Consider the following 54,465-nt stretch of genomic DNA (forward strand, 5'->3'; position numbering starts at 1 on the left):
CTCAGTAACGCCATGTCTATCACTCCAAAGTCCCCTGCAATCAACCAGCAGGGGTGGGTTCAAACATGGGTCACTTCTCAATGGAAAAACCGCCCAATCCCGGGTCAGTTCTCGGCGGAAATCAACAATCGAGGAGCGGTTCGGGGTCGAATATCACGAGCGCACCATCGGCAAGCTGCTCAAGGCTCTGGGATTCTCGCACATCAGCGCCAGGCCACGTCACCCCAAGCAGGACGGCGAGATCGTCGAGGCGTTCAAAAAAACTTCCCGCGCACGCTCGCGGCCCACCTCGCTGGCGTGGCCCGCAAGAAGAAGATCGAGATCTGGTTCCAGGACGAGGCACGCATCGGCCAGAAAAACGGCCTCGTGAGGCAATGGGCGCGCCGCGGCACACGACCAGTCCAGCCCGCCGACCAGCGTTATGAGAGCGCCTATCTGTTCGGTGCTATCTGCCCGACCCGGGGCGTGGGCGCAGCATTGGCGCTACCCTTCGCCGACACCAACGCCATGCAGCGTCATATCGACGAGATCGCCCTCAACGTCGCGAGAGGCGCACACGCCGTCCTGCTGCTGGACCGCGCCGGATGGCACACCACCGGCAATCTCGCTTGGCCGAAGAACATCACCCCGATCCTACTGCCGTCGCGCTCGCCGGAACTCAATCCGGTCGAGCAGGTCTGGCAATACCTGCGCGCCAACTTCCTCTCCAACCGGGTCTTCGACGACTACGACGCCATCATCGAGGCTGCATGCGACGCATGGCGAAAGCTTATCGCCAGGCCTCAGACGATCACCTCAATCGGCATGCGCCAGTGGGCGCACACAGGTCAGCCATGAGGGCCGTTGGTATTAGTGGGTGCGAATATATTGATCGATCTTCGAGACGGTGCGATCAATCTCCTCCAGGGTGTTGTAGTGAACGGGACCGATGCGGACGCCCCCGCCCGCAGCCAGCACTCCCAGATGACGATTTGGCTCGAGGCCATAGTTGTGCCCGCTCCACACCTGCACGCCGTGGTCCGCCAGCGACTTCGCGATTTCCAACGGAGCGATACCATCGACGGTGAAAGTGACCGTCGAAACGCGGCGATCAAAAGCGGCGGGATCGGTAATGCCGAGAATGCGGATCCGGTTGCTGGATGTCCTCAGCCCGTCGACCAGTCTGCGCGCGAGCATGTCGTCGTGCTGTTTCATCACGTCGAAGCCGGCATGCAGTCTCGACCTGAAGCCTGAAGCGAGTTCCGTGCCGCCAAAGCTGTCGCCAAGCCCGGCGATATAATCGATCGCCGCATGGATGCCGGCAAGTTCTTCCCGATTGGTCGTTCCCAACGTATAGCGCCAGGGCAGTGCGTCGGACGCGGCGCGCACCTTGTAGGCCCGCATCCCTTCCAGCAATTCCTTGCGGCCCCAGAAAAGCGCGTAGTGCGGGCCGAAGAACTTGTACGCCGAACATACGAGGAAATCGCAACCAAGCGCCTGGACGTCGATCGGTCTGTGGGGGGCGTATTGCACTGCGTCCACGTAAACGAGAACGCCTGCATCTCTGCATATTTTCGAGATCCCGGCGATGTCGTTGATGGTTCCGGTGACGTTGCTGGCATAGCAAACAGCCATCAGCTTCGTGCGTTCGGTCAAGAGAGGCGCGAGATCGTCCAGATCGAATTCGAAGGTTTCCGGGGAGAAGTCCAGCCAGCGAACGGTGAGGCCCCTGTCCTCGGCCAGCAGCAACCAGGGCGCCACATTGGCATCATGGTCCATCCGGGTCAGGATAATCTCGTCCCCTTCGCGAAATTTCGCGCCGATCGTGCGAGACATGGCGAAGGTCAGCGACGTCATGCTCTGGCCGAAGAAGACTTCTCCTGACGCGGCCGCATTCACGAAGGCATCCGCCGCCGCGTGAGCTTTGGCGACGGACTCCGATGCCTCCAGCGAGGTATCGAACGCGCCGCCAAGATTGCCGTTCTTGTTGAGCATTACGTCCGTCATCCGCTCCACGACGGACAATGGCACCTGCGTTCCTGCCGGATTATCAAGGAAGGCGGCCGCTCGACCGTTCTTCAGGCGGCGAAGTCCTGGAAACTGCTGGCGTACGTTGAGCACATCGTAATTTGTCATGCCGATACCGATGAAGCTTTCAAATCTGGGGTTGTCGCGGTGCGGGCGGCGTTCTCATCTGCAGGATGCCCACCTCGACGTCTCGATATTCATATGGAGGCGGCGAAGACCCGCCGCTTCCCGCAGTTGTATCGCCGCCCCGCCCGCTAGAAGTTGGATTCGACCGGCATGCCCCCTGTCCTCACCAATATCTGCCGTGGCTCAGCGATGAATGGCGACCGCGCGAGCGGGAAAACCGGATCCGCCCTTCGCTTTCGGCCATGTCGCCATGATCAGCGCGCCCGCTTCCGGCACCTTGTCCAGATTGCACAGAAGCTCGATCTGCCATCGGTCGAGGGACAGCACGTAACGTTCGAGCCCGTAGTCTCCCGCCGATGTGGAGATGCCCGGATCTGTGTCGATCTGCTCGTGGCCGATCGCCGTGACTCCACGCTTTTCCAGAAGCAGTTCCAATACTTCGCGCGACCAACCGGGCGTGTGCGACGTGCCATCCGGCGACCGGTTGAACATGCGCTCGGGGTCCGGCCAACGCTTCGACCAGTCGGTGCGGAGCGCCACGAATGAGCCGGCTGGGACCTTTCCGTTGCGCCCCTCCCATGCATCGATGTCGTCGAGCCCGGGTGTGGCATCCGGGCTCGACGCGACCTTGGCTGTCATGTCTATGACGACGAGCGGCAGCAGCATCTGGGAAACCGGGATCTGGTCGAGCGTGCGCCCGCCTTCGATGAAATGGATCGGCGGGTCCACATGCGTCCCCCATTGCCCGACGAAGCCGTAGTGGTGCACCTGAAAGGCGTCTCCCTTCGGATAGTCGAGCACCGTCCGCCGCTCCTCATCCGGAAAAGCCGGGAAATGCGGCTGCCCCGGATGAAAGGCATGCGTCAGATCGGTGAAGGTCGCGCCGCCAAGACCGGATCGATAGAGCTCCCAAAGACTGCTGCCGCCGCTCATGCTTACGGCTCCGCCACGAAAGACGGGGCGGCCTCGTCGGCCAGGAACAGCTTGCCGTCCTTGACGCCGATGACCGAGACGGACTTGTCCGGCACCGAGACGCCCGGACGATAGGTGATCGTTCCGGTGACGCCTTCAAGGCCGGATGTCGCCGCCAGCGCGTCGCGGATCTTGGCCGGGTCGGGCTCACCCGCGCGCTTGATTGCGTCGGCCATCAGTTTCACCGTGTCGTAGCCGAGCGGGGCGAAAGCATTCTCCGGCTCTTTACCCGTCGCCTTCTTGTAGGCTTCGCTGAAGGCCTTGACCTTCGGGCTGGCACCCTCTCCCACGAAGGCATGGGTCGTGAAGTAGGTGTCGTTGGCCGCCTCGCCTCCCACTTCGATCAGAAGCGGCGAATCGTAACCGTCGCCGCCGACCACCGGCAAGGTGATGCCGGCCTGGCGCAACTGCTTGAGGATCAGGCCTATTTCCTCGGCGAGCGAGGAAGAGAAGATGAAGTCAGGCTTCTCCGGCATCGCCTTCAGCTTGGCGATCTGGGCCGTGAACGTCTTGTCGCCGGTCTTATAGGTGTCGCGTTCCAGTATCTTGCCGCCGCCATGCTCGAAGGCCGAGACGAAATAGTCGGACAGCAGCGTCGTGTACTCGGCACCGATGTCGGTGAGGAGATAGCACGTCTTGGCCTTGAGCTTGTTGAGTGCGAACTCGGCGCCGACGGCTGCCTGCACGTTGTCGCCGAAGGCGGCAAGGAATATGTCGTCGCCGATCTGGCTCGGCAGTTTGGGCGACGTCGCACCCGGCGTTATGAAGGGGATTTTCGCCGTCTGTACCTGCGGGCCGATGGCCAGCACGGAATCGGAATCGGCAAAGCCGATGATGCCCACCACCTTGTCGCTGTCGATCAGCTGGCTGGCCACCGTGGAAATGGTGGTCGCGTCGCTTTTGGAGTCATAGACGACCAGTTCGATCGGCCGCCCCAGGACCCCGCCGGCGTCGTTGATTTCGCTGGCGGCAAGCTTGGCTCCGTTCAGCATCGGGCCGTCGAGAGAAGCCTGGATGCCGGTCAGGTTGGCAGGATAGCCGATCTTGATCGGGTCTGCGGCTCCTGCGGTGCGGCTGGTGAGAAGTGCGGCGGCCGCCGCCCCCAGGCCGAGACCGAGGGTGTTACGTCTGGTGAGCGTGATCATGCGTTTTGTTCCTCTCTTCGTTTTCTGGCTCTTGCCGATCTTGCGGCGAGCCCGAACGTCAGTTCGCGATCGCCCATGATCCCCTTCGGCCGGAAGATCATGATCAGGATGAAGACGAAGCCGAGCACGATCTGGCTGGCCCCGAACAGGGCCGGCACAGTGATGCCTGCAAACGTGAAGCCGCGCTCCACCGAACGCAGCAGTTCCGACAGGATGGATACGCACACCACCCCCACGAGCGCGCCGGTCAGCGATTCCATTCCGCCCAGCACCAGCATAGCGATGAGGTTGATCATCATGGCGAAGTAGAAGGTGTTGGGCGAGAACGAACCGAGATAGTGCGCATAGAGGGAGCCGCCGACGCCGGAGAAGAAGGCGCCGATCACGAAGGCGATGAGCCGCGCGCGCAGCACGCCGATGCCGACGGCACTGGCGGCGATTGTGTCGTCGCGCACGGCTTTCATGGAACGTCCGAAGGGCGAGTAGACGAGCCGGGCCAAGACGAACAGCGTAACCCCTAGCCAGGCGAATACCCAGGGCAGCGTCGTTTCCAGCGGCACGCCGGTGAAGGTGCGCGCGCCGCGCGTGAAATCGGAGGCGTTGATGAGCACGACATTGACGATGATCAGGAACCCCATCGTCGCCACCGAGACGAAGTAGCCCGACAGCCGCATCAGCGGATAACCCACGATCACCGCGAGAATGGCCGTGAACAGGCCTGCAACGACCGTGGCCGGTAAAAACGGCAGGCTAAACCAGTGCAGGAAGGAAGGCAGGTGCGGAAGCAACGCCATCTTCTGCTGGACGGGGATCGACAAGATGCCCGAGACATAGGCGCCGGCGCCGATGAACCCGACATGGCCGAGCGAGAAGACCCCGGTAAAGCCGTTGCTGAGGGAAAGCGACAACACGAGGATGCTGTTGAGCGCGATCAGAAGGATGATGCGCACGAAATAGTCGCTCAGCACGTGTGGTGCGCCATAGGCGACAGCAGCGGCCAGGACGCAGACCGCCAGGAGTACGAGAGGGATGCGCCAGTCGCCGCTCATAGCTTGATCTCCCGGTTCGGCTTGAGCAGCCCGCCGGGCCGTACCAGCAGGAAGGCGATCAGGATGGAAAAGACGATGGCGTCACGGTAGGAGGACACGCTGCTCGGCAGGAAGGCCACGATGAAGATCTCCAGCGCGCCGAGTACGTAGCCACCAAGCAGGGCGCCGGCGATCGAGCCGAAGCCGCCGATGATGGCCGCCACGAACGCCTTGAGCAGCGGCGTGAAGCCCATCTGCGGCTGCACCACGCCCGCCTGTGCCGCCCACAGAACGCCCGCTATGCCGGCATAGGCGGAGGCGACGAGGAAGGCCACGATGATCAGCCGGTTGACGTCCAGGCCGACAAGTTGGGCTGCCGGCATGTCTTCGGCGGCCGCGCGCATGCCGAGGCCCGTCGTAGTGCGGGTGATGAACCAACCGAGCAGCAGCAGCGAGACGAAGGTGAGCGCAATCGTCAGAAGGTTGATGTTGGTGAAAGTGATCGCGCCTCCTGACAGTTGCCAGGATTCGTTCAGAATAGCCGGCAGCGGAAAATTGCGCGGCGAAGAGGTAAACAGCAGGATGCCGAGATTTTCCAGGATGTAGGTCACCGCCAGGCTGGTCAGCAGCCGCGTTACGTCCGGCGCGTCTCGCACAGGCCGGTAGGCGATCCGCTCGATCAGGAAGCCGGCCAACGCGGCGCCAACCACGCCGGCCGCCATCGCCGGTACGAAAGGCAGGCCGAGCGCGTTGAGCAGCACCGTGGTGAAGGCCCCCACCATCATGACGTCGCCATGCGCGAAATTGGTCAGCCGCAACACGCCGAAGACGATCGACAGGCCGACGGCCACCAGCGCATAGAGGCTGCCAAGGCTGACAGCGTTGACGATCTGCTGGACGATGTACTCGAACCCGCTCATTCCGCCGCCCCCAGATAGGCCTGGGCAACGCGGTCGCTGTCACGCAGTTCGGCCGAGGAACCGGACAGCGCCACGCTTCCGGTGCGCAGGACATAGGCCCGGTCAGCCAGTTCCAGCGCGAGTTTGATGTTCTGTTCGACCAGCAGCATCGTTACGCCCTGCCGTTTGAGTTCGCCGAGCGCGTCGAAGATCTGGCGCACCAGAAGCGGCGCCACGCCGAGCGACGGCTCGTCGAGCAGCAGAAGCCGCGGCTTGGCCATGAGCGCCCTGGCAAGGGCCAGTTGCTGCTGCTCGCCGCCGGACAGCGTGCCGGCAAGCTGGCGCCAGCGTTGCTTCAGAATGGGGAACAGCGCGAACAGACGCTCCGTGTCGGCCGCGATCTTCGCCCGATCCGTGCGCGTACAGGCACCGAGCCGCAGGTTCTCCGCCACCGTCAGCGCCCCGAACAGGCGTCGCCCTTCGGGACTATGGGCGATACCGAGCCGCACGATCTGCGGGGGCGGGCGACCGCCGATCGAGGCGCCGGCGAAAGTGATCGACCCAGACCGGGGCCGCGACAATCCGGATATGGTGCGCAATGTCGTGCTTTTGCCCGCCCCGTTGGCTCCGACCAGCGCCACCACCTCCCCCTGCCGGACGTCCATGGAAACGCCCTTCAGCGCCCTCACCGCTCCGAACCTGACTTCGAGCGAATCTATGTGCAGCAGGGGGATCGCAGCTTCAGGCATGGCCGAGATACGCCTCCCTGACGCGTGGGTCGTTGCGCACCTGCTCGGGCGTGCCGACGCAGATCACCTCGCCGGTCGCAAGCACCTGGATCCGTTCGCATACGGCCATGATGAGGTCCATGTCGTGCTCGACGACCACCACCGTGACGCCGAACAGATCGCGTATCTTGCGGATCAGTTCGACCAGCGCTGTTGTCTCGTTGGAGTCCAGACCGGCTGCCGGCTCGTCCAGCAAAAGCAGCGCCGGCTCGGTGGCCAACGCGCGAGCGATCTCAAGCCGTCGCTGGTCGCCATATGGCAGTTGGGAAGCGAGCCGGCCCGCTTGGGCCGTCAGCCCCATGAGATCGAGAAGCCGCTCCGCTATCGCCTCGGCCTTGTCGACGCGCGTGCGATAGCGCGCCGTGCGCAGCACCGAATCGAGCGGACCGACCGGGTGGCGCAGCTGCGCTGCCGCCAGCACGTTGTCTTCCACCGTAAGCGAAGGAAACAGGCGCGAGCCCTGGAAGGTGCGCGCAATACCGAGCGAGACGATCCGTTCGGTTCGCAGCCCGATGATGGACCGACCCCGGAACTCGATCTGCCCTGCGTTCGGCTTGGAAAAACCGGTGATGAGATTGAAGAAGGTGCTCTTGCCCGAGCCGTTGGGACCGATCACGCCCATGATCTCGCGCTCGCGCAGTTCGATGGCGTGATCCTTGAGGGCGACGAGACCGCGGAAAGCCTTGGTCAGGCCACGGGTGCGCAAGATGAGGGGCGACGTCGCGGCTTCAACCTGTAGCGTCGTCGCCTCGCCCGCCATCACCGCCCCCCGTCGCCTGCGGCCTGCATTTCCGCCACCAGATCGGCGGTGCTTGCCTGCCGGCAATATCCTTTGAAGGCGGAGAGCGCCCGATCGTGGCGTTCCTGGCTGTCCGTTGTGCAGGCGTCTATCGGGCAGATCATGCGAAAACCCCGGTCGGCGCCGTCGCGAACGGTATGGTCGACGCATTGATCGGTGAGGAAGCCGGTGACGACGACGGTATCCAATCCGATATTGCGCAGCAGATATTCGAAGATCGTCGAATTGAAGAGGCTGGACGAGGTCTTCGGCAGCACGATGTCGTCTTCGCCGGGACGCAGTTCCTCGATGACGCGGGTCTGCGGGCTGCCCGGCGCGAAATGAAAATCAGTCTGCTTGTAATCGAGGCTGCGGTCGCGGCCATCCAGCGTCAAGCTTTCGATGACCGTGTAGACGATCTCGGCTCCGGCCGCCCGCCCCGCGGCGATCAGGCGCGCCATATTGGGGATGGCGACGTCTCGCGCCTGCCGGAAGAAGTACGGCCGGGCGCTTTCGGCTCCCGCATGGAAGATGCCGGCCTGCGTATCGATCATCAGGATCGCGGTCCGTGCCGGATCGATCGCTTCGTTTCGGGCCGCTGGCTGGCTTCGGCTCATGCGGCACCTCCCGCATAGGCGGCATAGGCGGCGGTCAGGACCCGGGCTATGCGATCCGCCCACTCCACCTGCCCTTCGGCAGAGGCGATCAGATCCTGGCGGATCTCGAATTCCACATAAAGCTGGCCCCGTTCCTCGCCATGAACCGGGATCGAATAATCCGCCGCCATGTTGACGCCGTAAGGCTCGTTGCGGCCGACATTCAAGCCGGGCTCCCTGTCGAGCGCATCCAGCACCGGCATGGTGAAGCGCCGGTCGGCGTCATAGCACAGACCGACGTGCCACGGCCGCAGCGACGGGCGCGCCCGCAGAGAAGGCGTGAACGAATGCATCGACACCAGAATGGTGGGGCGCCCCGCCCCCTGCCTTTCATCGAGACGGGAAACGATCTCGTGATGATAGGGCTCGGAAATTTCGCTGGCGCGGCGCGCGCGCTCCTCTGCCGAAATGCCGGCGTTGCCCGGAACCGGCGTGCCGTCGGAGACGGCGGCGACGAAATCCGACGCCGTTGGCCGTCTATTGCACTCCACCACCAGGCGCGAATAGCGCTGGAACACCAAAGGTGCTGCGAGCAGGTCGGAGAGCCGCTCCGACACGCCGAGAATGCCGATGTCGATGCCAATGTGCCGGCCAAGCTCGTCGCCATTCAGTCCGAGATCGTGGAGCGCGGCGGGAACGGCGTTGCCGGCATGGTCGCAGATCAGGAAAAACGGCGAGCCTCCGAGGATATTTCGCAACCCGACCGGAGCCGGATCGGTCGGCCCCAGAAGCGTTGGCGATGATTGTGCGAGGCTCTCGGCCATGGTCAATAGGCCCCGGCGTAGATGCGGCACAGCTCGTCGATGTCCTTGTCGGCCGCCATCGTCATTTCACCGCGCTTGTGCATCAGGTAGGCTTTCGCGAGCGTCGGCCCGAGCCACGCCATCGCGTCCGCATCAGCTTCCAGCGCATCGAGCGCTTCTCCGAGGCTGCGCGGCAGGTCCGCGATACCGCGCTGGGCGCGTTCGTCGTCGCTTAGGGTGCCGGGATCGCCGCTGGAAATGAAGGGTGCGGGAAGGCTGTCGCGAATGCCGGCAAGCCCGGCGAACACCAGCATCGCCAGTTGCAGATAGGGGCTGGCCGTTGCATCCGCCCCGCGAAACTCCAAATTGTAGCGCTTGGCGACGTCCACGCCCTCCACTTCCGGATAGGGGCAGATGCGCAGCAGGGCCTCGCGGTCGCGATCCGCGAGATTGGCATAGTAGGCCGACCAGGAATGCGGTTTCAGGCGCTCGTAGGAAATGACGCTGGGCGCCGTCACGGCGCATAGCGCGCGAGCGTGGCGCAGGATGCCGGCCGCGAAGGAAGCGCCGACTGCGCTGAGCCCGCCGGGCTTGGTGGGATCGTAGGCCACTGGCTTTCCCGCAGCATCGATCAGGCTGAAATGGATATGGACGCCGTTGCCGACGATGCCGCGCGTCACCACCGGCGAGAAGCTGAGATGATAGCCGTGCCGTCGCGCCACAGATCGGCCGATCTCGCGCAGCTTTACGGCCTGATCCGCCGCAAAAAGCCCTTCGGCGGGATCGACCGTGATCTCGTACTGACGCGGTCCGAATTCCGGCAGGAAGGTGTCAGGCGGGATCGCATTGGCGCGCAGTGCCCCGACGAAGTCGCCGATGAAAGGCTCGATGCCGCGCAGTGTGCTGGCAGCGTAGGAGTCGCCGGGCCGCTCCTCGCCGCCGTCCAGCCAGAATTCATGTTCGAAGCTCGCCAGCAGACCGAGCCCGGTCTCTTCCTTCAATGTCCTGAGCGCCCGCTTGAGCAGGCTGCGCAGGCAGCAATCCCAGGGCTGGCCGGACATGGAAAGGATGTCGCCGAGCACGATGCGCTCCACCGCCCCCCCATCGCCATAGTCCAGCGTGATGTCACCATCCGGGGACGGCACGAGCATCAGGTCCCCTTCGGCACCGAACGGCGTGGCCGGGATTCGGCCGAAGCAGTTGATCATGATGTTGGTGGGGGTCCAGCCGACGCCGAAACGGCGGCGGTTGTCCAGATCGCTCGCGGGAAAGCCCTTGCCGCGCACCTGGCCGGCAATGTCGCTGCAGCAGACGGTAATGATCGTCTCGCGCTCGATTGTCATCCATCCCCCACTCGAACTTGCGACCGCAGCGAAGGCTAACATGACAGATAAAAATATTACAAGATGGCACCAAGAGCCGAATATCGTAATTTTAAGGAACATCGGAGCGCGTGCGACTGTTTTCGTCGGCGTCCGTTGGTTCGCGGCCTTGCATTTTCAAGCGTGATCGTACACCGGCCCGCTCGCGCAGAGCCGGCGCAGACCCTCAGCGCAGCAGCTTGGCGCGCACGCTTTCGATCGTTTCGTAGCGAGCCTGGGCTACCGGCCACTTGCGGGCATCCACCGACAGCGCGACCAATTCGACGATGCCGATCAGCCCGATCAGGCTGTCCCATGGCGAGGGCACGTCGACGCGGGCGCGCAGGACGATATCCGCCACCTGGGCCGCGTCCGACATCCACTGATCCGTGAAAAGCACCACGGTGGCACCCTGCTGCTTGGCGACTTCCGCCGTGCGGGTCGTGTCCGACTGGTAGCGGCGGATATCGAAGAGAATGACGACATCGCGCCGACGAAGTTCGGCGAGTTCGTCGGCGCGGCGCGGCAGCGCCTGTGAAAACAGCCTGACCCGGCCGCGCATCTTGCGCAGGTGGAATTCCAGATGACGCGCCGCGGGCTCGGTGAAATCCCCGCCGAACAGGAAAACCTGCCGCCGCTCGTCTATGAGCATATCGGTCAGCCGGTCGATATCGGCTTCGCCCGCCATGGCCAGGGAGTTCTGCACGGCTTCGACAAGCCCTTGCGCCAGCGCGCTGAACGCCGCCGGTCGGCTTGCGTCGAAGGTGCCAACAGCCTGGCGCCTGGTCAGCGGGTATTCGGTCTGCGCCTCCATCTCCACGCGCAGGGCGCGGCGAAAATCCGGATATCCGGCGAAACCGAGCTTTGCGACGAACCTCAGGATCGTCGGTGCGCTCACCTTTGCGCGTTCGGCAAACAGCGCCACCGTTTCCATGCCGGTGGTCGGATAGCGCGCGAGCAAGGCGCGCGCGGCACGGCGCTCGGCGGCGCTGAGCGAAGGCAGGCTGGCCGCGATGCGGTCAGCCAGCGTCGCCGTGCCGGCAGGGGCGCCGGGTCGTTTCCGGGTGGCCCTCTCAGCTTCGGTCATACGGCCTTCGGTTCGTTTCATGCAGGATAATTCCGGAACATTGTCGAGGCATCTTCCAACATCCGTAATCTCTATTACAATCCATATCCAGTTTCTCTGACCAAGGAGCCTGCCTTGCCCGCCCCATCGGACATCTTCGCACCGAATGGTGCCTACCGCGAGCGCGGGTTCGTTCCCGCTCGCACCGCGCTCTTGAACATCGACATGCAAAACGGCGAGTTCAACGCTGAACTCCTGGCTTCCGCCCGTACGCCGGGATCGAAACACGCCGACAAGCGCGCCTTCTACGAGCGCATCGCCAATGTCGTCATTCCCAACCAGATACGTCTCCAGGCGGCTGCCCGGCAGGCGGGGATCGAAATCATCTTCACGGTCATCGAAAGCCTGACGCAGGACGGACGCGACCGCAGCCTGGATCACAAGATCTCGGGTCTGAACGTTCCCAAGGGATCGTGGGAGGCCAAGGTCATCGACGAGGTCGGCCCGCGTGGCGACGAAATCGTCATCCCCAAGACCGCATCGGGCATCTTCAATTGCACAAACATCGAGTATGTGCTGCGCAATCTCGGAGTAGAATATCTCGTCGTATATGGCGTCGTGACCGATCAATGCGTGGAATCCGCCATCCGCGATGCAGCCGACCGCGGTTTCCTGGTCACGCAGGTGGAAGACTGTTGTGCGGCCGAAACGGACGAGAACCACAGAACCTCGATCGAATCCATGCGGGGCCACTATTGCCGCACCCGGTCTACCGACGAGGTCATCGCCGAAATGCGCGGCGGATAGAGAGAAGGGCGTAGTCTCCTAAGGTCTGTTGAGGTTCGGGATTCCGTCTGTGGCGCGATTGTGATTCATATGTGGACACCCCCGATTGGCATTGGCTTTTGGTGAACTTCTGATCGGTCGCTTTCATATGTCCGGCCTGCTTTGTGCGGAGCAGTTTCCGCTGGCCCTGATGGAAATCCGCGAACGAGATCCCTGATCAAGCTGGCGCATTCGAGACGCATTGAATCACACGGGGTGTTCTCGTTCTTGGTCGATCATCTCGCTTTAAGGACTCCTCGAACACGTTCAAGGTCGACGAGTGGGTGCAGCGCATCGTTACGGCAGAGCCACACCCATTGCCTATGGGGGAACATCGAAGTGCCGCTTCGATCGGCTGATTTCGGGGATGTTTCCTAGCCGCCTGAATGACCGAAACGGGGGCGCGAAGCAGCCGTTCAGCGACTGCTAGATTGCGTGATCATTCACGGCTACCACCAGCCCCGGATCGAACAACGCGTTTTCATCCTCATACCCTCTCGGATTGCACACAACCCGCGTGGCGCCGACATAGTAATCGCAGCTGTCGTGCGTGTGCCCATGAATCCATAGCGCCGGTTGCTGCTGTTCAATTATCTGCGACAGGTCCGACGCATAGGCGGCATTCAGCAAATCACCCTTGAACCTTGCCGGAACGGAACGCGCATGCGGCAGGTGATGGGTGACGACGACGGTGGGGATGGGATCGGATTTCAGGGCGGTTTCGATGAAGCGCCGCGTCTCCTGGTGCATCCGGTAGGCGGTCTGCGGGACGAAGCGCTGCCAGGGATTCCTTTGGGCAGCGATCTGGCGATAGTCGTTCATGCGCTCGCGGGCGTAACGCATCGCCAGCTCCGGGGAGCCTTCGATCCGGTAGTCAGTCCATAGCGTCGCGCCGAGGAAACGGACGCCGTCGATGACGACCGACTGGTTTTCGAGGAAGTGAACGGCGGGGAAGCGTGCGGCCGCTGCCCTGCCATCTTCGAGACCTTCGCGGATCCCGCCCTTGTAGAATTCGTGATTGCCGGCAACGTAGACGCAAGGCATCGCATGGGCGATGTTCTCGGCAAGCCAATAGACGCCGTTGGCCGGCGCGCGACAGAGATCGCCGGCGACGACACAGACGTCGGCATCTGGAATCGCGAGCGGCTGGTGCAGGTCGGCGACTTCGAGATGTAGGTCGGAGAACAGCCAGAGTTTCATAAGATGGAATCCTTTGGATGGCGTATGGACGCGCTCGTCCATCCGGGATTCGCACCCCTGCTGAAGGACTGAGTACTTGTCGAGCGCGTTTCCGGCTCAGCCGGGCCGCTCACGGATGCGTTTTCGGGTCTCGGCCAGGACGGCATCGAGTTCCGGTCCGTCCAGCGTTCCAGCCTCGAACAGCTGCTCGGCCAGGAAGTCGATGGCATCGGTTTGTTCGCGCACGATGGTGCAGGCGGCCTGGTAAGCTCGCTCGAGCCGCTCGTTGATGCGGGCGGCGAGTTCCGGATCGGCGGCAAGCATTTCGGGTGTATCACTCGGCTTGCGGTGAACGAGGGGCCACTTGCCGCCGATGCCAAGGATGGTTTCCATGTCGAGCGCCAACCGGGTGGCGAGCGCAAGATCGCTGTGGTCGGCGCCGCCGGCGTTGACCGTCACCGTTTCCAGCATGACCTCTTCTGCGGCGCGGCCGGCAAGCACGCCGATCAGCACGGCCGTCAGCCTGGCTTCCGTCATCTCGTCATGCGTGCCGATGCTCCCGTCGACAAAACCGCCGCCGGCTTTGGCATCGACGGTGATTTCGGCGATGGGGCCGAAGCCGACCAGCATGCGGGCGACGGCGTGTCCCGCTTCGTGCGTGGCGATGCGCGATCGCAGCGCCATCGAGCGCGACGGTCTTGTCCCGACAAGCTGGGTTTCGAGATCGGCATAGGACAGCGCATGACGGTCGCGTCGTGCCTTCTGTCTTGCCTCCCGGACCCATCGCTCGATGTCGGCGCCCGTCATGCCTTGCGCTCTGCGGGCAAGCGACTTCAGGGCGGTGGAAGCCAATGTCTGTCCTGACGATTTCGCAGATTGCACGATCGTCATGGCCGAGAAGCCTCAGTTCGGATTGGAATGGCGGCCTGCACCAGCGTGGCGTAGGGTTTGTCCGACATCATCTCGAATCCTTCCTCCAGGACTTTCCGAAGGTCGTTCTCGACCAGGACGGCCTTTGAGACGCTGGCCGTGACCGTCTCGATGTCCCTGCCGAGATGGTGGCGCAGGATCGCCAGCCGTGCCTCGGCATCGGGCAAGAGTATCTCGATCTGCCTGTCGATTCTGCCGGAGCGCAGCAATGCCGCATCGATGACGGATGGGTTGTTGGTGGCACAGACCACGATGACACCGCTTGTGCGGGCCGCCCCGTCCAGCAGTTCCAGGCAGCAGTTGACCACCGAGTTCCAGTAGTCGGCATAATCCCTGGAAAGATCGACGCGACGGCCGATGCCGTCGAACTCGTCGACGAACAGAATGCAGGGTTTTTGCGCCTCTGCCTCGGCGAACGTCCGCTTCATGCGCTTCAGCACGTCGCCGAGATTGGACGGCTCGAGCCAGCGCGCCACCGATGTCGCAAGCAAGGGGACTTGCAAAGTATGGCAAAGCGCACGGGCAAAATGCGTCTTGCCGACGCCTGGCGGACCGGACAGGAGCACCTTCGTGCTCATGTCGGTCCAGGCAAGGTCGCCGGCGCGCCAGAGCGGCAGTTCATCCCGGATCTGCAGGGCCCATTCCTTGGCCTCGCCATAGCCGGACAAAGTTTCGATCGTCGGCGCAGGATGTCCGGCGCGGGCTTCGGAAGGCGTTTCAGGCTGGATGATGTCGGTTCCGAAGCCGGGATCGGCGTTGCGGCGCGTCGGCCAAGAATCGGAGGACCGAGCCTTCGCCTTCCCGGACGGTCTGCCCGGACCATCCCCAGGACCCTCGCCGGATTCGCTTGCCTCGGCTATCCTGCGCAGGCTGTTTGCCGCCGTGTCGGGGGCGACACCGGGACGGACGGCGATCGCGATGTCGCCGAGGCTGAGCCGCCCGAAGTCGATGCCGTCGAGCCTGCCCGCCGAGGGCGGCGCGCCAAGCACCGTCTCGATGATGCGGCGAACGATTTCCGCATTTAGCGTTCCGCAAGCAAGACTGAGTTGCGCCGCCTGGACAAGCTTCGGGGAGAGCCGCTCCTGATTCTCGGCGACGGCAAGGATTGGATAGGTGCTCTGGGCGGCGATGCCGTATTGCCCTTCGTCGTCTTCGTCGCCGCGGTCGCTTCCGGCGAAGGTGACGATGCGTCGGCGAGCGGCGGTGACACGCTCGAAGCGCAGGGTATCGTAGCGTGCCTCATAGCCGTTCGAGCGCTCGACGGCCCCGGGAAGGATGAGGCCGCGCTTGAGGAGTTCGAGGAAAGTCCGCTCGAATCCTTTGGTCTCGCCGAGAACGGTCACGATCGGCCGCCGCAGCCTGAGCGCCCGTAGGACATGGGCAAGTGCCGTCCCATTGTCCGGAACGGCCTGCGCGAGAAGAAGCATGGCGGCGACGTCGGCAGCGGACGGCGGTTCCGCGGCTTCACGTATCGCCTTCACCAAGGCGAGGTCGAAGCGTCGTGCCAGTGCAGAAGACGGGAACTCGCCAGGGATCGCCTTCGAAGATTCTGCTGTAGGTGTTGCGTCCCTTTCTCTATCCGTATCGAAGGCGAACTCGTCCGACCCGAGGATTGGATGCGTCGTTTCGTCGGGAAGCCTGCGGCGGTGACGCGATAGCATGGCGACAGCTTGAGACGGCGACATCGCACCGGCAGCTTCCGGATGGCGGCGATAAACGGAGAGCACCCGGCCGTGGCTTTCGACATCCACCTGGCAAAGGATTCCCGCTTCGACGGCATCCGCAAGGGCGAGAGCCATCGCCTTGCGGCTCAGTCGCTTGAGGAGATGACGTGCGAGCCGCTCGTTCATGCTGCTTCTTTCCGATGTGGGGGCGCCGGCCGAACATGTCGGCTCCGCTTCTTCCTGCGCTTCATGGACGGCTCCTGCTGGGAGCTCGATGTCGTGGTCGTTTCGATCGAACTGAAGGCGGCCGCACACTCATTGCCTCACCCTATGCCGCTCGCGCGCCTCGACCAGTGTTTCCACGAGGTGCTGGAGCCTGCGAATGGAACCGCCACGCCAATGATCGGCGAGTGCCGTCAGTTCAAACTGCTCGAGCGGCGTCGCCCAGCGCGGATCATGCCCGGCATCGACATAGATCCGCTCGACAAGACGAGGCGCCAGAATATCGAGCCGTTCCGCCCCCGGTTCCGGGAAAGCAATGACCCGGCAGCGGTCCAGCAGCACCGAAGGAACAGTGTCCAGCGTGTTCCCCGTCATCAGCCAGGAAACGTGGGACAGATCACAGGGGGATTCGACATAAGGATCGAACCAGCGTTGCGAGGTCTCCTGTTCGAACAGGCCGACCAGCACGTCGTGGACATTGCCGTTGTGCCGGGAGGTGCCGACCTTTTCGATCTCGTCCCGGATAATGACGGGACCGGCGCAACGATGGCGGCGGATCGACAGCACCGAGATGCTCGGTTCTCCCGATGACCAGCGCCGGGCGGTTCCGCCGATCGAACTGTCGTTCAATCCGCCGCACGATACCAGTTCGAAGGGAACGGCGAGTTCTTCGCACAGCCGCCGCGCCAGCCTTGTCTTGCCGCATCCCGGCGTGCCGACCAGGACCGTCGGCCGGATCTGGACATAGTCCCGGCCGACGAGGCGGTTCAGCAACTCGTCGATGACGGCGACGGCGTATGGGAATTCTTCGACCAGCCGCTCCCGCACGCGGGCGAGATCGGAAACAGGCGGCAGCGGCAAGGCGATATTGAGAAGCTTCTCGAACTCCTTGACGACGCGCTTGCCTTCGGACGTGCTGTCGTTGCCGATCGAAGTGAAGATGATGACAGTTCCCTTCGGCTTGGCGACCGGAGGAGGTTCCGTCGCGGGAACCCTCGCGACATCATCAGCCGTATAGGTAGAAGGAGCTTCGTCTGCCTGCTGTTTTTTCGTTTCCGGTTCCGTTTGCCGGATCGCCGCTTCGAACTCCCGCGCATGGAAGCGCAAGTCGCCGCTCACCCGGCCTCGAGGAAGCCTGACAATCCCATTGTTGCGCATGTGGCCATAGTCGTTGGCCACGACGGACCAGGCGAGTGCCCGTGGCAAAAGGCTGAAGTCGCAGGAGTCACGAACGTCGTCGAGCGCAACGGATGCCGTCCTGCTGGCAATGGCAGCGGCCGCGTCCGGATCGCCGAGCGAGGCCAGATAGAATTTGATGCGAAGTCGGGCATTGAAGGCAGACATCGTGTTGAAGCCGCCTGCGGCTTCCAGGGCGGCTTCGACACAGCGCAGCGCCTCGTCGCTCTGGTCGACGGCGAGATCGTCCAGGGTTGCGACCAGGGGAGCGATTTCGAACTTTGGCTTGTGCTTCAACCTCCGCGACAGGCGCTCGGCGAACTCCCTTATGTCGCTCGCCACGTCCTCGAACAGGAACGGCATGCCCCGCAGCAGTTCGATCTCCGTCGGCAGGTGCAGCCCCGCCTGCGCCGCTTTCAAACGGCGCTCGAAGTGACGGTCCCGACTGCCGCGTGAATTCTTGTCGGACATCGCCATCGCCCCAACCGCTCAGGCGTCCAGGCCGGACCGCTCGGCCGGGCGGCCAAGCCGGTACCAACGGGACAGAGTCCGCGCCCAACTCATGTCGGCCGACATCAACAAGACCTGAGATGTGGCGATCGGGCGATTGGTCCCTGGAAGAGCCGGATGGCCCGTCGATAGTCCCACCAAAGCCGGTGTCAACAAATTCCCGAGAAGCCAGCGGTCGAGAAGCGGAGCATCGTCACCGGCCATTGTCACTGGCGGCACGCCATGACGAATATGGTCCATATCGGCGACCAGCGAGGAGAACCTCAAGAAGTCGCGTTCGAAATCGGTATCGGGTTCCGAGTGCTGGTTGAACAACAGCATCAGCAAGCCTCCGTTTGTCCGGCCAAGGATCCGTTGCAATTGGATCCTTGCGATTCGCTGGAATCAGCAGGACAGGCATACGGCGTCGGACAACAGGCGTCCACAGGTCATAACAGGCGTCGCGACGCCTGATGACCTGAAGGCTGGTGTTCCCTTTTCGCTCCGGCTAGAACGTTCCCATGCAGGCATCCTACGACTTTCTGCGCGCCGCACGCGCCCTCCTAGACATCACCCCGGCGCAACTCGCCGAAAAGGCCAGGGTGAGCAAGCGATCGATCGTGCGGATAGAAGCGCGCGAACCTGTCGGCCTGGAAATCAGCCTAAGGGTGCAGCAAGCCCTGGAGGAGTTCGGAGTCGAGTTCCTTCCGGAGACCAAATCGCAAGGCCCGGCGATGCGGGTCGGCAAGAATGTCGTCAAGAAGATCGGATTCCAGATTTCCGCGGACTAAGTCGCCGACACGGATCTGCTGCATCGCCGGCGCGAACTTAGTGAGGCGGAATGTCATGCAGTAACCAGCATTCGATCAGTCCTTCGGCGGTTCAGTCTAGTCGACTTCGCGCCTAAGCCGAGACTCCCAGCTGGCCCATTCTCGTTAAGAACCCTGATTCTGTCCGCCGACAGAAGGGTTTCGCTCGGGAATCAGCGTGAGTTGTGAATGAATCAAGATGAGTTGTGAATCAGCGAGTGCGACAGCGGCAATTCTATGGCTTTTTCGGGGCAGACGCGGATTCAACGCCAGAGAAAATTTTTATGTTCTCAATTATCACAAGGGCTTATCGTTAAATTCTGCCAAAGCTGCGTCAGTCGAGATTGTGGCAAGCGTCAGCGCTGATTTGTCGTCTCAAGAACAATGAGGATTGGTGGGCCTGGAGGGACTCGAACCCCCAACCAAGCGGTTATGAGCCGCCGGCTCTAACCATTGAGCTACAGGCCCCACGCGGCTGCCTTAGAGTTTTTCGTCTTCCCGCACAAGGCTTTCAGCAACCATCCGTTGCTGTCGCCGCGCCCCAGCCCTTAATCGCGCCACAGTGCGTCCATAGTGGGCGTGGGCAAGCATTCGCATGATGGAGATACAGATGCCGAAACAGTTCCTGCCGCTGGCGCTCGCAGCCGCGCTCGCTTTGCCCGCCGCCGCCAGGGCGGCCGAGCCGGTGCCGCCGCCGCACATCACCGTTTCGGGCGAAGGCGAGGCCACCGTGGCGCCCGACATGGCGCTGATCTCGCTGTCGGTCATGCGCGAGGCGAAAACCGCCCGTGAGGCCATGGACGCCAACAACGACGCCATGGCGGCGGTGATCGCGGCGATGAAGGCGTTCGGCATCGCCGAGCGCGACCTGCAGACGGCGGGCATCCAGATCAGCCCGCGCTACAACTACACCAACAACAAGGACGGCGGCCAGGAAGCCGAACTGGTCGCCTACCAGGTCACCAACACGCTGTCGGTGCGCCTGCGCGACATCGACAAGGCCGGCGAAATCCTCGACAAGGCCGTCACCCTCGGCGTCAACCAGGGCGGCAACATCACCTTCTCCAACGAGGACCCTGCCGCCACCCTCACCCAGGCGCGCAAGAAAGCCGTGGCCGACGCCATGGCCAAGGCCAGGACGCTCGCCGAGGCGGCCGGAGTCAGCCTCGGCCGCGTGATCGAGATCAGCGACCAGAACACCCGGCCGGCCCCGATGCCCATCCAGGCCAAGGCGTTCGACGCCGCCGGCGCTGCCGCACCCGTGCAAGCCGGCGAGAATTCCTACACGGTGCAGGTCACCGTCACCTTCGAGCTGAAATAGAATCGGCACCGGACCCGAAAATGCTGAAAGCCCCGGAGGATCGATCCTCCGGGGCTTTTTTCAGGGGGACACGGCGCGCGTTACGCGCCAATGCGAATCAGCGATAGACGACCGGGCAGCCGCGTTCGCGGCCGAACACCACCACGACCCGGTCGCTGTACTTGCGCCCGGCCACCTTGATCGTGTGACGGCTCATGTCGACGATGCGGGCCCGGCGCAACCCCATGCGCTCGGCCTTGTCGAGCGCACGCTCCGGCGAGCAGCCGCGGCGCCAGTCGCGCTCCCGGCGCCACTCCCGTGTCTGATGGCGGTCGCCGTCATAGGTGCCGAAGCGCGGGCCGGAATGGCCGAAATTGAGGTAGATGCCGTCCGCTTGGGCGACGGCGGGAACGGCGGCAAGCGCGCCGAGGCCGATGAGAGCCGAAAGGGCCGCGGTCTTGAAGGTCTTGAACATCTGTCTTCTCCTGTTGGCGTTTCGAGCGGTTCGCCGAAGCGATGCCCGAAACCTAAGGCCACGCCCCTGAACGGTTCGGGAATCGGCCGTTCACCTGCCGTTCACGCGGCCAGCGGGGGAACGCCGTGCCCGCACGCCGGTTCCGGCTTTCGGAACGCTTCTACGGCTCCTCTTCCAGCACGTAGTCGAAATAATCTTCCGGCTCGGCGAGATCGCTTTCGCTGGCGCGCACGCGTCCGCGCATCGATATGCCGGCCTCATGCACCGTCTCGGCGCTGCCCGAAACCAGCGGGTGCCACCAGAACAGATCGCGTCCTTCGGCGACGAGGCGGTAGGCACAGGTCGCCGGCAGCCAGCGAAGCGTGCGCACGTTCTGCGGGGTCAGGCCGACGCAATCGGGAACGCGCTGCAGCCGGTTGGGATAGTCGCCGCAGCGGCAGGTGCCGGCGTCGAACAGGCGGCAGGCCACGCTCGTCCAGTAGATCTCGCCGGTATCCTCGTCCTCGAGCTTGGACAGGCAGCACTTGCCGCAGCCGTCGCACAGCGATTCCCATTCGGCAGGGCTCATTGCCTCCAGTGATTTGGTTTTCCAGAACGGCTCAGTCATCAGGGGGATGTGCGCCCGACGCATGGCGAAATCAAGCCACCGACCCCGCCCGCCCCGGTATGACCACCAAATCGCCCTTCGCTCGCCTTGTGCGGTTGCCATTCGGTGGCCGGCGCGTCGGAACCAAATGCGGTTCTCAGCGGTTTGGGCGGCGAAGGGGCGTGCGAGAGGAGATTTCGGATGAAACGCCAATCACAAATCCTGGCCGGCAGCGCGATTGCCCTGTTGATGGCGTCCGCGCCGCTGAGCGCCCTGCCGCTCGACCGCGTCGCCAGCCCCGTATCGGAAACGGCGGGAAGCCTGCCGCTGCTCAGGGTCCAGGCCGACTGCCCCGAGGGCGAAACCTGCGCGCCTGCTGCCGAGGAGGCCTCGCCGGACGCGGCCCAGCCGGAAGAAAAGCCGCGCAAGAAGCGCAAAAGCCAAGAGCAACAGGAGAACGCCGCACCCGCCGAGCAGGCGCCACCGGCCGAACAGGCTCCCGCCGAGCAGGCAGCGCCAGCTGAACAGCCACCCGCAGAGCAGGCGGCTCCCGCCGAACCTGAGCAGAAGCCGCGCAGGAAGCGCAAGAGCCAGGAACAGCAGGACAACGCCGCGCCCGCGCAGGAAGCGGCACCCGCCGAACAGGCTCCCGCCGAGCAGGCGGCCCCCGCCGAACCCGAGCAGAAGCCGCGCAAGAAGCGCAAGAGCCAGGAACAGCAGGACAATGCCGCCCCCGCGCAGGAGGCGGCCCCGGCCGAACAGGCTCCCGCCGAGGCCGCGCCATCAGGCGCCGAGCAGCCGGCGGACCAGGGAGCCGAAACCGGTTCCAAAAAGGACAAGCTGCGCAACTACCTGAAGAAGAAGCAGAGCGGCGAGGAAGCGCCTGCCGAGCAGACCAAGCCGGCCGAGGAAGCGGCGCCGACACCGCAAGAGAAACCGGCCGAGGCCCAGCCCGAACAGAAACCCGCCGAGGCCGCGCAGCCGCCGGCGCAGGGGGAGCAGCCGGCAGACCAGGGGGCCGAAACCGGTTCCAAAAAGGACAAGCTGCGCGACTACCTGAAAAAGAAGAAGCAGGGCGGTGGCGAGACCGCTCCGGCCGAAGAACAGCCGGCCGAAAACGCCAAGCCCGCCGAGGAAGGCCAGCCTGCCGATCAGGCCCAGCCAGAGCAGCCCGCGACCGACCAGAAGGCCGGAGGCGAGGCAAAGCCGACGACCGAGCCGGAGCTTCCCACCAACACCCGCGAGCAGGCCATGCCGGAAGGCAAGGCCGAAGCCAGGCCGCAGCCCGAGAACGCCGCCCCGCTGCCCGACAGCGCCAAGGGCGCCGGCAGCGCGGAAGGACAGGCCGGCGCCAACGGCAAGCCCGCCGGCGAAGCGCCGCAGGCCGGCCAGGAACAGGCCGAACAGCCGGCGACCGGCCAGGCGGAAGGCAAGCCCGAAGCGGTGCCGGACTCGGATTCGGCCGCGCAGACCGAGATCGGCAAGATCGACAGGATCGAATCGGTCGAGGCCGTGGAAGGCAAGCGCGTCGACCGCGACGAGTGGCAGCAACAATGGCGCAAGCGGCGCGAGGAACAGCGCAGCCGCAACGACGGCCAGGTCGTCAAGGAGGTCAACAACCGCATCATCATCAAGGAAGGCGACAACATCTATGTCGACAACCGCGACGTGAACGTGCGGCTGGAGCGCAACGCCCGCGATTCCTATGTCGAGGAACTGCCGGACGATTTCAGCCGCTACACCATCGTCAAGGACGACGGCACGCGCGTCGTCACCATCCGCAACTCCTACGGCGATATCGTGCGCCGCTCGCGGATCACGCGGGACGATCGCGAGGTCGTGCTCTACTACGTGCCTGAGTCCGATTATGATCGCCTGAGGGGCGGCTACTACGACGCCGGCGCCGACCTGCCCCCGCTTAGGCTCGACATTCCGGCCGACCAGTACATCCTGGATGCCCAGTATGCGGAGCCGGATGACTACTACACCTATCTCGACGCACCGCCCGTCGAACCGGTGGAGCGCATCTACTCGATCGACGAGGTGGTGCATTCGGCCCGCATCCGCGACAAGGTGCGCCGCGTCGACCTCGACACGATCACCTTCGACACGGGTTCGGCCGAGATCGGCGAGGATCAGGTGAACCACCTTCAGGCGCTTGGTGATGCCATCAACAAGATCCTGAAGCAGAATCCGGCCGAGACCTTCCTGATCGAAGGCCACACGGACGCCGTTGGCTCGGACGAGTCCAACCTCGTTCTGTCGGACGAGCGCGCGCAGGCGGTTGCCGAGGCGCTGACCAGCGTCTTCGACATCCCGGCGGAGAACCTGACCACCCAGGGCTACGGCGAGCGCTACCTGAAGGTGAACACCGAAGGCGCCGAGCGGGAGAACCGACGCGTCGCCATCCGCCGCATCACGCCGCTGGTGGCGCCGGTGGCCTCGGCCAAGTAGCGTTCACGGCCCGCGCTTCAGTCCACCATTGAAACGCGGGCCGTCCGCCTTAGATTCTAGGGGTGGGGTTCCCTGCCCCGTCCCGCACCCCGCGGGACACGGCCCGGCCGGTCCCCCTCGCCGGCCGGGCCACTTCCGAGCCCTCCCCAAATGGGAGTTGTCGATTATCGACCTGCGACGCTTTATCGAATTTCTGAAAGGCGACAAAAGCAGGAGCAGGGGCGTGAATCCTTTCAAAACAAGCAAGTTGTTGGTCTGTGTTGCAGCGCCGCTGGCCCTGGCCGGCTGCGGCGGTGGCTCGGGCGGACCTGGAGGGCCTGGCGGTCCGGGCGGCGCGCTGGGCTTCACCAAGTTTCCCATACAGGCAGGCAAGACCACGACCATCAAGGGCAACGGCCGTGAAGCGGCCTACACCGTAGACCAGCAGGGCTTCGCACTGGCGCCGTTCGGCGCTTCGTCGGCGGTGCAGGCGGACGTGGAAACGGATGCCGACGGCGATATCGCCTCGGTCAGCCTGAAGACGGGCACCACGTCCAAGACATGGAACGGGAGCAACGCCGACCTAGCCTATGCCGGAAACGGCAAGCTGGTCATCGGCGAGGCCAAGGACGGCAGCGCCGCCATCGGCTTCGCCGATCCGGATGCAAACGGCTTTTCCTACCAGACCTACGGTGCCTGGATGACGGAAGGCGCCAGTGGCGGCAAAGTCGGAGCCTTCAGCATGGGAGCCGAAACGGCTGCGGCGGACATTCCCTCCAGTTCAACCGCGAAGTTCAAGGGAACGGCCGGCGGCATCTATGCCAATGCGGCAGGTCCTGACGTGATGACGGCGGACACTGCGCTCGACGTCGATTTCGGAGCCAAGACCGCCCAGTTCTCGACCACCAACACCACGCTTCAGAACGGCGGCCCGGACGCCAACCTCGACATGTCCGGCAACCTCGCCATCGCAGCGGGCGGCCTGTCCGGCAACGTCACGACGGCCGACAACTCGATGACCGGCACGGCGGACGGCCGCTTCTACGGACCGGGTGCGGAAGAGGTCGGCGGCACCTTTGAACTGAGGGGCGCCAACGGGGCGATGGCCGGCGCATACGGTGCCGTCAAGTAACCATGACCCGCATCGGGGTGCTTGCCGGACTGTTGCTTGCAGGCGTGGCGACGAATGCGGTCGCCGCCACGCCGGCCGAGATCGAAGCCGGCTTCAGGCAGGCGATGATCGAAGCCCGCGAAGGCCGTCCGGACGTCGCGATCCAGCGTCTTCGGGCCTTGGCGAGCGAAACGGGGGCGCCGCGCATAAGGCTCGAACTCGGACTGCTGCTGCTGCGCACCGGCGACAGCGCCGGGGCGCTCACGCTGTTCCGGCAGGTCTATCTCGAGGCGGGCACCCCGCAGACCGTACGGCGCAATATCCTGCCGCTCATCGAGGAGGCGGAACTGCGCGTGCTGCGAGTCCGCTACGGTGCCAGGATCATCACGGACAGCAACCCCTCCCAGGTCAGCGAGGGCGGCACGATCTATTTCAACGGCGTGCCCCTGGAGTATCAGCCGCCCGCGCGGAAAGAGACCGCCTACGGCATCGAACCCTGGTTTTCAGCGGAAAAGCTCTGGCAGAACGGTTATCTGACGAAGTTCAACGCGTCGGCCCGGCTCTTCGAGGAGGATGACCTACGCAGGGGCCGGTTCCAGATCGCGGCCGGCAGGCGCGTAGCCGCCGTTCCCGGCCTTTTCGCCCAGGTCAGCGTCGACACCGAGATCGCCAACCACGGCTCCTATGTGCTGCCCTCGATCGAATCCTGGAAGCGGTTCCGGCTTTCCGACACCGCCGGTGTCGGCCTGGGCGGCCAGGTCGGCTACAGGGTCTCGCAGGAAGCGGATGTTTCCGGGCCGTTCTATCGCGGCTATGTCTTTGGCGACTGGACCTTCCAGCCGAACGCCACCGTGTTCGGGCGCCTGTCGGCGGAGATGCTCGACAGCCGGAACGACTTCTACGACTATGTCTCGACCAGGGTCGATTTCGGCTTCAATCTCGACATCGCCGATGTGGACGTCACGCCGCAGGTGAGCTGGAAGCAAACGTGGTTCGTCGAATACAGCCCGTTCTGGGGCAACCATCGCAAGGATACCACGATCAGGCCGGAGGTGACCGTCTCGAGCGGACAGCTCGAATGGAACGGCATTCGTCCCGAAATCAGCGCCTTCTACGAATGGCGCTCCAGCAACGTCGAAATCTATAAATACGACCAGCTCGGCGGCTACGTGAATTTGCGCAAGCTGTTCTGAAGCTCCCTCGCCCGCCCGTTGCCCTTGCGAGCGGGCCCTTGCGAACGGGATCGGAAGGCAGTTACGATGTAGACGGTTTGGGGGGAGACAATGGAGCATCCGCTGGTCGAGCGGCTGCTGGATGCCGTACTGGATACGGCGGCGTGGCCCGATGTCCTGCGCATGGTTGCGAACGAGTTCGCGGCCGATCACGTCTTTGCCTATCTCGTTTCGCCCGACGAAGTCAGGCCCTTCGCCTCGCGCGACAGCGAGGAGATCGTGCGGCTGCTGGTCGCCGACGACTGGCACGAGCGAAATCCGCGAATGGTGCGTGGACTTCAGCATGCCCGCAGCGGCCAGTTCAGCCTGCTGACCGACTGGCGCCTGTTCGATGCCGAGGAAATTGCAAAGGACCCGTTCGAGCAGGAATTCGCGGTCAAATACAATGCGGTTCACTATGCCGGCTCGTTCATCCCGTTCTCGAAAGGATCGTTCCTGACGCTCTCCATCGAGCGGGGACGGTCCAAGGGCGTATGCCGGCGCGGAAGAAGAGCGGGTCGGCCGTTTCATCGCCGAGGCGGCCCGCTCGTTGCGCTACGCCTTGCGGGCGCAGGCGCACCTTGCCTGCAGGCTTGTCGATTCGTTGAGCGGCTGCGGCGTTGCCCACGCCTGGGTCGACAGCCGGGCGAGGCTCCATCATGCCTCTCCGGCTTTTGACGAAATGATCGGCCGCTACCTGGGCGTGCGCAATAGCCGTGTGGTGCCCTTGGCGGGCAGTCCCCACCAGCTGCATTGGCTGATTGCGCAAGCCGGGAACGGCGAGCACGCCTGCGCGACGCTAAGGCTCGAAAACCCGTCTGACCCGCGCGACAGCGTCATCGTGCGCGCTGTTCCCCTGCGCACCGGAGGAGCGTTCGTCGGCGCATCGGCGGATGTCCTGCTATCCGTCGAAACGGTGGCGGTCGAAGAAGATCCTGCGCAGCTCCTGAAGAGCCGTTTTGGCCTGACGCCAGCAGAAGTCCGCCTGGTTGCGCAATTGAACGGGGGAAAGACGCTGCGCCAGGCGGCTGATCTGGAATCCATTTCCTACGAAACCGCGCGAACGCGCCTGAAGGTCATCTTCCACAAGACGTCGGTATCGCGGCAGGCCGAGCTTATCCGGCTTCTCGGCACGCTGGATCGGTGAGCCGGGCGTAGGCTCGCTATCCCCACCCCGAAAATGTCCAGACGTCAGAGCAGGCTGCCGACTTTCGTGTCGGTCCGTGCGAACACCTCGTCGGGCACGAAGAAATCGCCGGCGAGCGGCCCCTTGGCGCCCGGTGCGTAGTGGGAAAAATCGGTGACGCCCTCGGCCCGCAGCACTTCCTCGTCGATGTAGAAGTTGCCGGTCGCCTCGCGCGACGGCCGGTTGAAGATGGCATGGGCGGCGTCGGCCATTATGTCGGGCGAGCGGCTCATCGAGGCCACCGTCTCGCCGCCGAGCAGGTTGCGCACGGCGGATGTGTCGATGGCCGTCAGCGGCCACAGCGAGTTCACGGCGATGCCGTCCCTGGCGAATTCGGCGCTCATGCCCAGCGTGCACATCGACATGCCGAACTTGGCCATCGTGTAGGCGACATGGTTCTTGAACCACTTGGCCTTCATGTCGAGCGGCGGCGCCAGATTCAGAATGTGAGGGTTTTCCGCCAACTTCAGATGGGGAATGCACATTTTCGAGACAAGAAAGGTGCCGCGCGTGTTGATGTGGTGCATCAGGTCATAGCGCTTCATGTCGGTTTCCAGCGTGCCGGTGAGCTGGATCGCCGAGGCATTGTTGACGCAGATGTCGATGCCGCCGAACTTTTCGACCGTCGCGGCGACGGCAGCGGCGACCTGGCCCTCCTCGCGGATGTCGCACAGCACCGGCAGCGCCTTGCCGCCGGCCTTCTCGATCTCGTCCGCGGCGGTATAGATGGTGCCCGGCAGCTTGGGATGCGGCTCGGCGGTCTTGGCCGCGATGGTGACGTTGGCGCCGTCACGCGCGGCGCGCAGCGCGATCGCCAGACCGATGCCGCGCGACCCGCCGGAGATGAACAGCGTCTTTCCCTTGAGCGACATGATCGGCCTCCAATCTTCGATGGCGATCCTTGCCCGCTCCCATACCGCCGTGCAAGCCCGTGACACGGCTCGCGTCGGTTACGCTGCGTCGCCTCTTATGCGCCGACCGCTTCGGGCGCATATTGGGCAAGGAACTCCGCGCTCGGCGGGATGGGCTTGATGACGTCGATCAGCACGCCGTTCGGGTCCTGCGTGATGAAATGGCGCTGGCCGAAAGGTTCGTCTCGCAGGGAACGCAGGATGGGAAGCCCGGCCGCCGCCACCCGCTCGTGCACGGCATCGACGTCCCTGACTTCGAAATTGATCAGCAGGCCGCCCGCCCTGCCCCGGCCGGCTTCCGGAATGGTCTCGTGGTCGCCCTGGACGATACCGAGATTGACCCGCTTGTCCTCACTCGACTGGAGATGGACGTACCAGTCGCTCTCGAACAGCGGCTTGAAGCGGAAATGCTCGACGTAGAAGCGCATCGTGGCAGTGACGTCGCCGGTCATCAGCACCGGATAATAGCTGGTTGTTTTCATGGCTTTCCATCTTTCATCAAAAAACATACAGTCTGCATGTAAACACGAATTAACATACAGGCTGCATGTATGCAAGATGAGAAACCGCGACGCTCCAACCGCGAGCGCACCGAAAGCACTCGTGCCGACCTGATCGCGGCGGCACGCCTGCTGTTCATTGAGAAATCCTATGCGGAGACCGGCACGCCCGAGATCGTCGCTGCGGCGGGCGTCACGCGCGGCGCGCTTTACCACCACTTTCCCGACAAGCAGGCGCTGTTCCGCGCCGTCGTTGAAAAGGAGGCGGAGGCTGTCGCCGCCGAGATCGAGGCAGGCGCGCCCGAAACGCTTGCGCCGCGCGACGCGCTGATGGCCGGCTCGGACGCCTATCTGGCCGCCATGCGCGCGCCCGGCCGCACCCGCCTGCTGCTGCTCGAGGGGCCGGTCGTGCTCGGCCGCACCGAAATGGACGAGATCGACGCCCGCCACGGCAACCGCACGCTGCGCGAAGGGCTTGTCGCCGCCATGCGTTCGGGCGCCGTCAGGAAACTTCCGGTCGATGCGCTGACGCTGCTGTTGGCCGCGCTGTTCGACCGTGCGGCGCTGGCGGCGGACGCCGGCGCTCCCGCTGACGACCACCGGCAGGTCATCGCTGCCCTGATCGAGGGATTGGGAAAGACGTGAACCGGCGAGTTCAGGCCAACGGGCTCAGTTGAACAGCCGCTCGCCCTGCTCGTCGATGAGCTGGATGCCCTTCTTGATGGCGATGTCGGCGGCGTCGTCCAGGCCGGCGAAGCGGTCTGCGCGGATGAAACGGTGCTCCTTCGCCTCGCCGTCGACCGTCTTGGTGATGACGCCGCAGGTCTGGTACTGGCCCTCTGCCTTATAGGGCGTCGCGCTGACCACGAAGCCCTTGTGCTCGACCTGCTTGACCGGCTTGGCGTCGGCATCCGCGCTCTCGCTCGCACCGCCGCCACCGAAAAGACGTTTCAGGAAAGACATGCCATTCTCCTCGGCATCCACAATGGCGGACCCGGCCGGCCCGATGCAACCGCTTTGTTGCAGACCGGATGCCATGCCGCAAGCACCATGCGCCGGCCCCATGACGGAAGCCGGCGCACGATGGCATACCTTCCTGCGCCGCGTTCAGTCGCGCGACAGGGCTTCCATCGCCTGGATGGCGTTTTCGAGGATGGCGATCGCCTCGGCCTGCTTTTCGGCCGGTGCGTCGGCGATATCGGCCAGCGCCGCCTTGAGGCGATGGCGCAGCGCCCGGAAGCGCGGATCGCGCGCATGGCGCCCACGCCGTCCCTCCTTGTCGTCCTCCCAGCCGAACCACTCGCGCGCCTTGGCCATCTTGCGGCCGAAGCGCTCGATCTGCTCCAGTACGCCTTCCACCATGGCGCGGTTCTCATCCAGATGCGCCTGCCCGGCCTCGGTGATCGAGAACACCTTCTTGGTGCCCTCGGTGGCCGAGACGGCGTAGCCGGCCTCCTCGAGGAAGGTCAGCGTCGGATAGACCACGCCGGGGCTCGGGGTGTAGACGCCGCTCGAGATTTCCTCCAGCGCCTTGATGATGTCGTAGCCGTGGCGTGGCGTCTGCGACAGGAGCCGGAGCGTGATGAGCTTGAGGTCGCCGTCGGCCAGCATGCGGCCGGCGCGCAGCATGTCGGCCGGGCCGCCGCGACCGCCGCCGCGCATTCCGGGTCCATGGCCGCCGAACGGGCCGAAACCGCCGCCTCGCCCGCCGAAGCGTCCGGCCATGTGCCTGAACGGCGGCTCGCCGCAGGGACCGTGTCTATGTCTGTGTCCGAACATCGGAACTCCTTTCGATATGTCTTACGATATATCTCACATAAAGGCAGTCGCGCGCCATTTCAAGATATATCTTACGATACATCGTCACGGGTTGCATCCCGCAGGCGAAGCCTCTACAGGAGCCCGCGAAGGCATCGCCTTCCGTAAGCGTGTGACGTCAGGCAACGCATCCAACCCCGGCCGCCCGCCGGGCCTGCCCCAAAGGCAAGGATGCCCTGTGACGACCGGAACGCTTCGAGGAAATTCCCATGACTTCCAGACTTCGACGCAGGAAGCTGCCTGCGCGCTATGCCGCCTTCGTCAGCCCGCTCGTGCTCTCGGTGCTGATGACCTTCATCGTCTCGCTGATCTCGACGCTGAAGGGCGTCGGCTTGCGGCCCGATTTCATATCGCTGTGGATGGCGGCCTGGGGCCTGTCCTGGCTGGTCGCCTTTCCGACGCTGCTGGCGGTCCTGCCGGCGGTAAGGCGCATCGTCGGCTTGCTTTGCCACTCGCGGCCGGCCTGACCCCGTCAGGCCAGATGCAGCACGATCTCGCGCCGGTGCGGCCGACCGCGATGCTCGAACAGGTAGAGACCCTGCCATGTGCCGAGCATCAGCCGTCCGGCCGAGACCGGAATGGACAGCGAAACCGCCGTCAGCGCCGCCTTGATATGGGCCGGCATATCGTCCGGCCCCTCATCGCGGTGAACCAGATAGGCCATCGATTGCGCATCGGCATCGGGAACGAGCCGCCGGAAGAAGGCGTCGAGATCGTGCCGGACATCGGGGTCGGCGTTCTCCTGAATGAGCAGCGAGCAGGACGTGTGGCGAACGAAGGCCGTCAGAAGCCCGGCATCGATACCGGCGCCGTCGACAAAGCGGCGCGCCTCATCGGTGAACTCGTAAAGCCCCTGCCCGCGCGTGGCGATCGTCAGGAGCGTTTGCGTGCCGGCCAGCGTCCCGGTTCCTACTGCTGCTGCACCGCAAGGCGCGCGCCGAGCGCCACGAAGGCGGCGGCGAAAGTGCGCCGCATCCACATCATGATGCGGGGGCTGGAGACGATCCGGTCGCGCATCGCCGCCGCGCAAAGCCCGTAGAGCGAGAAGATGACGAAGGTCGCCAGCATGAAGATGCCGGACAGTTCCAGCATGCGCGCCAGAACGTGCGTTTCGCCCGCCGCGATGAACTGCGGCAGGAAGGCGACGAAGAAGATCGAGAGCTTCGGGTTGAGCAGGTTGATGAGGATGCCGTCGGTTATGACCTGAACCGCGCTGCGTGCGTCCGGCCTCTCCTCGATCTTCAGCGCGCCGTGCTCACGCAGCGTCCCCCAGGCCATGTAGAGCAGGTAGGCGACGCCGGCGTATTTGACGATCTCGAAGGCCAGCGCGCTTGTGTGCAACAGCGCGGCAAGGCCGGTCAGCGCGGCGATGAGATGCGGCACGATGCCCAGCGTGCAGGCGAAGGCAGCCAGGATGCCTGCCCTGCCGCCACGCGACAGGCCGGCCCCGATGGTGAACAACGCGCCCGTTCCGGGTGAAGCCACGACGACGAGCGTGGTGATGAGGAATTCAACGGACATTGCATCGCCTCCGGGACACGCACAATAACGGTCCCGGCGGCCGCGTAAAGCGGCGTCCATGGCCGGAAAACGGTTGCCCTGGCAGGCGGCGCACGCGTAGGTAGATCGAGACACGTCGGGACCGTCCCCTCTCACGAGGACTTATGCAGGCACAAACACGTTCAACGCCGCGTTTCCGCGCGCTGCCCATCGCAGCTTTCCTTTGCGTAGCCACGGCGTTGGCTACCACTGCCGCATGGGGCGCCGAGGAACAAAAGTCCGCCGGTGCCAGCGAGGCCCTGTTCATCGCCCAGATCCTGCTCCTGCTCGTTGTCGGGCGCAGCTTCGGCGAACTGCTGGAACGGCTCGGTCAGCCGGCGGTGATGGGCCAGCTCATCGGCGGCGTCCTGCTCGGCCCCTCGCTGTTCGGCTGGCTGTGGCCGGAGGCGCAGCACTTCATTTTCCCCGCCGACGCCGCGCAGAAGAGCATGACCGTCGCCATGGCCGACCTCGGCATCCTGATGCTGCTGCTTTTGACCGGTATGGAAACCGACCTCAGGCTCGTGCGGCGGGTCAGCGCCGCCTGCTTCTCCATCTCGGCGACGGGCATCGTGCTGCCGTTCGCCTGCGGTTTCGGCCTCGCCCAGCTGCTTCCCGATTCGCTGCTGCCGCGGCCGGACCAGCGGCTCGTCGCCGGCCTGTTCCTTGGCACCGCCCTGTCGATCTCCTCGGTCAAGATCGTCGCCATCGTCGTGCGCGAGATGAATTTCATGCGCCGCGACCTTGGCCAGGTCATTGTCGCCTCCGCCATCATCGAGGACACCATCGGCTGGGTCGTCATCGCTATGACCTTCGGCATCGCCACCAGCGGCACGCTCAATCCAATGTCGCTGCTGGCGACGGTAGGCGGCACCATCCTGTTCATGGTCCTCAGCCTCACCGTCGGCCGACGCATCGTCTTCGTGCTGATCCGCTGGGCCAACGACACCTTGCGCTCCGAATACGCCGTCATCACGGTGATCCTCATCATCATGGGCGCCATGGCGCTGATCACCAACTTCATCGGTGTCCACACCGTGCTCGGCGCCTTCGTCGCCGGCATCCTCGTCGGCGAATCGCCGATCCTGTCGGACCGCATCGAGAGCCAACTGCGCGGCATCATCACCGCACTCTTCATGCCCGTCTTCTTCGGCATGGCCGGGCTCGAAGCCGATCTCACGGTGCTCGCCGACCCGACGCTGGCCCTTTTGACGTTCGGCCTCATAATCGTGGCCAGCGTCGGCAAGTTCAGCGGCGCCTTCGCCGGCAGCCGGCTGGCGAACCTGTCCTGGAAGGAAGCCTTCGCCGTCGGCAGCGCCATGAACGCGCGCGGCTCCACCGAGGTCATCGTCGCCACCATCGGCCTGTCGATGAACATCCTGTCGCACAACCTTTTCACCATGATCGTCACCATGGCGGTGGCCACGACGCTGATGATGCCGCCCATGCTGCGCTGGGCGCTCTCGCGCATCCCGCTGCATCCGGGCGAGAAGGAACGGCTGGAGCGCGAGACGCTCGACGAGCGCGGTTTCGTCGCCCGGCTGAAACGCCTGCTTCTGGTCGCCGACGACAGCGCCATCGGTCGCTTCACGGCCCAGCTTGCGGGCCTGCTCGGCGGTGCCAGGGGCATGCCGACCACGCTTTTGCCGCTCGCCGCGCGCAGCGACCCGCAAAGCGCCGCCGACAGCCATCTGGAAGCGCTGAAGCGTGGCGCAAGGGTCAGTGCCAGCGCCGCCATGGAAGGCGAGAACCTGTCCGTCGACCATATGCAGTTCACCACCCGCACCGACCGCCAGGCCACCGCAGAATCCGTCGCCGAAGAGGCGCGCAAGGGCTATGACCTGATGCTGGTCGGCATCGACAGGGCGCTGACGCCGAAGGGCGCCTATTCGAAGAAGCTCGACGAGTTGACCAGCGGCTTCGACGGTCCGCTGTGTCTCGTCTTCAAGGGCAAGAGCAAGGGCGCCAGGGTCCCGGTTCTCGATCAAGGCTCGACCATTCTCGTACCGGTGAACGGTACTGAGGTTTCGCGTCGCGCCGCCGACGTGGCGCTCACCATGGCGCGCGCAACGGGTGCAAACGTGCGCGCGCTTTATGTGCAGCTCACCGGCCAGGGAAGCGGCTCCGGCACCTCGCTTTCGCACCGGCACGAGGAAGCGACGCTGAAGGACGTGTCCGACATGGCCGAACGCTACGGCGTTGCCGTGAAGACCGACCTGCGCACGCGCCGCGCCGCCGCCGAGACCATCTGCAAGGAAGCCGCCAGGGGCACGGCCGTCGTGGTGATGGGCGTGACCCAGCGTTCGGGCAAGGACTTGCTCCTGGGCGAGACGGCTGCCGGCGTCGTCGCCAGGTGCGAGGCCCCCGTCGTGCTGGTGGCGGCCGAGCGCGCGCGCCGGGGCGACACGGAGGCGGAGGCCCAGCGCACCGGCAAAGCCGACGCCCGTGACCCGCGCGCCGAGCCGTCGCCGAAGGAATACAAGCCGGACTGACGCGGCAATCCCGGCGAGTCAAAAACAAAACCCGGTCAATCGCTTGGCCGGGTTTTTCGATTCAGATTGAGAGCGAGGGTCGATTAATCTTCGTAAGGAACAACGACACTCACACCCGATTCCTTGATGTCGTCATACATGGCATCGGGAGCCAGATCGAGATTTCCGGGCCATGTCACGGCGCCCCATCGCAGGTGGACCTCGTCGAAGACCGCTTCGTCGCGAAGCGAAGCAAACACGCCGGCTTTTGGCGAAGTAAGAAGCGGGCTCATATGAACCTCACCTTCCAGCCCGTCGATAAACCGGACTTTCAGCCTGTAGTCAGACATAGGCGCCACCGATGCGACCCTCCAAGGCAGGTCGGGGCGAATTTCCGCTTCTATCTCAGCGGCAGGATTTGCCTGGGCATTTCGTGCACCCGACATAGCTCCCAGTTCTCCATCAACTCCGATCGATGCTGTTCGGCCCATTCTATCACAAGCGCCAGCGCACGCCGAGGTAGTCCGCCGCGCATCACTGTGAGCGTCTCAATGGCAATGACCGCTTCGTCTTCGCCGTAGAGTGCGTGAAAATGCGGCGGGGCGTGATCGTTCCAGAACATCTGGATCGCGATACCGTAGAAATAACAGATCGTCGGCATCGCGATCTTCCAGCTCAGCTGTCGAGGAAGCTCCTCAGCTTGCGGCTGCGGCTCGGATGCTTGAGCTTCCTGAGCGCCTTGGCCTCGATCTGGCGGATGCGCTCGCGCGTCACCGAGAACTGCTGGCCGACCTCTTCAAGCGTGTGGTCGGTGTTCATGCCGATGCCGAAGCGCATGCGAAGCACGCGCTCCTCGCGCGGGGTCAGCGAGGCCAGCACCCGCGTCGTCGTCTCACGCAGGTTGGCCTGGATCGCCGCGTCGATGGGCAGGATGGCGCCCTTGTCCTCGATGAAGTCGCCGAGATGCGAATCCTCTTCGTCGCCCACCGGCGTCTCGAGGCTGATCGGCTCCTTGGCGATCTTCAAGACCTTGCGCACCTTCTCCAGCGGCATGGCGAGCTTTTCCGCCAGTTCCTCCGGCGTCGGCTCGCGGCCGATCTCGTGCAGCATCTGGCGCGAGGTCCGCACGATCTTGTTGATCGTCTCGATCATGTGCACCGGGATGCGGATGGTGCGCGCCTGGTCGGCGATCGAACGGGTGATCGCCTGCCGGATCCACCATGTCGCGTAGGTCGAGAACTTGTAGCCGCGCCGGTATTCGAACTTGTCCACCGCCTTCATCAGGCCGATGTTGCCTTCCTGGATCAGATCGAGGAACTGCAGGCCGCGGTTGGTGTACTTCTTGGCGATGGAGATGACGAGGCGCAGGTTCGCTTCTACCATCTCCTTCTTGGCAATGGCCGCTTCCCGCTCGCCTTTCTGCACCTGGTTGACGATCTTGCGGAATTCCAGGATCGAAATGGCCGTCTCGGTGGCGAGGTTCTGGATCTCCCCGCGAATGTCGCGGATCGTGTCCTTCTCGTTGCGGGTGAATTCCTTCCAGCCGCGCGAGGTCAGGTTGGCGATCGAGCGCGTCCAGTTCGGGTCCAGCTCGGAACCCTGGTATTCCTTGAGGAATTCGTCGCGCCGCACGCCGTAGCTTTCGGCGAGGCGCAAGAGCTTGCCCTCGTTCTGCACCAGCCGCTTGTTGATGTCGTAGAGCTGCTCGACCAGCGCCTCGATGCGCGCCTGGTTGAGCGACAGCGACTTCACCGCCTTGATGAGCTGGTCCTTCAACTCCTTCAGGCGGCGGTCCTGGCTGGGCGACAGCGTGCCGGCCGCGGCCAGCCGGTTCTCGACCTGCTGGTCCTGCAACTTGCGCAGCTTCTTGTAGGTGTCGGCGATGACGTCGAGCGTCTCCATCACCTGCGGGCGAAGCTCGGCTTCCATCGCCGCCAGCGAAAGATTCGCCTCGTCCTCGTCTTCCTCGTCGTCCTCGACGCGGCTTTCGCCGCCGACATTGGTGATGTCGTCTTCCTCTTCGCCGCGAGCACGGCGGGCCGCTCCGCGCGGCTCGTCCTGCTTCGGCTTGGCGTCTTCGTCGACACGCTCGACCACCGGCGCCTGCTTGGCCTCGGGGCCGGCATAGGTGGCTTCGAGGTCGATGATCTCGCGCAGCAGAATCTTGGCTTCGTTGAGTTCGTCGCGCCAGATGATGATGGCCTGGAAGGTCAGCGGCGATTCGCACAGGCCCGCGATCATCGTCTCGCGGCCTGCCTCGATGCGCTTGGCAATGGCGATTTCGCCCTCGCGCGACAGGAGCTCGACCGAGCCCATTTCGCGCAGGTACATGCGCACCGGATCGTCGGTGCGGTCGGTCGGTTCCTTCTTGGCCGGGGCCGCGACCGCCGTGCCGGTCTGCTCGGCGATCTCGTTGGCGTCCTCCTCGGCATCCGCCTGAGTGTCGCCGCCCTCGGCCTCCTCGGCCTGCTCGTCGTCCTCGACGACGTTGATGCCCATGTCGGAGAGCATCGCCATCGTGTCCTCGATCTGCTCGGAGGTCACTTCCTCCGACGGCAGCACCGAGTTCAATTCGTCCATCGTGACATAGCCGCGCTTCTTGGCGGCCTTGATCATCTTCTTGACGGCATCGTCGGAAAGGTCGAGCAGCGGGCCGTCGCTCGTGGCCTCGCGTTCGTTCTCGACCTCTTCCTTTTCCTTAGTCGCCATTCTTTGTCGTCTCCATGCGGCCCTGTCACGGCCGCGTCGCTGTCAGATCGGGCAAATCAGTTGCAATCGCTCACGCGCGCGCCGACAAGCCAGTATATGCCTCTGCGTTAAGTCCAGATTAACCCTGATATCTGTGGCGGGAATTCATCCCGTCCAGTCCTTGTGCTCCACATCGCTCTTTCCCCGTCGATGCCGGATGCGGGTTAACGTTTCGAATCGTCCTGATTCCGTCATTCCACTGGAAGGTCAAGCGCCTGTCGCATGATTCGCACTAAAAAAGCGAATCAAATGCCTGCTCGCACTCAAACCCGGCCGGCTCGCCCGGAAGACACGCCGAAGCCTTCAATCAGCGCCTCGGTGGCCTGCACGTCGCGGAACTGCGCCTGGATTTCGACCAGATGCCGATAATTTTCGTCGGTCGGATCGCTGGCAAGTGCTGCTTCCGCCTGTTTCAGCTCCCTATGTAAGGTGCGCGCGCTGCGGTGCAAGTGTAGCGCCTGGGTGAAGGCGTCGCGGGCATCCTCGATCGCAGCCGCCTCGAGCGCCGGCCATTGGCGCGTGCGCCGCACCAGCGCCACCGCGCGTTCCCACACGTCTCGGCAGCCGGCCCGGTCGATCGCCTCGACCACCGCGTTGCGGTCGGTGGCAAGGTCATGCGCCAGCGCATCGAGCAGCGCCGTATGCAGCCGGCGCAGATCGCCGTTTGCAAGGTCGAGGAACTCGACATGCTCGAAATTCTCGTCGATCAGCAGGGGATGGTTGACCAGCGCCACCACGATGGTCGCCTCGCGCACCGACATCGCCTCGCCGGCCCGCCGCACCAGCGCCGAGCGGCCGAGGCTTTCGGTGATGGCGCCGCGCCCGCCGGCACCGCCGCCGCGCGACCATTGGCCGCCCTGCCCCTGCTTCCAGCCCTGGTTCTGGCCGCGCCCGCCGGGACGCTCCCGGCCGCCGCCGCGCTGCGCGCCGAAGAAGGAGTGCACGCGGTCGCGCATCTCCTGTTGGTAGTGGTAGCGCACGCTCTCGTCGCGGATGCGGCTGGTCAGTTCGCGCAGCGTCTTTTCCAGTTCCGCCCGGCGCTCCGGCGTGTCGAAGACGCCACCGGCCGTCTCGCGCATCCACAAAAGGTCGGCCAGCGGCCGCGCCTCGGAAAGCACGGCGCGAAAAGCGTCCGGCCCGTCCGCCTTGACGAGATCGTCGGGGTCCTTGCCTTCCGGCAGCAGCGCAAAGCGCGCCGTGCGGCCGGGCTGGATCGACGGCAGGATCAGGTCCGCCGCGCGCCACGCCGCCTTCAGGCCCGCCTGGTCGCCGTCGAAGCATAAGATTGGCTCACCGGCCATGCGCCACAAAAGTTCCATCTGGTTTTCGGTCAGCGCGGTGCCGAGCGGCGCCACCGCGTTCTCGAAGCCGGCCTGCGCCAGCGCGATCACGTCCATGTAGCCTTCGACGGCAATGACCGTGCCCTCCTTGCCCAGTGCCTTGCGGGCGCGGGCAAAATTGTAGAGCACGTTGCCCTTGTGGAAGAGTTCGGTCTCGGGCGAGTTGAGGTATTTCGCCGCCACGTCCGGCGACATCGCCCGCCCGCCGAAGGCGATGACCTTCCCGCGCGAATCCGGGATCGGAAACATGATGCGGTCGCGGAAGCGGTCGTAGGAAACCGGCACGTCCTCGAAGACGGTCAGCCCGCAGGCCTCCATCTGCGCCTTCTCGACGCCCTTGGATGCCAGAAATTCCTTCAGCGCGTTGCGGCTGTCGGGCGCATAGCCGAGGCGGAAACCCTGTTGCGTGGCCGAGGTCAGGCCGCGATCGCGCAGATAGGCGCGCGCCCTGGCGCCGTCGCTGCCCTGCAACCGCTCCTGGAAGAAGGCGGTCGCCATCTCCATCACGTCGGTCAGGCTGGCGCGCTGCCGCTCCCTGGCCTCCGCCTGCTCGTCGCGCGCCGGCATCGGCACGCCGGCCATGTCGGCGATGCGCTCGACCGCTTCGGGAAAACTGAGACCGTCAAGTTCGGTGAGGAAACGAAAGTGGTCCCCCGATACGCCGCAGCCGAAGCAATGGTAGCGGCCCTTACGATCCTCGCAGTGGAAGGACGGGCTCTTCTCGCCATGGAAGGGGCAGCAGGCCCACCAGTCGCCTTTCGAGGCATTGGTCTTTCGCCGGTCCCACGACACGCGCGCGCCGATGACCGCGGAGATCGGCACCCGATCGCGGATCTCGTCGAGGAAGGAAGGCTGGAAGCGCATCGCAGAGGCTCGTTTGGCCTCCATATAACCACGCGCGACCAGCCGGACGAGCCCTATCGTCAAGCATGCCCGGTTTTCACAGGCTGACCACGAAAAAGGCGGCCCTTGCGAGCCGCCTTCTTTGGTCTCGATAGGGATAGTTTTAGTTCGCCGCGACGATGCCGGCGATGACGCCCGAGAGCACCGAGACGAGCAGGTAGTCGTTGCCGACCCGCACCCACTGCTGGCCGTGGCCCGGCCGGCGCAGATGGTGGCGCTGCCAGTCGACGCGCTGGTGGCGGCGCCAGTCGGAATATCTCTGGCCGCGCTTCCACTGGTTGCGCTTCACCACTTTCTTCTTGATGATGACGCGCTTCTCGACCCTGCGATGGTCCGGCTTCCTCCAGTCGACATGGACGGTGTTCGCCTGCGGCGCGGCCGGCTGGCTGATTGGTGCCGCCTGGCCCGAGATTGCCGAAGCCGTCAGCATCGAAATGGCGAGAGCCGAAAGAACAAGACGCTTCATGGGAGGTACTCCTTGGTTGTCGATGCCGTGAGGAGTAGCGTCCTATCGATGAACCGAAACTGAATGGCTATCTTACATTTTTGTAATGATTTCCTCCACTTGGTTTCGTTTCCTAAACAAGCTCCGACTAATATGGATCGAGGCGGCGGCGCGGCGGACAACCCGACGCGCCGCCGCGACCGCTTCAATAGGCGGAATCGATGATCACCTCCTCGCCGAAGGAACCGTTCTTCGGCAGTGGCAGATAGGTGGAGTTGGGCGCCCGTAGCACCCGGATCGGCCGCGCATCGACTTCCAGCGCCGAACGCATGTCGCTGTCGGCGTCACCGTAGTAGATCTTGATGGCGTGCTCGCGCATGAACGAGGTCTTGGCGTCGCTGCCCTGGGTGAAGACCACCGGATGCATTTTCTTGATGCCGAACGTCTTTTCCAGGATGCCGGACAGCTTCTCGCCTTCCGTCGCCGTCCGCCCGGTGATGAAATAGATGTCGTCGCCGCGCCTCTGGTGCAGATCGATCAGCTTGCGCCCCACCTGCTTGGGAATGGAGTATTCGTCACAGCCGTCGTTGACCTCCTTCCAGAATTCGATGTTCTTCAGGTAGTCCTCGCTGCCGGGCGAGTATTTTTCCCGGCCGTGATAGAAGCAGGCGCTGGAAAACAGCAGCGTGTCGTCCACGTCGAAACCGACGACCATCGGCGCCTGCCCCTCCAGGCTCGCCTCGATCTGGTCGATCGACACCCAATGCACCGGCGCCGTGTGCATCAGCTCGTCCGTGCTGATGCCGGGATTGAGGTTTTTTGCCTCCTCGGCCATCGCCGGCATGGTCACGGCAAGGCTGAGCGCCGCCGCCAGAATGCTCCAGACTTTCATGTTCGTTCCCCTCTGGTCCGTTGAGTTCGCCGACAGATCCGGCACGACGATCCTAATGCAGGACCACGCCCGAGAGTACCGGCAGAACGATCCGACGACTGGGGCAGCCGCGTCTTCGACACTCGCCGGCGAGCACGCAAGGAGATATAGGAATTATACAATTATTACCGCAGCTTATGTGTCCGTGACCGCGCTTGCGCGGACCTGTGAAAAGCTGTATTGCCTGCGGTTCGCTTTGGCCGAAAAAATTAACCGGCTAAGATAGACCGACTGAAGGACAGGGTGTGATTCGCAACCTCCTCTCGATTCTCTGGAATTTGGCGCGGCCCTCGCGCGGGCCTCGCCGTGGAGCGTCGTCATGAGCGGTTCGGTCGTCCTGCTCCATCTTGCCGGCGCCGTCGCGCTGATGCTGTTCGCCACCCGAATGGTCAAGACCGGCGTCGAGCGCGCCTATGGCGACGTGCTGCGCCACCGCCTGCGCGCCACCATGCGCAACCCGATCCTGGCCGTGCTGGCCGGCACGGGGCTGGCCATCGCCTTCCAGAGCTCGACCGCCGTCACGCTTCTGGTCGGCTCCTTCGCCGGCGCCGGCATCGTCTCGGGCGCGGCCGGCCAGTTGGCCGTTCGCGGCGCCGAGATCGGTTCGGCCATCGTCACCAAGCTGCTCACCTTCGACCTGACGCTGCTGGTGCCGCTCTGCCTCATCACCGGCACCTTCATGTTCATGGCGACCGAGCGGCGCGACTGGCGCCAGGTCGGCCGCATCCTCGTCGGCATCGGCCTGCTGATCCTGTCGCTGGAAATGATCGGCCAGGCCTCCGAGCCGCTGCGCGACAGCCAGCTGATGCCGGTCATCATCGACTATTTCTCCGGCGATCCGCTCACTGCCTACCTCTTGGCGGCTCTTATAACGTGGCTGTTCCAGTCCTCCATCGCCGCCGTGCTGCTGATGGCGACGCTGGCCGGCCGCGGCCTCATCACCCCGGAACTCGGCGTCGTGCTGGTGCTCGGCGTCAACCTCGGCTCCTCAGTCATCGCGCCGATGCTGACGCGCGGCGCCGAGCCCGGCGTGCGCGTCGTGCCCGTCGGCAACCTTCTGATGCGCGGGCTCGGCTCGTTGGTGATGCTGGTGCTGATGATGATCGTCAAGCCGACGGTCGGCTTCCTCGGCGCCACCGCCTCCGACCAGATCGTCAACGCCCATATCCTGTTCAACGTCATCATCCTGATCGCCGGCCTGCCGCTGGCAGGCCTCGTCTACCGCGCTTCCGAGAAGATCGTCGCGCTCGGCGTGAAGCCGGAAGCCGCCGACGCGCTGCATGTCACCGAGCTTTCGGCGCTGGACGAAAAGGCACTCGGCACGCCTTCGCAGGCGCTCGCCAACGCCACGCGCGAGGTGGTGCGTGTCTGCGAGACAGTCGAGATCATGCTGAAGCGCATCATCGAGCTCTACGAGGATGCCGACGCCGACAGGATCCGCGCGCTGGCCGCCCTCGACGACCGCGTCGACGCCAAGCATGCGGCGATCAAGATCTATCTCGCCAAGCTGACCAAGAATTCGCTGACCGAAGCGGAAGCGCTCCGCTGCCAAGAGCTGATCGGCGCCTGCGTCAAGCTCGAGCAGGTCGGCGACATCATCGTGCGCAACATGCTGGTCCACGTCCGCAAGAAGTTCGAGCAGGGTCTTGCCTTCACCGACGAGGGCTGGCGCGAACTGACCGCCTTCCACGCCGCCGTGCTCGCCAACGCCCGCATGGCCTTCAACGTGCTCGTCTCGCGCGACGCCGAGACGGCGCGCCTGCTCGTGCTGGAGAAGGACCGTCTGCGCGACAGCGAGAAGGAAGCGAGCCAGAGCCACTTCCTGCGCCTGCGCGACGGCACGCCGAAGTCGATCGAGACGAGCTCGATCCACCTCGATACCATCCGTGACCTGAAGCAGATCAATTCGCTTCTGACCTCGATGGCCTATCCGGTGCTGGAGGAGCGCGGCCTGCTGCGCGGCTCGCGCCTCAAGGCAAGCTGAGGCCAGATCAGCCGGCCTGAATCCCGGTCCAGAATTTCTGCATTGCCGGTCGGCCGCGATCGTGGTCTGTGGAGCGCCGCCCAACTGGTCATGATCGCACACATGCCGCTTCCGCTGATTGCCCTGTTCATCGCCGCCTTCGCCTTCGGCACGACGGAGTTCGTCATCGCCGGGGTGCTGCCGCAGGTCGCCGGCGGCCTTGGCGTTTCGGTACCGACGGCGGGTTATCTCGTCTCCGGCTATGCGCTCGGCATCGCCATCGGCGGCCCGCTCCTGACGCTCGCCACGCCGAACGTCGCGCGCAAGACGCTGCTGCTTTGGCTCACCCTGGTCTTCACGCTCGGCCAGGTCGCCTGCGCGCTGGCGCCCGACTTTTTCTCGATGCTGGCGTTGCGCGTCGCGGTGGCCGTGGCGCACGGCACCTATTTCGGCGTCGCCATGGTGGTGGCGACCAGCCTGGTCAGCGAGGAGCGACGCGGCATGGCGGTCGCGCTGGTGCTGGCCGGCCTGACCGTATCCGGCATCGTCGGCGTGCCGGCCGGCACGGCGATCGGCAACGCCTGGGGCTGGCGCGCGACATTCTGGACGATGACCGCCCTCGGCGTGCTCGCCGCCGCCGCGATCGCCGTGCTGATTCCAACTTCGCGGGTGGTCGCCGCACCTCACGCCGGCCTGCGGCGCGAGATCGGCGTGCTCGGCCGCCAGCAGGTCTGGACCTCGCTGATCGTCATGCTGATGCTGATGATGGGACAGTTCGTGCCCTACACCTACATCACCCCGCTGCTGGAAGAAGTCACCGGCCTGACCTCGCAAGCCGTACCGTGGGTGCTGCTCGCCAGCGGCATCGGCGCCACGCTCGGCGTCTTCATCGGCGGCAAGCTCGCCGGCCCGCGGTTGATGTCGGCCCTTGTCGCCATGCTCGCCCTGCAAGGCATCGTCCTTGCCGCCATGTATGCCGTAAGCCCCTATCCGCTGCCGATGGTCGTCGTCATCGTCGTCTGGGGCGGCGTCAACTTCGCCATCGGCACCGCCGTGCAGACCCGCATCCTGCGCTGGACCGCCGATGCGCCCAACCTCGCCTCCTCGCTCATCCCGTCAGGCTTCAACGTCGGCATCGCTCTGGCCGCTTTCGTCGGCGCGACGATGCTCAACGCCGGCCTGTCGTACCGCAGCCTCCCGCTGGTTGGCGTCGTAGCAATGGCCGTCGCGGTGGTGACCGCTTGCCTGTCCTACGCCGCCGAGCGGCGCAACGGTGGACGGCCACCCCTTCCGGCCACATCCGGGTAGGCTTTCCATGCTGGCGGGCGGCTGCAACACGCGGCACCCACTCCCGTGGGCTTACGCCGGGATCAGGTCCGGCACAGCAACCGCCGTTTCCGGCGGAGCGGCCTTCACCCACGCATCCGTGTTGCGGATGGCGTCGAAATAGCGGTTGACGTTGGCGAAAGGCGTCCAGTCGAACGCAGTCGCACCACGATAGGACTCCAGGCAGACCATCGCGTAGTCGGCGATGGTGACGGCGTCGCCCACCAGCGTGTCGCGCCCGGCGAGATGCGCGTCGAGGACCCGCGCGCGCACGCCCGTCTCTTCCAGGCAGAAATCGACCAGACCCTGGCTAGGATGGCCCATGCCGAATTTCGGCTTGATGATGCTCTCGAAGATCAGCGTGCCGAAGGCGCGGTTGAAATGCGCCTGCTCCCAATAGAGCCAGCGATTGACGTCGGCACGGATTTTCAATTCGCGCGGATAAAGCGAGGCGTCGCCCGCCTTGTCGGCGAGGTAGGCGCAGATGGCGTTCGATTCCCACAGGACGAAATCTCCGTCGACCAGTACCGGCACCATGCCGTTCCGGTTGAGCGCCAGGAATGCCGGGGCTCTCGTCTCCCAACGCGCGAAGTCGAGCGCGCGAATATCCACCGTCAGACCGAGATGGCGGATGACGGCGACCGCCTTGCGCGAATTGGGCGAACCGGGAAGCGTGTAGAGTTGCATGACCGAACTCCTTTGTTGGGGTCATGGGCAAGACGAACGGGGCGCCGCAAAGGATTCGGCGACAAGAATATTTTTTATGGCCGCGTATCCTTTTGGCTTCGCCAGACGTCCTTGCTATGCCAGCAGCGAGGACCCGCACATGAACGAACAGCCGATCGACCGGAACCGGGAGGAATTCGAGGACGCCGCCCGCGTCCTGCGGCCCAAGCTGCACCGATATTGCGCGCGCATGGCAGGATCCTCAATCGACGGCGAAGACATCGTCCAGGAGACGCTGCTCAAGGCCATGCTGGCTTACGAGCGCGGCACAACGGTCGACAGCCTGGAGGCATGGCTGTTTCGCATCGCGCACAACACCGCGCTCGATTTCCTGCGCAAGCGCGTCCGCCTGGAGGCTTTGAGCACCACCGAACAGGATATCGATATCGCCGATCCAACGGACGAGGTCGCCCGCCACGAGAACGCCGCGATCGGCCTGCGCCCGTTCATGAAACTGTCGCCGGCCGAGCGCAGCAGCGTCATCCTGATGGATGTCGTCGGTTATTCACTGCGCGAGATCGGCGACATCATGGGCACGACGATCCCCGCCATCAAGGCGTCCCTACACCGGGGCCGGGCGCGGCTGGCAATGCTTCAGGATGCGGCCGAAACCGAAGAAACGCTGCTGAACCGGGAGGAACAGGCGCGCCTTGAACGCTATGTCGAGCTTTTCAACGCGCGCGATTTCGACACCGTGCGTGACATGCTGGCCGAGGATGCACGACTGGATCTGGTTGCCCGCCAGTCCCTCGTCGGCAAGCCGTTCGTGGGCAAGTATTTCACCAAATACGGCGGCCGGGATGGCTGGCGCCTCGCCGTCGGCCGCGTCGATGGCCGACCTGCGGTGCTGTCGCACGAGAACAACTCGCCGACACCGACCAATTTCATCCTGCTCGACTGGCGCGGCGGCCGGATCGTGCGCATCCGCGACTTCTATTTCGCGCCCTACGTGACCGAGGCCGCCGAAATCGGCTGAACGCATCACAATCCTTATTGATTAATCCATATCCGGCTGGTTATAGATTTCTCATAACCAACTGGCTATCGATTACGATGTCGAACACCGAGGACCTTCTGTTCAAGACTCTGGCCGACCCGACGCGGCGGGGCATCTTCGAGCGCCTTTGCCGCGAAGGAGAACAGACCGTCGGCGCCCTGACGGCGTGGGCGGGCGTCTCGCAGCCGGCTGTCTCGAAGCATCTTGGCGTGCTCAGGCAAGCTGGCCTGGTAAGCGACCGCCACGAGGGTCGCCAGACCCACTACAGCGCGCAACGCGATGCGCTGGCGCCGCTGGCCGACTGGACGAGACAGATGACCGGGTTTTGGCAAGGCCGGTTCGACGACCTAGAAGACCTGCTCAAAAGGATGGACCAATGACCGCTGCCGAAACCGAGACGCGTTCCGTCGTCGTCGAACGCGACGTCCCTTTCCCGCCGGAAAAGATCTGGCGGGCACTGACCCAGCCGCATCTCATCGCGGAATGGCTGATGAAGAACGAGTTCAAGCCCGCCGTCGGCCATCGCTTCAACTTCAGTGCCGACTGGGGCGCCGTCGATTGCGAGGTGCGCGCCGTCGAGCCGAACAGGCGGCTCGCCTACACATGGGATGCCGGCGAACTGAAAAGCGTCGTCACCTGGACGCTCGCGCCCACCAGCGACGGAACACGCCTGCGCATGGAACAGAGCGGCTTCCGGCGAGACCAGCCCCGCTTCTACGGCGGCGCCAAGGCCGGCTGGCCGCTTTATCTGGAAAAGCTGGAGCAGGTGCTGGCGAAAATGGATTGATGCCCTGAGCATCGGGCCAAAAAGTGCGAAGCGGTTTTTGGAAAAACCCGATGCTTGGACAAGAGATAGAGCGGCGAGCCATTCCGATGGAACGTTCGTCGCTCTGGTACCGCCATCCGCTCCATCGACACGACATCACGGAGACGACATTGAACTGGAACAAGGGCATCCGGCAGGTTCACCGCTGGCTTTCGATCATCTTCACGGCCACCGTCGCCGCCAATTTCATCGCCATGGCGCTGGGCGAACCGCCCGCCTGGGTGGTCTATTCGCCGTTGCCGCCGCTTTTCCTGCTGCTGTTCAGCGGGCTCTACATGTTTGTGCTACCCTATGTGACGGGGCGCCGTGCAACGCAGACGGGATGAGCGCGTGACCGCAAAAGCAGCGAAGCCGCGGACCGGCCCCTCCGGGGAGCCGGTCCTGCTTTCAGGCGGCAATCCGCAGATCGCCAAGGGCTACGGCGACGCGCCGGTGCAGGCCTATATCGAAGCCATGCCGGGCTGGAAAAGCGATCTCGGCCGCCGGCTCGATGCGGTTGTCGTCCGCGCCGTGCCGGCCTTGCGCAAGGCTGTCAAATGGAACTCGCCCTTTTACGGCGCCACCGGCGACGAGGGCTGGTTCCTCAGTTTCCACTGCTTCGCGAAATACGTCAAAGTGGCCTTCTTCCGCGGCGCGGCGCTGAGCCCGCTCCCGCCTGGCCAATCAAAGTAGAAGGACGTGCGCTATCTCGACATTTACGAGGACGACACGCTCGACGAGGCCCTTTTCGTCTCATGGGTCGAGCAGGCGAGCCGCCTGCCCGGCGAGAAGATGTGAACGCCTCACGGACGGCACGCAAGCAAGGCAGAACCCACGATGACCACCGCAACAGGAAATTCCACCGATCTTCCCGCCCCCGAGCGGATCGACGCCCGGATCAGGGAACTCGGCGACTGGCGCGGCGAAACCCTCGCTAAGGTGCGCCGCCTCATCCATCAGGCCGACCCCGACGTCGTCGAGACATGGAAATGGCGCGGTGTGCCCGTATGGGAGCATGACGGCATCATCTGCACCGGCGAGACCTACAAGACGGCCGTCAAGCTGACCTTCGCCAGGGGGGCGGCGCTGGAAGACCCGTCGGGCCTTTTCACGTCCAGCCTCGAAGGCAATGTCCGGCGCGCCGTCGATATCCGCGAAGGCGAGGCGATCGACAAGGACGCGCTGAAAGCGCTCGTCCGCGCCGCCGTGGCGCTGAACACGGCGAAGCGCGCGCCGAAGAAAACGAAAGACGCCTGACGGCAATCCTGTCCATCAGCCTCGGCCTCGCCCCGAGGATGGCGTCACCGTGTCAGGAAAGCAGGCTTTTCACCATACCGCTCGCCTTGCCGAAATCCATGCGGCCGGCGAACTGCTCGCGCAGGCGGGCGATTACCTTGCCCATGTCCTTGACGCTGGCCGCACCCGTCTCGGCGATCGCGGCGCGGATCGCCGCTTCCGTCTCGGCCTCGTCCATCTGCTTCGGCATGAAGTCGCGGATCACCGCGATCTCCTCGCGCTCCTTGGCGGCGAGTTCGGGCCGGCCGCCGTCATCGAACGCTTTGGCCGATTCCTCGCGCTGCTTCACCATCTTGGCGAGCAGTTGCAGGATCTCGTCGTCGCTGGCCGCTTCCTTGCCTGTGCCGCGATTGGCTATGTCACGGTCCTTGATCGCCGCCTGGATGAGGCGCAGCGTCGAAAGCCGCGCCTTGTCGCCGCCCTTCATGGCGGCCTTGACCTCTTCCGTCACCTTCTCGCGCATGGCCGATGTCCTTTTGAAAGTCGTGCGTCCTTCGAGGCTCGCTCCGCTCGCACCTCAGGATGAGGGTGGCAGGATGCCAACGCAATCTACGAAGGTCGGCACCAAACGATCCTCATCCTGAGGCGCGAGCGGAGCGAGCCTCGAAGGACGCACCGATAAATGGCATTTCGGCTATAATCTCAAGTGCGGTTGTCGGATCGGCGAAGCGTCGCCCGTCCTTGGAAGGTCCAACCAGTCAACCAAAGGGAGAAACGACATGCCAGGAACCGTGCGTCTGCACCGCGTGCTCACCACCAGCCCGGAGAAACTCTACCGCGCCTTCGTCGAGGCCGATGCGGTGGCGAAATGGCTTCCGCCGAACGGCTTCCTGTGCACCGTCCATCATCTGGAGGCGAAAGTCGGCGGAACGCACAGGATGTCCTTCCGCAACTTCACCACTGGCGAAAGCCATTCCTTCGGCGGCGAATACCTCGAACTCGTGCCCGGCGAGCGCCTGCGCTACACCGACAAGTTCGACGACGCGAACCTGCCCGGCGAGATGACCGTGACGGTAACGCTGAAGAAAGTCTCGTGCGGCACCGAACTCAATATCGAGCAGGCCGGCATACCGGACCTCATCCCCGTCGAGTCCTGCTATCTCGGCTGGCAGGAATCGCTGCGCAACCTGGCCAAGGTGGTCGAGCCCGAGATCAACCAGTAGCGACGACGCCGGGAATACTGGCGGGCGCAGGGTCCACGGCGATTGACCCCGCGCCCGCCTTCCCCTATGTGCAGGCCTTGCAACCACACCGGTTACATGAACGACGCGGGGCGCCGGCGCTCTGCGTCTTGTGCTGCGCGAAATCCCGCGACCGCGCCCCGAAGGAGAGCCGCCATGGCCACTGCCCCCTGGACAACCGAAATCCCCACAGCGCTGCTGGTGCTGGCCGACGGCACGGTGATCGAGGGGCGAGGCCTGGGCGCGACCGGCTCGGCGGTGGCGGAAGTCTGCTTCAACACGGCCATGACCGGCTATGAGGAAATCCTCACCGATCCGTCCTACGCCGGCCAGATCGTCACCTTCACCTTTCCCCATATCGGCAACATCGGCACCAACGAGGAAGACATCGAGGACCTCAACCCGGCGGCGCGCGCCGGCGCGGTCGGCGCCGTCTTTAAGGCCGACGTCACCGACCCGTCGAACTACCGCGCCAGGGACCACCTCGACCGCTGGCTGAAGCGGCGCGGCATCGTCGCGCTCGCCGGCATCGACACCCGCGCGCTGACCGCGCTGATCCGCGAAAAGGGTCTCGCCAACGCCGTCATCGCCCATGCGCCCGACGGCAAATTCGACATCGCCGACCTGAAGAGGCAGGCCGCCGCCTGGTCGGGCCTAGTCGGTCTCGACCTCGCCAAGGACGTCACCTCAGGCCAGTCTTCGGTGTGGAAGGAGACGCCCTGGGTGTGGAACGAGGGCTACGGTGAGCAGGAGAAACCCTCCATCCACGTCGTCGCCGTCGATTACGGCGTCAAGCGCAACATCCTGCGTCTGCTCGCAGGCCTCGGCGCCAAGGTCACCGTCGTGCCGGCCAAGACGAGCGCCGACGAAATCCTCGCCATGAAGCCGGACGGCATCTTCCTGTCAAACGGCCCCGGCGATCCCGCCGCCACCGGCGAATACGCCGTTCCCGTCATCAAGGACCTGCTCAAGACCGATATCCCGATCTTCGGCATCTGCCTCGGCCACCAGATGCTGGCGCTGGCCGTCGGCGGCAGGACGCAGAAGATGCACCAGGGCCATCACGGCGCCAACCATCCAGTGAAGGACCACACCACCGGCAAGGTCGAGATCGTCTCGATGAACCACGGCTTCGCGGTCGACGGAAAGTCGTTGCCGCAGGGCGTTGAGGAGACTCACGTTTCGCTGTTCGATGGCTCGAACTGCGGCATTGCGCTGACCGGCCGGCCGGTCTTTTCCGTCCAGCACCACCCCGAGGCCTCGCCCGGCCCGCAGGATTCGCACTATCTGTTCCGCCGCTTCGCCAACCTGATCCGCGAGATGAAGGGCGAGCCGGCGCTGGCCGAGCGCTGAGATACGGCCCGGCCAGATCGAGCAAAGGCTGAGCTAGCTCTTCTTCTTCGTGATCAGCGTCAGCGTGCCGTCCTTGCTCATAGCAGTGGCCACGACCTGCTCGGACGTCGCGCCCTTGGCATCCAGCGCGGCCTTCGCCTCGGGCGTGGCGTCGATCGTCGAGTGCAATTCCTTCAGCGTTGCGTCGTTGCCTTGCGCCACGACCTGCTCGACCTGCTTTTGCGTCTCCTGCGGCAGTTCGCTGACATCGACCACGTTGAAACGCTGGATCTTCGGGGCGGCGTCCGGTTCGGCGGCCGGCGGCTGCGATGGCGTCGGCGACGTCTGTGCATTCGCGGCGCTCGCGCCGATAAAGGCAAGGCTCGCCGCCAGCATGAAAACTTTGCGCATGGGTTTCCCTTCCAGTTGGCCCCGCATGAGGGCAACTGACAGGGACAATGAGTCCTCAGCCTGCCGGCCACCGGGTTATTTCGTGACCAATCCGTGGCAGCAATGTGGAGGCCGCGGCCGATCCGGCCGCGACCGGAACCTCAATGCCCGCCCGCTCCCGCGGCTTCCGGCGCATGCATACGTTCGACCTCCTTCGGCGTCGGCTTCGCCACCTTGGCGACGAAGACGAGCAGCGCGAGCGCCAGGAAGACGCCGCCGAGCAGATAGGGCGCGCCGGCGAACACGACCGGCGCGTCCGGCCCGGTGAACCACGAGAAGATCGCCGTGTAGAGCAGCGGCGTGATGATCGAGGTGATCGAGAAGATCGAGGTCATCGCGCCCTGCAGCTCACCCTGCGCCGAAGGCGGCACCTTGGCGGCGGCGAGGCTGCGCAGCGGCGGATCGGCCAGCGCCTCCAGGCAGCCCGCGACGATGACCGCATAGATCATCCAGCCCTGCCAGGCGAAAGCGTAGCCGAAGGCGCTGACGGCGGTGAAGGCAAGCCCAATGGCCGCCGTGCGCCATTCGCCGAGCTTCGGGATGACGCGCGGCAGCACCGTGGCCATGACGATGGCGCCGCACAGGCCGAAGGCGCCGAGCGACAGGCCGATCTGCGTTTCGCTCCAGCCGTAGCGGTAGGTCGACACGAACGACCAGACCGCCGGATACATCATGTGGCCGAGCGTCATCAGGAAGAAGGCCAGCCCGATCCAGCCGATGCCCTGATAGTTACGCATCTGCAGGAGCGTGCCGATCGGGTTCGCCCGCTTCCACTCGAAACGGCGGCGATGCTTTTGATCCAGCGTTTCCGGCAACAGCACCAGCGCGATCAGGAAGTTCACGAAGGCGAGCGCGGCGGCGAAATAGAACGGCACGCGCGGCCCGAAGGTGCCGAGCAGCCCGCCCAGCACCGGGCCGATGACGAAGCCGACGCCGAAGGCGATGCCGAGCAGGCCGAAATTCTTCGCCCGATTGTCGTCGTTCGAGATGTCGGCGATGAAGGCCGAGGTGGTGGAATAGCTGGCGCCGGAAATGCCGGCCAGCACCCGGCCGATGAACAGCATCGGATAGGACCACGCCACCGCGCAGATCAGGTTGTCGATGGAGAAGGTCAGCACCGAGGCGAGCAGCACCGGCCGGCGGCCGAAGCGGTCGGACAGGCCGCCGATCACCGGCGCGAAGAAGAACTGCATGGCGGCATAGACGAAGAACAGCCAGCCGCCCTCGATCGCCGCCTCGCTGACGCCGACACCGGTCAGTTCCTGCAGATAAGCCGGCAGCACCGGCATGATGATGCCGAAGCCGATGACGTCGAGCAGCAGCGTGGTGAAGACGAGCGCAAGGCCCCGTTTGGCGGTCTTTTCGTCGATCATGGCCGATTTCCGTTTGCTTGGCCGCGTGGCATCAAACGGTGCCGGCGGGGCGCTGTTTATAGGCGAGCCGCCCTGCCGCAACAATCACCCATCGCAACGCCGGCTTTCATCCTGACACAAGCCGACATCGCGGAAAGCCGCAGCCTGGATGCCCCTCTCCGCGTCCTTACGGAGAGAGGAAAGCAACATCGCTGCGACAACCCTCAGATCGGGTTGTTGAAGGTATCGCAATCCGAAAGCTTGCCGGACGAGAAGCCGCGCTTGAACCAGCGCACGCGCTGCTCCGAAGTGCCGTGGTTGAAGCTCTCGGGCACGACGTAGCCCTGCATCTTCTTCTGCAGCGTGTCGTCGCCGATCTGCTGGGCGGCGTTGAGCGCCTCCTCCAGATCGCCCTTTTCCAGAATGCCCTTCTGCGCGGTGAAGTGGCCCCACACGCCGGCGAAGCAGTCGGCCTGCAACTCGACCTGCATCGACATGTGGTTGGCGTCCGCCTCGCTCATCGACTGCCGCATCTGGTTGAACTTCGGCAGGATGCCGGTGAGGTTCTGCACATGGTGGCCGACCTCGTGCGCGATGACGTAGGCCTCGGCGAAGTCGCCGGACGCGCCGAACTGCTGCGATAGCTGCTGGAAGAAATCGGTGTCGAGATAGACCTTGTGGTCGCCCGGACAGTAGAACGGCCCGGCCGCCGACGTGGTGAAGCCGCAGGCCGAACGAACCTGCCCCGAGAACAGCAGGAGCGTCGGCTCCTCGTACTTCATGCCGTTGGCCTGGAAGATGCCGTTCCAGACGTCTTCCGTCTCGGCCAGCACCGTCGAGACGAACTGCTTCATCTCGTCGTTGGCAGGCGCGCTGCTGCCCTGCCCGCTGTTGTCGGTGATCTGGCCGCTGTTGTCGGTGCCGTCCAGCAGCCCGCCGCCGCCGCCCAGCACCTGCATGGGATCGATGCCGAGGAATTTCAGCCCGAAATAGAGCACCACGAGAATGACGATGGTGGATAGCCCGCCGCCGCCGGCGCGGCCGCCTATGGGAATGCGGAACTGACCGCCCGGCCCTCCCAGTCCGCCGCCGCCGAACCCGCCGCCCGTACTGCTGCGGTCGTCCTCGACATTATCGCTCTGCCGCCGGCCTCTCCAAAGCATTGCAATTCCTCGTGGTAGGTCGTGCCCTTCACGCAACAATTATCGCAAGGGTTGCGCCAAGTCACAGGGATTTTTCGTCCCGGACGTCAATGCCTGCCGCCAGGCGCCGTCCCGGCAAGATCAGCATGCAGGGAGATGGCGTCCGCAAGCGACCCCAGCGAGGTCCAGCGGATCAATCCCTCTGCTTTGCTCCGGCGCTCTTGCCGTCCGAGCTTCGGGAGCGCTCGTCGAAGCGCTTGGCGCCCTTGGCCAGGTCCTTGCCCATGGCGCGCTCCGTCTTCTTCTCGTCCTTCGCCGCCGCCGCCTTCAATCCGGCGGCCGCCTTCTTGCCCTTTGCGCTCGGTGCCTGTTCGACGCCCATGCTTTCCTCCATCGAAGACGCCGCGACGACAATCGGCGCGGCGGCCATCAACGCGCCAGCGAGCCCTGCGTTCCGGTCCCGCGTTCCCGTGGCGGAAATCAGCCTTCCTTCGTCATGGCGCGGCGGAAGGCCTCCAGCGTCTCGGCGCTGACATGGTGCTCGATGCCCTCGGCGTCGATGCGCGCAGTCTCGGCCGAGACGCCGAGCGAGCGCAGGAAGGCCTCGACCGTCTGGTGGCGGATGCGGCTTTCCTCGGCCACCTTGCGGCCGGCCTCGGTGAGGAACACGCCGCGATAGGGTTTTCGCGACACCAGCCCGTCGGCGGCGAGCCGCGCCAGCATCTTGGCCACCGTCGGCTGCGCCACGCCGAGCCGCGCGGCGATGTCGACCTGGCGCGCCTCGTTGCCGTCCTCGATCAGGTCGGCGATCAGTTCGACATAGTCCTCGACCAGCGCCGAACGCCGCGCCTCGCGCGTCTGCCGAAAACCCTCGGAATGCACCTCGGCATCGGGCAGCGGCTCGTCGCGCCGGACAAGTCTCGTTCTGGCCGCCACGCGTTTCTCCCTGGTCCAGCACTGCCTTTCAGTTTCATAGCACGGGCTTTGATTCTTCGGGAAAGTTTATCCTCGTACCATCGAATGCCATCGCCCGCTTCGGTCAAATCCCGCCACACGCCCGGCAAAACCTTTCACATCAACAGTTTCCAGCCGCCGCTTGAATCGTTTTCCGACTTTCGGCTCTC

Annotated in this window: 57 protein-coding genes, 1 tRNA gene and 2 pseudogenes; 22 read left to right on the forward strand and 38 right to left on the reverse strand. The window is 64.5% G+C overall.

The features are described 5' to 3' along the window. Positions 1-124 precede the first annotated feature (124 nt). Positions 125-837, forward strand: a pseudogene (locus tag E6C48_RS15210) (IS630 family transposase); the annotation flags it as partial. A gap of 12 nt (positions 838-849) precedes the next feature. Here the strand turns inward: E6C48_RS15210 and E6C48_RS15215 are convergent. The 11 genes from E6C48_RS15215 to E6C48_RS15265 all read right to left on the reverse strand — a co-directional run bounded on the left by E6C48_RS15215 (position 850) and on the right by E6C48_RS15265 (position 11,611). Next, on the reverse strand, positions 850-2,115 hold the full coding sequence (locus tag E6C48_RS15215; RefSeq protein WP_136358700.1) for a cysteine desulfurase-like protein: 1,266 nt from the start codon (positions 2,113-2,115) through the stop codon (positions 850-852). A 201-nt stretch (positions 2,116-2,316) separates the two neighbouring features. Beyond that, positions 2,317-3,066 carry a cyclase family protein gene (locus tag E6C48_RS15220; RefSeq protein ID WP_136358702.1) on the reverse strand — a complete coding sequence of 250 codons (750 nt, stop codon included), beginning with the start codon at positions 3,064-3,066 and terminating at the stop codon, positions 2,317-2,319. A gap of 2 nt (positions 3,067-3,068) precedes the next feature. Beyond that, entirely contained in the window at positions 3,069-4,250 is a 1,182-nt protein-coding gene (locus E6C48_RS15225) for an ABC transporter substrate-binding protein (RefSeq protein ID WP_136358704.1), read from the reverse strand. After that, positions 4,247-5,299, reverse strand: a complete 1,053-nt coding sequence (locus tag E6C48_RS15230; RefSeq protein WP_136358706.1) for a branched-chain amino acid ABC transporter permease — start codon at positions 5,297-5,299, stop codon at positions 4,247-4,249. Before E6C48_RS15230 ends, E6C48_RS15225 begins: the two co-directional genes overlap by 4 nt. Next, positions 5,296-6,198 (reverse strand): branched-chain amino acid ABC transporter permease, encoded by a 903-nt coding sequence (locus tag E6C48_RS15235; protein WP_136358708.1) that lies wholly within the window; start codon positions 6,196-6,198, stop codon positions 5,296-5,298. The genes E6C48_RS15230 and E6C48_RS15235 overlap by 4 nt, the downstream gene beginning before the upstream one ends. After that, positions 6,195-6,926, reverse strand: coding sequence for an ABC transporter ATP-binding protein (locus E6C48_RS15240; RefSeq protein WP_136358710.1), 732 nt, complete (start codon positions 6,924-6,926; stop codon positions 6,195-6,197). Before E6C48_RS15240 ends, E6C48_RS15235 begins: the two co-directional genes overlap by 4 nt. Beyond that, positions 6,919-7,725, reverse strand: coding sequence for an ABC transporter ATP-binding protein (locus E6C48_RS15245; RefSeq protein WP_168734547.1), 807 nt, complete (start codon positions 7,723-7,725; stop codon positions 6,919-6,921). The genes E6C48_RS15240 and E6C48_RS15245 overlap by 8 nt, the downstream gene beginning before the upstream one ends. Then, positions 7,725-8,360, reverse strand: a complete 636-nt coding sequence (locus tag E6C48_RS15250; RefSeq protein ID WP_136358712.1) for an isochorismatase family cysteine hydrolase — start codon at positions 8,358-8,360, stop codon at positions 7,725-7,727. The genes E6C48_RS15245 and E6C48_RS15250 overlap by 1 nt, the downstream gene beginning before the upstream one ends. Beyond that, on the reverse strand, positions 8,357-9,163 hold the full coding sequence (locus E6C48_RS15255) for an N-formylglutamate amidohydrolase (RefSeq protein ID WP_136358714.1): 807 nt from the start codon (positions 9,161-9,163) through the stop codon (positions 8,357-8,359). Before E6C48_RS15255 ends, E6C48_RS15250 begins: the two co-directional genes overlap by 4 nt. A 2-nt stretch (positions 9,164-9,165) precedes the next feature. Further along, on the reverse strand, positions 9,166-10,485 hold the full coding sequence (locus tag E6C48_RS15260) for a type I glutamate--ammonia ligase (protein ID WP_168734548.1): 1,320 nt from the start codon (positions 10,483-10,485) through the stop codon (positions 9,166-9,168). 205 nt (positions 10,486-10,690) lie between these two features. Continuing rightward, positions 10,691-11,611 carry a MurR/RpiR family transcriptional regulator gene (locus E6C48_RS15265; RefSeq protein WP_136358718.1) on the reverse strand — a complete coding sequence of 307 codons (921 nt, stop codon included), beginning with the start codon at positions 11,609-11,611 and terminating at the stop codon, positions 10,691-10,693. 93 nt (positions 11,612-11,704) lie between these two features. On the opposite strand from E6C48_RS15265, the gene E6C48_RS15270 reads away from it, so the two are divergent. Further along, the gene (locus tag E6C48_RS15270; protein WP_136358720.1) at positions 11,705-12,376 is read left to right on the forward strand and encodes a cysteine hydrolase family protein; all 672 of its coding nucleotides are present in this window, start codon (positions 11,705-11,707) and stop codon (positions 12,374-12,376) included. Between the two features lie 444 nt (positions 12,377-12,820). Here the strand turns inward: E6C48_RS15270 and E6C48_RS15275 are convergent, their stop codons facing one another. The 5 genes from E6C48_RS15275 to E6C48_RS15295 form a co-directional block, all read right to left on the reverse strand. After that, positions 12,821-13,594: a metallophosphoesterase gene (locus E6C48_RS15275; RefSeq protein WP_136358722.1), complete on the reverse strand. Its 774-nt coding sequence runs from the start codon at positions 13,592-13,594 to the stop codon at positions 12,821-12,823. A gap of 96 nt (positions 13,595-13,690) precedes the next feature. Next, positions 13,691-14,425 carry an FtsH/Yme1/Tma family ATP-dependent metallopeptidase gene (locus E6C48_RS15280; protein ID WP_168734549.1) on the reverse strand — a complete coding sequence of 245 codons (735 nt, stop codon included), beginning with the start codon at positions 14,423-14,425 and terminating at the stop codon, positions 13,691-13,693. Positions 14,426-14,460: 35 nt separating this feature from the next. Next, a complete protein-coding gene (locus E6C48_RS15285; protein WP_136358726.1) occupies positions 14,461-16,353 on the reverse strand; it encodes an AAA family ATPase in 1,893 nt (630 codons plus the stop codon). Positions 16,354-16,482: 129 nt separating this feature from the next. Beyond that, positions 16,483-18,036: an AAA family ATPase gene (locus tag E6C48_RS15290; RefSeq protein WP_168734550.1), complete on the reverse strand. Its 1,554-nt coding sequence runs from the start codon at positions 18,034-18,036 to the stop codon at positions 16,483-16,485. Positions 18,037-18,054: 18 nt separating this feature from the next. After that, positions 18,055-18,396: a DUF6634 family protein gene (locus E6C48_RS15295; RefSeq protein WP_136358731.1), complete on the reverse strand. Its 342-nt coding sequence runs from the start codon at positions 18,394-18,396 to the stop codon at positions 18,055-18,057. 179 nt (positions 18,397-18,575) lie between these two features. Here E6C48_RS15295 and E6C48_RS15300 point away from each other — a divergent pair, with 179 nt between their 5' ends. Next, positions 18,576-18,845, forward strand: coding sequence for a helix-turn-helix domain-containing protein (locus E6C48_RS15300; protein ID WP_206086512.1), 270 nt, complete (start codon positions 18,576-18,578; stop codon positions 18,843-18,845). Between the two features lie 410 nt (positions 18,846-19,255). Here the strand turns inward: E6C48_RS15300 and E6C48_RS15305 are convergent. After that, positions 19,256-19,331 (reverse strand) — tRNA-Ile (locus E6C48_RS15305). Between the two features lie 142 nt (positions 19,332-19,473). Here E6C48_RS15305 and E6C48_RS15310 point away from each other — a divergent pair. Further along, on the forward strand, positions 19,474-20,184 hold the full coding sequence (locus E6C48_RS15310; protein WP_136358733.1) for an SIMPL domain-containing protein: 711 nt from the start codon (positions 19,474-19,476) through the stop codon (positions 20,182-20,184). Positions 20,185-20,281: 97 nt separating this feature from the next. Here E6C48_RS15310 and E6C48_RS15315 read toward each other — a convergent pair whose 3' ends face one another. Together E6C48_RS15315 and E6C48_RS15320 are read right to left on the reverse strand one after the other, a co-directional pair. Further along, complete coding sequence (locus E6C48_RS15315) at positions 20,282-20,638, reverse strand: hypothetical protein (RefSeq protein WP_136358735.1); 357 nt, start codon at positions 20,636-20,638, stop codon at positions 20,282-20,284. A gap of 160 nt (positions 20,639-20,798) precedes the next feature. Continuing rightward, entirely contained in the window at positions 20,799-21,245 is a 447-nt protein-coding gene (locus E6C48_RS15320) for a YcgN family cysteine cluster protein (protein WP_136358737.1), read from the reverse strand. A 180-nt stretch (positions 21,246-21,425) separates the two neighbouring features. Between E6C48_RS15320 and E6C48_RS15325 the strand changes: the two genes are divergently transcribed. The 5 genes from E6C48_RS15325 to E6C48_RS15345 all read left to right on the forward strand — a co-directional run bounded on the left by E6C48_RS15325 (position 21,426) and on the right by E6C48_RS15345 (position 27,126). Next, positions 21,426-23,678 carry an OmpA family protein gene (locus E6C48_RS15325; protein ID WP_136358739.1) on the forward strand — a complete coding sequence of 751 codons (2,253 nt, stop codon included), beginning with the start codon at positions 21,426-21,428 and terminating at the stop codon, positions 23,676-23,678. Between the two features lie 223 nt (positions 23,679-23,901). After that, positions 23,902-24,789, forward strand: coding sequence for a transferrin-binding protein-like solute binding protein (locus E6C48_RS15330; RefSeq protein ID WP_136358741.1), 888 nt, complete (start codon positions 23,902-23,904; stop codon positions 24,787-24,789). 2 nt (positions 24,790-24,791) lie between these two features. Then, complete coding sequence (locus tag E6C48_RS15335; protein WP_136358743.1) at positions 24,792-25,961, forward strand: surface lipoprotein assembly modifier; 1,170 nt, start codon at positions 24,792-24,794, stop codon at positions 25,959-25,961. A gap of 90 nt (positions 25,962-26,051) precedes the next feature. Beyond that, positions 26,052-26,657 carry a hypothetical protein gene (locus E6C48_RS15340; RefSeq protein WP_136358745.1) on the forward strand — a complete coding sequence of 202 codons (606 nt, stop codon included), beginning with the start codon at positions 26,052-26,054 and terminating at the stop codon, positions 26,655-26,657. A 4-nt stretch (positions 26,658-26,661) separates the two neighbouring features. Then, entirely contained in the window at positions 26,662-27,126 is a 465-nt protein-coding gene (locus E6C48_RS15345) for a helix-turn-helix transcriptional regulator (RefSeq protein ID WP_136358747.1), read from the forward strand. Positions 27,127-27,170: 44 nt separating this feature from the next. Here the strand turns inward: E6C48_RS15345 and E6C48_RS15350 are convergent, their stop codons facing one another. Further along, positions 27,171-28,037, reverse strand: a complete 867-nt coding sequence (locus E6C48_RS15350; RefSeq protein WP_136358749.1) for an SDR family oxidoreductase — start codon at positions 28,035-28,037, stop codon at positions 27,171-27,173. Positions 28,038-28,132: 95 nt separating this feature from the next. Further along, positions 28,133-28,558: a VOC family protein gene (locus E6C48_RS15355; RefSeq protein ID WP_136358751.1), complete on the reverse strand. Its 426-nt coding sequence runs from the start codon at positions 28,556-28,558 to the stop codon at positions 28,133-28,135. 69 nt (positions 28,559-28,627) lie between these two features. Between E6C48_RS15355 and E6C48_RS15360 the strand changes: the two genes are divergently transcribed. Beyond that, complete coding sequence (locus E6C48_RS15360) at positions 28,628-29,221, forward strand: TetR/AcrR family transcriptional regulator (RefSeq protein ID WP_136358753.1); 594 nt, start codon at positions 28,628-28,630, stop codon at positions 29,219-29,221. A gap of 24 nt (positions 29,222-29,245) precedes the next feature. Here the strand turns inward: E6C48_RS15360 and E6C48_RS15365 are convergent, their stop codons facing one another. Then, the gene (locus E6C48_RS15365; protein ID WP_136358755.1) at positions 29,246-29,539 is read right to left on the reverse strand and encodes an HlyU family transcriptional regulator; all 294 of its coding nucleotides are present in this window, start codon (positions 29,537-29,539) and stop codon (positions 29,246-29,248) included. 144 nt (positions 29,540-29,683) lie between these two features. Next, entirely contained in the window at positions 29,684-30,355 is a 672-nt protein-coding gene (locus E6C48_RS15370; RefSeq protein WP_136358757.1) for a PadR family transcriptional regulator, read from the reverse strand. Positions 30,356-30,603: 248 nt separating this feature from the next. Here E6C48_RS15370 and E6C48_RS15375 point away from each other — a divergent pair, with 248 nt between their 5' ends. Continuing rightward, a complete protein-coding gene (locus tag E6C48_RS15375) occupies positions 30,604-30,861 on the forward strand; it encodes a DUF2798 domain-containing protein (protein ID WP_136358759.1) in 258 nt (85 codons plus the stop codon). A 5-nt stretch (positions 30,862-30,866) separates the two neighbouring features. Here the strand turns inward: E6C48_RS15375 and E6C48_RS15380 are convergent, their stop codons facing one another. Together E6C48_RS15380 and E6C48_RS15385 are read right to left on the reverse strand one after the other, a co-directional pair. Continuing rightward, the gene (locus E6C48_RS15380; protein WP_136359102.1) at positions 30,867-31,292 is read right to left on the reverse strand and encodes a secondary thiamine-phosphate synthase enzyme YjbQ; all 426 of its coding nucleotides are present in this window, start codon (positions 31,290-31,292) and stop codon (positions 30,867-30,869) included. 11 nt (positions 31,293-31,303) lie between these two features. Further along, positions 31,304-31,915 carry a LysE family translocator gene (locus E6C48_RS15385; protein WP_136358761.1) on the reverse strand — a complete coding sequence of 204 codons (612 nt, stop codon included), beginning with the start codon at positions 31,913-31,915 and terminating at the stop codon, positions 31,304-31,306. 143 nt (positions 31,916-32,058) lie between these two features. On the opposite strand from E6C48_RS15385, the gene E6C48_RS15390 reads away from it, so the two are divergent. After that, on the forward strand, positions 32,059-34,425 hold the full coding sequence (locus E6C48_RS15390) for a cation:proton antiporter domain-containing protein (RefSeq protein ID WP_136358763.1): 2,367 nt from the start codon (positions 32,059-32,061) through the stop codon (positions 34,423-34,425). Positions 34,426-34,508: 83 nt separating this feature from the next. Here the strand turns inward: E6C48_RS15390 and E6C48_RS15395 are convergent, their stop codons facing one another. The 6 genes from E6C48_RS15395 to aphA all read right to left on the reverse strand — a co-directional run bounded on the left by E6C48_RS15395 (position 34,509) and on the right by aphA (position 40,732). Continuing rightward, positions 34,509-34,895 carry a DUF2442 domain-containing protein gene (locus E6C48_RS15395; RefSeq protein WP_330998612.1) on the reverse strand — a complete coding sequence of 129 codons (387 nt, stop codon included), beginning with the start codon at positions 34,893-34,895 and terminating at the stop codon, positions 34,509-34,511. Continuing rightward, entirely contained in the window at positions 34,805-35,065 is a 261-nt protein-coding gene (locus tag E6C48_RS15400) for a DUF4160 domain-containing protein (protein ID WP_136358767.1), read from the reverse strand. Before E6C48_RS15400 ends, E6C48_RS15395 begins: the two co-directional genes overlap by 91 nt. 14 nt (positions 35,066-35,079) lie before the next feature. Beyond that, positions 35,080-37,113, reverse strand: a complete 2,034-nt coding sequence (rpoD, locus tag E6C48_RS15405) for an RNA polymerase sigma factor RpoD (RefSeq protein ID WP_136358769.1) — start codon at positions 37,111-37,113, stop codon at positions 35,080-35,082. Positions 37,114-37,415: 302 nt separating this feature from the next. After that, the gene (gene dnaG / locus E6C48_RS15410; protein WP_136358771.1) at positions 37,416-39,356 is read right to left on the reverse strand and encodes a DNA primase; all 1,941 of its coding nucleotides are present in this window, start codon (positions 39,354-39,356) and stop codon (positions 37,416-37,418) included. A 142-nt stretch (positions 39,357-39,498) separates the two neighbouring features. After that, positions 39,499-39,861 carry an RcnB family protein gene (locus E6C48_RS15415; RefSeq protein WP_136358773.1) on the reverse strand — a complete coding sequence of 121 codons (363 nt, stop codon included), beginning with the start codon at positions 39,859-39,861 and terminating at the stop codon, positions 39,499-39,501. Between the two features lie 184 nt (positions 39,862-40,045). Continuing rightward, entirely contained in the window at positions 40,046-40,732 is a 687-nt protein-coding gene (gene aphA / locus E6C48_RS15420; RefSeq protein ID WP_136358775.1) for an acid phosphatase AphA, read from the reverse strand. A 358-nt stretch (positions 40,733-41,090) separates the two neighbouring features. Here aphA and E6C48_RS15425 point away from each other — a divergent pair, with 358 nt between their 5' ends. Together E6C48_RS15425 and E6C48_RS15430 are read left to right on the forward strand one after the other, a co-directional pair. Further along, positions 41,091-42,755, forward strand: coding sequence for a Na/Pi cotransporter family protein (locus E6C48_RS15425; RefSeq protein WP_136358777.1), 1,665 nt, complete (start codon positions 41,091-41,093; stop codon positions 42,753-42,755). Positions 42,756-42,857: 102 nt separating this feature from the next. Continuing rightward, complete coding sequence (locus E6C48_RS15430) at positions 42,858-44,042, forward strand: MFS transporter (RefSeq protein ID WP_136358779.1); 1,185 nt, start codon at positions 42,858-42,860, stop codon at positions 44,040-44,042. A gap of 51 nt (positions 44,043-44,093) precedes the next feature. Here E6C48_RS15430 and E6C48_RS15435 read toward each other — a convergent pair whose 3' ends face one another. Then, positions 44,094-44,747, reverse strand: coding sequence for a glutathione S-transferase family protein (locus E6C48_RS15435; protein ID WP_136358781.1), 654 nt, complete (start codon positions 44,745-44,747; stop codon positions 44,094-44,096). Between E6C48_RS15435 and E6C48_RS15440 the strand changes: the two genes are divergently transcribed. The 6 genes and pseudogenes from E6C48_RS15440 to E6C48_RS15465 all read left to right on the forward strand — a co-directional run bounded on the left by E6C48_RS15440 (position 44,746) and on the right by E6C48_RS15465 (position 47,845). Continuing rightward, positions 44,746-45,762, forward strand: a complete 1,017-nt coding sequence (locus E6C48_RS15440; RefSeq protein ID WP_230978791.1) for a sigma-70 family RNA polymerase sigma factor — start codon at positions 44,746-44,748, stop codon at positions 45,760-45,762. The genes E6C48_RS15435 and E6C48_RS15440 overlap by 2 nt on opposite strands. Before the next feature lie 77 nt (positions 45,763-45,839). Continuing rightward, positions 45,840-46,163, forward strand: a complete 324-nt coding sequence (locus tag E6C48_RS15445) for an ArsR/SmtB family transcription factor (protein WP_136358794.1) — start codon at positions 45,840-45,842, stop codon at positions 46,161-46,163. Continuing rightward, positions 46,160-46,570 carry an SRPBCC family protein gene (locus tag E6C48_RS15450; RefSeq protein WP_136358796.1) on the forward strand — a complete coding sequence of 137 codons (411 nt, stop codon included), beginning with the start codon at positions 46,160-46,162 and terminating at the stop codon, positions 46,568-46,570. The genes E6C48_RS15445 and E6C48_RS15450 overlap by 4 nt, the downstream gene beginning before the upstream one ends. Positions 46,571-46,719: 149 nt before the next feature. Then, a complete protein-coding gene (locus E6C48_RS15455) occupies positions 46,720-46,935 on the forward strand; it encodes a hypothetical protein (protein ID WP_136359104.1) in 216 nt (71 codons plus the stop codon). Between the two features lie 4 nt (positions 46,936-46,939). Further along, positions 46,940-47,386, forward strand: a pseudogene (locus E6C48_RS15460) (DUF1801 domain-containing protein). A 39-nt stretch (positions 47,387-47,425) separates the two neighbouring features. Continuing rightward, on the forward strand, positions 47,426-47,845 hold the full coding sequence (locus E6C48_RS15465; protein ID WP_136358798.1) for a DUF1801 domain-containing protein: 420 nt from the start codon (positions 47,426-47,428) through the stop codon (positions 47,843-47,845). Positions 47,846-47,897: 52 nt separating this feature from the next. Here E6C48_RS15465 and E6C48_RS15470 read toward each other — a convergent pair whose 3' ends face one another. Continuing rightward, complete coding sequence (locus tag E6C48_RS15470) at positions 47,898-48,347, reverse strand: GatB/YqeY domain-containing protein (RefSeq protein WP_136358800.1); 450 nt, start codon at positions 48,345-48,347, stop codon at positions 47,898-47,900. 256 nt (positions 48,348-48,603) lie between these two features. On the opposite strand from E6C48_RS15470, the gene E6C48_RS15475 reads away from it, so the two are divergent. After that, positions 48,604-49,047: an SRPBCC family protein gene (locus E6C48_RS15475; RefSeq protein WP_136358802.1), complete on the forward strand. Its 444-nt coding sequence runs from the start codon at positions 48,604-48,606 to the stop codon at positions 49,045-49,047. 174 nt (positions 49,048-49,221) lie between these two features. Continuing rightward, entirely contained in the window at positions 49,222-50,418 is a 1,197-nt protein-coding gene (gene carA / locus E6C48_RS15480; protein WP_136358805.1) for a glutamine-hydrolyzing carbamoyl-phosphate synthase small subunit, read from the forward strand. Positions 50,419-50,451: 33 nt separating this feature from the next. On the opposite strand, the gene E6C48_RS15485 is transcribed toward carA, so the two are convergent. The 5 genes from E6C48_RS15485 to mntR form a co-directional block, all read right to left on the reverse strand. After that, positions 50,452-50,808, reverse strand: a complete 357-nt coding sequence (locus E6C48_RS15485; RefSeq protein ID WP_136359106.1) for a hypothetical protein — start codon at positions 50,806-50,808, stop codon at positions 50,452-50,454. A gap of 140 nt (positions 50,809-50,948) precedes the next feature. Then, positions 50,949-52,220, reverse strand: coding sequence for a TCR/Tet family MFS transporter (locus tag E6C48_RS15490; RefSeq protein ID WP_136358807.1), 1,272 nt, complete (start codon positions 52,218-52,220; stop codon positions 50,949-50,951). Between the two features lie 203 nt (positions 52,221-52,423). After that, the gene (gene ypfJ / locus E6C48_RS15495) at positions 52,424-53,362 is read right to left on the reverse strand and encodes a KPN_02809 family neutral zinc metallopeptidase (RefSeq protein ID WP_136358809.1); all 939 of its coding nucleotides are present in this window, start codon (positions 53,360-53,362) and stop codon (positions 52,424-52,426) included. A 172-nt stretch (positions 53,363-53,534) separates the two neighbouring features. Next, a complete protein-coding gene (locus E6C48_RS15500) occupies positions 53,535-53,723 on the reverse strand; it encodes a hypothetical protein (RefSeq protein ID WP_136358811.1) in 189 nt (62 codons plus the stop codon). A gap of 98 nt (positions 53,724-53,821) precedes the next feature. Beyond that, complete coding sequence (gene mntR, locus E6C48_RS15505) at positions 53,822-54,277, reverse strand: manganese-binding transcriptional regulator MntR (protein ID WP_136358813.1); 456 nt, start codon at positions 54,275-54,277, stop codon at positions 53,822-53,824. Positions 54,278-54,465 lie beyond the last annotated feature (188 nt).

The organism is Ollibium composti (assembly GCF_004801285.1).
Lineage (GTDB): Bacteria > Pseudomonadota > Alphaproteobacteria > Rhizobiales > Rhizobiaceae > Mesorhizobium > Mesorhizobium composti.

Excerpts from the sequence above, each read along its gene's own strand:
- E6C48_RS15260 (WP_168734548.1), bottom strand. The coding sequence starts at position 10,485 with ATGACAATCGAGCGCGAGACGATCATTACCGTCTGCTGCAGCGACATT.
- E6C48_RS15290 (WP_168734550.1), bottom strand. The coding sequence starts at position 18,036 with ATGTCCGACAAGAATTCACGCGGCAGTCGGGACCGTCACTTCGAGCGC.
- dnaG (WP_136358771.1), bottom strand. The coding sequence starts at position 39,356 with ATGCGCTTCCAGCCTTCCTTCCTCGACGAGATCCGCGATCGGGTGCCG.
- E6C48_RS15255 (WP_136358714.1), bottom strand. The coding sequence starts at position 9,163 with ATGGCCGAGAGCCTCGCACAATCATCGCCAACGCTTCTGGGGCCGACC.
- E6C48_RS15245 (WP_168734547.1), bottom strand. The coding sequence starts at position 7,725 with ATGGCGGGCGAGGCGACGACGCTACAGGTTGAAGCCGCGACGTCGCCC.
- E6C48_RS15470 (WP_136358800.1), bottom strand. The coding sequence starts at position 48,347 with ATGCGCGAGAAGGTGACGGAAGAGGTCAAGGCCGCCATGAAGGGCGGC.
- E6C48_RS15400 (WP_136358767.1), bottom strand. The coding sequence starts at position 35,065 with ATGCCGACGATCTGTTATTTCTACGGTATCGCGATCCAGATGTTCTGG.
- E6C48_RS15335 (WP_136358743.1), top strand. The coding sequence starts at position 24,792 with ATGACCCGCATCGGGGTGCTTGCCGGACTGTTGCTTGCAGGCGTGGCG.
- E6C48_RS15450 (WP_136358796.1), top strand. The coding sequence starts at position 46,160 with ATGACCGCTGCCGAAACCGAGACGCGTTCCGTCGTCGTCGAACGCGAC.
- E6C48_RS15275 (WP_136358722.1), bottom strand. The coding sequence starts at position 13,594 with ATGAAACTCTGGCTGTTCTCCGACCTACATCTCGAAGTCGCCGACCTG.
- E6C48_RS15475 (WP_136358802.1), top strand. The coding sequence starts at position 48,604 with ATGCCAGGAACCGTGCGTCTGCACCGCGTGCTCACCACCAGCCCGGAG.
- E6C48_RS15250 (WP_136358712.1), bottom strand. The coding sequence starts at position 8,360 with ATGAGCCGAAGCCAGCCAGCGGCCCGAAACGAAGCGATCGATCCGGCA.
- E6C48_RS15320 (WP_136358737.1), bottom strand. The coding sequence starts at position 21,245 with ATGACTGAGCCGTTCTGGAAAACCAAATCACTGGAGGCAATGAGCCCT.
- rpoD (WP_136358769.1), bottom strand. The coding sequence starts at position 37,113 with ATGGCGACTAAGGAAAAGGAAGAGGTCGAGAACGAACGCGAGGCCACG.
- E6C48_RS15390 (WP_136358763.1), top strand. The coding sequence starts at position 32,059 with ATGCAGGCACAAACACGTTCAACGCCGCGTTTCCGCGCGCTGCCCATC.
- E6C48_RS15440 (WP_230978791.1), top strand. The coding sequence starts at position 44,746 with ATGACCGAACTCCTTTGTTGGGGTCATGGGCAAGACGAACGGGGCGCC.
- E6C48_RS15445 (WP_136358794.1), top strand. The coding sequence starts at position 45,840 with ATGTCGAACACCGAGGACCTTCTGTTCAAGACTCTGGCCGACCCGACG.
- E6C48_RS15295 (WP_136358731.1), bottom strand. The coding sequence starts at position 18,396 with ATGCTGTTGTTCAACCAGCACTCGGAACCCGATACCGATTTCGAACGC.
- E6C48_RS15385 (WP_136358761.1), bottom strand. The coding sequence starts at position 31,915 with ATGTCCGTTGAATTCCTCATCACCACGCTCGTCGTCGTGGCTTCACCC.
- E6C48_RS15435 (WP_136358781.1), bottom strand. The coding sequence starts at position 44,747 with ATGCAACTCTACACGCTTCCCGGTTCGCCCAATTCGCGCAAGGCGGTC.
- E6C48_RS15215 (WP_136358700.1), bottom strand. The coding sequence starts at position 2,115 with ATGACAAATTACGATGTGCTCAACGTACGCCAGCAGTTTCCAGGACTT.
- E6C48_RS15345 (WP_136358747.1), top strand. The coding sequence starts at position 26,662 with ATGATCGGCCGCTACCTGGGCGTGCGCAATAGCCGTGTGGTGCCCTTG.
- ypfJ (WP_136358809.1), bottom strand. The coding sequence starts at position 53,362 with ATGCTTTGGAGAGGCCGGCGGCAGAGCGATAATGTCGAGGACGACCGC.
- E6C48_RS15365 (WP_136358755.1), bottom strand. The coding sequence starts at position 29,539 with ATGTCTTTCCTGAAACGTCTTTTCGGTGGCGGCGGTGCGAGCGAGAGC.
- E6C48_RS15285 (WP_136358726.1), bottom strand. The coding sequence starts at position 16,353 with ATGAACGAGCGGCTCGCACGTCATCTCCTCAAGCGACTGAGCCGCAAG.
- E6C48_RS15355 (WP_136358751.1), bottom strand. The coding sequence starts at position 28,558 with ATGAAAACAACCAGCTATTATCCGGTGCTGATGACCGGCGACGTCACT.
- E6C48_RS15325 (WP_136358739.1), top strand. The coding sequence starts at position 21,426 with ATGAAACGCCAATCACAAATCCTGGCCGGCAGCGCGATTGCCCTGTTG.
- E6C48_RS15490 (WP_136358807.1), bottom strand. The coding sequence starts at position 52,220 with ATGATCGACGAAAAGACCGCCAAACGGGGCCTTGCGCTCGTCTTCACC.
- E6C48_RS15315 (WP_136358735.1), bottom strand. The coding sequence starts at position 20,638 with ATGTTCAAGACCTTCAAGACCGCGGCCCTTTCGGCTCTCATCGGCCTC.
- E6C48_RS15430 (WP_136358779.1), top strand. The coding sequence starts at position 42,858 with ATGCCGCTTCCGCTGATTGCCCTGTTCATCGCCGCCTTCGCCTTCGGC.
- E6C48_RS15265 (WP_136358718.1), bottom strand. The coding sequence starts at position 11,611 with ATGAAACGAACCGAAGGCCGTATGACCGAAGCTGAGAGGGCCACCCGG.
- E6C48_RS15230 (WP_136358706.1), bottom strand. The coding sequence starts at position 5,299 with ATGAGCGGCGACTGGCGCATCCCTCTCGTACTCCTGGCGGTCTGCGTC.
- E6C48_RS15485 (WP_136359106.1), bottom strand. The coding sequence starts at position 50,808 with ATGCGCAAAGTTTTCATGCTGGCGGCGAGCCTTGCCTTTATCGGCGCG.
- E6C48_RS15310 (WP_136358733.1), top strand. The coding sequence starts at position 19,474 with ATGCCGAAACAGTTCCTGCCGCTGGCGCTCGCAGCCGCGCTCGCTTTG.
- E6C48_RS15340 (WP_136358745.1), top strand. The coding sequence starts at position 26,052 with ATGGAGCATCCGCTGGTCGAGCGGCTGCTGGATGCCGTACTGGATACG.
- E6C48_RS15220 (WP_136358702.1), bottom strand. The coding sequence starts at position 3,066 with ATGAGCGGCGGCAGCAGTCTTTGGGAGCTCTATCGATCCGGTCTTGGC.
- E6C48_RS15425 (WP_136358777.1), top strand. The coding sequence starts at position 41,091 with ATGAGCGGTTCGGTCGTCCTGCTCCATCTTGCCGGCGCCGTCGCGCTG.
- E6C48_RS15500 (WP_136358811.1), bottom strand. The coding sequence starts at position 53,723 with ATGGGCGTCGAACAGGCACCGAGCGCAAAGGGCAAGAAGGCGGCCGCC.
- E6C48_RS15350 (WP_136358749.1), bottom strand. The coding sequence starts at position 28,037 with ATGTCGCTCAAGGGAAAGACGCTGTTCATCTCCGGCGGGTCGCGCGGC.
- E6C48_RS15240 (WP_136358710.1), bottom strand. The coding sequence starts at position 6,926 with ATGCCTGAAGCTGCGATCCCCCTGCTGCACATAGATTCGCTCGAAGTC.
- carA (WP_136358805.1), top strand. The coding sequence starts at position 49,222 with ATGGCCACTGCCCCCTGGACAACCGAAATCCCCACAGCGCTGCTGGTG.
- E6C48_RS15395 (WP_330998612.1), bottom strand. The coding sequence starts at position 34,895 with ATGGGCCGAACAGCATCGATCGGAGTTGATGGAGAACTGGGAGCTATG.
- E6C48_RS15360 (WP_136358753.1), top strand. The coding sequence starts at position 28,628 with ATGCAAGATGAGAAACCGCGACGCTCCAACCGCGAGCGCACCGAAAGC.
- E6C48_RS15370 (WP_136358757.1), bottom strand. The coding sequence starts at position 30,355 with ATGTTCGGACACAGACATAGACACGGTCCCTGCGGCGAGCCGCCGTTC.
- E6C48_RS15225 (WP_136358704.1), bottom strand. The coding sequence starts at position 4,250 with ATGATCACGCTCACCAGACGTAACACCCTCGGTCTCGGCCTGGGGGCG.
- E6C48_RS15465 (WP_136358798.1), top strand. The coding sequence starts at position 47,426 with ATGACCACCGCAACAGGAAATTCCACCGATCTTCCCGCCCCCGAGCGG.
- aphA (WP_136358775.1), bottom strand. The coding sequence starts at position 40,732 with ATGAAAGTCTGGAGCATTCTGGCGGCGGCGCTCAGCCTTGCCGTGACC.
- E6C48_RS15375 (WP_136358759.1), top strand. The coding sequence starts at position 30,604 with ATGACTTCCAGACTTCGACGCAGGAAGCTGCCTGCGCGCTATGCCGCC.
- E6C48_RS15415 (WP_136358773.1), bottom strand. The coding sequence starts at position 39,861 with ATGAAGCGTCTTGTTCTTTCGGCTCTCGCCATTTCGATGCTGACGGCT.
- E6C48_RS15235 (WP_136358708.1), bottom strand. The coding sequence starts at position 6,198 with ATGAGCGGGTTCGAGTACATCGTCCAGCAGATCGTCAACGCTGTCAGC.
- E6C48_RS15300 (WP_206086512.1), top strand. The coding sequence starts at position 18,576 with ATGCAGGCATCCTACGACTTTCTGCGCGCCGCACGCGCCCTCCTAGAC.